Source organism: Chryseobacterium sp. C-71 (genome assembly GCF_020911865.1).
Taxonomy (GTDB): Bacteria; Bacteroidota; Bacteroidia; order Flavobacteriales; family Weeksellaceae; genus Chryseobacterium.
This window is the reverse complement of sequence record NZ_CP087131.1, coordinates 230,685-288,355: the sequence shown is the minus strand read 5'-3', so window position 1 is coordinate 288,355 and position 57,671 is coordinate 230,685. Positions and strand designations below refer to the sequence as shown.

At 34.1% G+C, this 57,671-nt stretch carries 48 protein-coding genes (2 of these 48 cut by a window edge); 24 read left to right on the top strand and 24 right to left on the bottom strand.

The window, feature by feature from the left end; all coding sequences use genetic code 11:
* Positions 1-204: the 3' portion of a response regulator gene (locus LNP04_RS01145; RefSeq protein WP_229984760.1), read on the top strand. 156 nt of this gene lie to the left of the window's left edge; 204 of the gene's 360 nt are visible here — the last part of the coding sequence; its start codon lies off the left edge, out of view; it ends in the stop codon at positions 202-204.
* A gap of 208 nt (positions 205-412) precedes the next feature.
* Complete coding sequence (locus tag LNP04_RS01140) at positions 413-1,579, top strand: cytochrome-c peroxidase (protein ID WP_229984759.1); 1,167 nt, start codon at positions 413-415, stop codon at positions 1,577-1,579.
* Positions 1,580-1,673: 94 nt separating this feature from the next.
* Here LNP04_RS01140 and LNP04_RS01135 read toward each other — a convergent pair whose 3' ends face one another.
* From LNP04_RS01135 to LNP04_RS01125, 3 genes are all read right to left on the bottom strand, one after another.
* Complete coding sequence (locus tag LNP04_RS01135) at positions 1,674-3,845, bottom strand: outer membrane beta-barrel protein (protein ID WP_229984758.1); 2,172 nt, start codon at positions 3,843-3,845, stop codon at positions 1,674-1,676.
* Positions 3,846-4,037: 192 nt separating this feature from the next.
* Positions 4,038-5,354 carry a PAS domain-containing sensor histidine kinase gene (locus LNP04_RS01130; RefSeq protein WP_229984757.1) on the bottom strand — a complete coding sequence of 439 codons (1,317 nt, stop codon included), beginning with the start codon at positions 5,352-5,354 and terminating at the stop codon, positions 4,038-4,040.
* A complete protein-coding gene (locus tag LNP04_RS01125; protein WP_229984756.1) occupies positions 5,355-6,698 on the bottom strand; it encodes a sigma-54 dependent transcriptional regulator in 1,344 nt (447 codons plus the stop codon).
* Between the two features lie 204 nt (positions 6,699-6,902).
* Between LNP04_RS01125 and LNP04_RS01120 the strand changes: the two genes are divergently transcribed.
* The 9 genes from LNP04_RS01120 to LNP04_RS01080 all read left to right on the top strand — a co-directional run bounded on the left by LNP04_RS01120 (position 6,903) and on the right by LNP04_RS01080 (position 17,618).
* Positions 6,903-8,144, top strand: a complete 1,242-nt coding sequence (locus LNP04_RS01120) for an efflux RND transporter periplasmic adaptor subunit (protein WP_229984755.1) — start codon at positions 6,903-6,905, stop codon at positions 8,142-8,144.
* A gap of 24 nt (positions 8,145-8,168) precedes the next feature.
* On the top strand, positions 8,169-8,942 hold the full coding sequence (locus LNP04_RS01115; RefSeq protein ID WP_229984754.1) for a GIN domain-containing protein: 774 nt from the start codon (positions 8,169-8,171) through the stop codon (positions 8,940-8,942).
* 36 nt (positions 8,943-8,978) lie between these two features.
* On the top strand, positions 8,979-9,701 hold the full coding sequence (locus tag LNP04_RS01110; protein ID WP_229984753.1) for an ABC transporter ATP-binding protein: 723 nt from the start codon (positions 8,979-8,981) through the stop codon (positions 9,699-9,701).
* A gap of 183 nt (positions 9,702-9,884) precedes the next feature.
* Positions 9,885-12,302: an FtsX-like permease family protein gene (locus LNP04_RS01105; RefSeq protein WP_229984752.1), complete on the top strand. Its 2,418-nt coding sequence runs from the start codon at positions 9,885-9,887 to the stop codon at positions 12,300-12,302.
* 80 nt (positions 12,303-12,382) lie between these two features.
* The gene (locus LNP04_RS01100) at positions 12,383-14,797 is read left to right on the top strand and encodes an ABC transporter permease (protein WP_229984751.1); all 2,415 of its coding nucleotides are present in this window, start codon (positions 12,383-12,385) and stop codon (positions 14,795-14,797) included.
* A 91-nt stretch (positions 14,798-14,888) separates the two neighbouring features.
* Complete coding sequence (locus LNP04_RS01095) at positions 14,889-16,175, top strand: TolC family protein (protein WP_229984750.1); 1,287 nt, start codon at positions 14,889-14,891, stop codon at positions 16,173-16,175.
* A 155-nt stretch (positions 16,176-16,330) separates the two neighbouring features.
* Positions 16,331-16,693, top strand: coding sequence for a two-component system response regulator (locus tag LNP04_RS01090; RefSeq protein ID WP_229984749.1), 363 nt, complete (start codon positions 16,331-16,333; stop codon positions 16,691-16,693).
* A gap of 157 nt (positions 16,694-16,850) precedes the next feature.
* Positions 16,851-17,066, top strand: a complete 216-nt coding sequence (locus LNP04_RS01085) for a hypothetical protein (RefSeq protein WP_129533753.1) — start codon at positions 16,851-16,853, stop codon at positions 17,064-17,066.
* A 147-nt stretch (positions 17,067-17,213) separates the two neighbouring features.
* Positions 17,214-17,618: a hypothetical protein gene (locus tag LNP04_RS01080; protein ID WP_229984748.1), complete on the top strand. Its 405-nt coding sequence runs from the start codon at positions 17,214-17,216 to the stop codon at positions 17,616-17,618.
* 59 nt (positions 17,619-17,677) lie between these two features.
* Here LNP04_RS01080 and LNP04_RS01075 read toward each other — a convergent pair whose 3' ends face one another.
* Positions 17,678-18,031, bottom strand: coding sequence for a helix-turn-helix domain-containing protein (locus LNP04_RS01075; RefSeq protein ID WP_229984747.1), 354 nt, complete (start codon positions 18,029-18,031; stop codon positions 17,678-17,680).
* 123 nt (positions 18,032-18,154) lie between these two features.
* Here LNP04_RS01075 and ccoN point away from each other — a divergent pair, with 123 nt between their 5' ends.
* The 3 genes from ccoN (at position 18,155) to LNP04_RS01060 (ending at position 23,259) form a co-directional block, all read left to right on the top strand.
* Positions 18,155-20,434 carry a cytochrome-c oxidase, cbb3-type subunit I gene (gene ccoN, locus LNP04_RS01070; protein ID WP_229984746.1) on the top strand — a complete coding sequence of 760 codons (2,280 nt, stop codon included), beginning with the start codon at positions 18,155-18,157 and terminating at the stop codon, positions 20,432-20,434.
* A 23-nt stretch (positions 20,435-20,457) separates the two neighbouring features.
* Positions 20,458-21,333: a cbb3-type cytochrome c oxidase N-terminal domain-containing protein gene (locus LNP04_RS01065; RefSeq protein ID WP_229984745.1), complete on the top strand. Its 876-nt coding sequence runs from the start codon at positions 20,458-20,460 to the stop codon at positions 21,331-21,333.
* A gap of 153 nt (positions 21,334-21,486) precedes the next feature.
* Positions 21,487-23,259, top strand: a complete 1,773-nt coding sequence (locus tag LNP04_RS01060) for a hypothetical protein (RefSeq protein WP_229984744.1) — start codon at positions 21,487-21,489, stop codon at positions 23,257-23,259.
* A 50-nt stretch (positions 23,260-23,309) separates the two neighbouring features.
* Here the strand turns inward: LNP04_RS01060 and LNP04_RS01055 are convergent, their stop codons facing one another.
* From LNP04_RS01055 to LNP04_RS01025, 7 genes are all read right to left on the bottom strand, one after another.
* The gene (locus LNP04_RS01055) at positions 23,310-24,224 is read right to left on the bottom strand and encodes a S9 family peptidase (RefSeq protein WP_229984743.1); all 915 of its coding nucleotides are present in this window, start codon (positions 24,222-24,224) and stop codon (positions 23,310-23,312) included.
* The gene (locus LNP04_RS01050) at positions 24,221-24,670 is read right to left on the bottom strand and encodes a hypothetical protein (RefSeq protein WP_229984742.1); all 450 of its coding nucleotides are present in this window, start codon (positions 24,668-24,670) and stop codon (positions 24,221-24,223) included. Before LNP04_RS01050 ends, LNP04_RS01055 begins: the two co-directional genes overlap by 4 nt.
* A gap of 71 nt (positions 24,671-24,741) precedes the next feature.
* On the bottom strand, positions 24,742-24,933 hold the full coding sequence (locus tag LNP04_RS01045) for a hypothetical protein (RefSeq protein WP_229984741.1): 192 nt from the start codon (positions 24,931-24,933) through the stop codon (positions 24,742-24,744).
* Positions 24,934-25,071: 138 nt separating this feature from the next.
* A complete protein-coding gene (locus LNP04_RS01040) occupies positions 25,072-25,944 on the bottom strand; it encodes a thiopeptide-type bacteriocin biosynthesis protein (protein ID WP_229984740.1) in 873 nt (290 codons plus the stop codon).
* 5 nt (positions 25,945-25,949) lie between these two features.
* Positions 25,950-28,145 (bottom strand): lantibiotic dehydratase family protein, encoded by a 2,196-nt coding sequence (locus LNP04_RS01035; protein WP_229984739.1) that lies wholly within the window; start codon positions 28,143-28,145, stop codon positions 25,950-25,952.
* 5 nt (positions 28,146-28,150) lie between these two features.
* Entirely contained in the window at positions 28,151-30,340 is a 2,190-nt protein-coding gene (locus LNP04_RS01030) for a prolyl oligopeptidase family serine peptidase (protein ID WP_229984738.1), read from the bottom strand.
* A gap of 9 nt (positions 30,341-30,349) precedes the next feature.
* Entirely contained in the window at positions 30,350-30,511 is a 162-nt protein-coding gene (locus tag LNP04_RS01025) for a hypothetical protein (RefSeq protein WP_229984737.1), read from the bottom strand.
* A gap of 275 nt (positions 30,512-30,786) precedes the next feature.
* Here LNP04_RS01025 and LNP04_RS01020 point away from each other — a divergent pair, with 275 nt between their 5' ends.
* The 8 genes from LNP04_RS01020 to LNP04_RS00985 all read left to right on the top strand — a co-directional run bounded on the left by LNP04_RS01020 (position 30,787) and on the right by LNP04_RS00985 (position 38,316).
* Positions 30,787-32,523, top strand: a complete 1,737-nt coding sequence (locus tag LNP04_RS01020; protein ID WP_229984736.1) for a helix-turn-helix domain-containing protein — start codon at positions 30,787-30,789, stop codon at positions 32,521-32,523.
* A gap of 297 nt (positions 32,524-32,820) precedes the next feature.
* The gene (locus LNP04_RS01015) at positions 32,821-33,354 is read left to right on the top strand and encodes a hypothetical protein (RefSeq protein ID WP_229984735.1); all 534 of its coding nucleotides are present in this window, start codon (positions 32,821-32,823) and stop codon (positions 33,352-33,354) included.
* A gap of 97 nt (positions 33,355-33,451) precedes the next feature.
* Positions 33,452-34,036, top strand: coding sequence for a hypothetical protein (locus LNP04_RS01010; RefSeq protein ID WP_229984734.1), 585 nt, complete (start codon positions 33,452-33,454; stop codon positions 34,034-34,036).
* Positions 34,020-34,913, top strand: a complete 894-nt coding sequence (locus LNP04_RS01005) for a hypothetical protein (protein WP_229984733.1) — start codon at positions 34,020-34,022, stop codon at positions 34,911-34,913. Before LNP04_RS01010 ends, LNP04_RS01005 begins: the two co-directional genes overlap by 17 nt.
* A 30-nt stretch (positions 34,914-34,943) precedes the next feature.
* Positions 34,944-36,293 (top strand): serine hydrolase, encoded by a 1,350-nt coding sequence (locus LNP04_RS01000; RefSeq protein WP_229984732.1) that lies wholly within the window; start codon positions 34,944-34,946, stop codon positions 36,291-36,293.
* 8 nt (positions 36,294-36,301) lie between these two features.
* Positions 36,302-36,694, top strand: coding sequence for a thiol-disulfide oxidoreductase DCC family protein (locus LNP04_RS00995; protein ID WP_229984731.1), 393 nt, complete (start codon positions 36,302-36,304; stop codon positions 36,692-36,694).
* 1 nt (position 36,695) lies between these two features.
* Entirely contained in the window at positions 36,696-37,127 is a 432-nt protein-coding gene (locus LNP04_RS00990; RefSeq protein ID WP_229984730.1) for a hypothetical protein, read from the top strand.
* 28 nt (positions 37,128-37,155) lie between these two features.
* On the top strand, positions 37,156-38,316 hold the full coding sequence (locus tag LNP04_RS00985) for a hypothetical protein (RefSeq protein ID WP_229984729.1): 1,161 nt from the start codon (positions 37,156-37,158) through the stop codon (positions 38,314-38,316).
* A gap of 500 nt (positions 38,317-38,816) precedes the next feature.
* Here LNP04_RS00985 and LNP04_RS00980 read toward each other — a convergent pair whose 3' ends face one another.
* The 6 genes from LNP04_RS00980 to LNP04_RS00955 all read right to left on the bottom strand — a co-directional run bounded on the left by LNP04_RS00980 (position 38,817) and on the right by LNP04_RS00955 (position 44,916).
* Entirely contained in the window at positions 38,817-39,890 is a 1,074-nt protein-coding gene (locus LNP04_RS00980; RefSeq protein ID WP_324292104.1) for a UDP-glucose--hexose-1-phosphate uridylyltransferase, read from the bottom strand.
* Positions 39,859-41,046 carry a galactokinase gene (gene galK, locus LNP04_RS00975; protein ID WP_229984727.1) on the bottom strand — a complete coding sequence of 396 codons (1,188 nt, stop codon included), beginning with the start codon at positions 41,044-41,046 and terminating at the stop codon, positions 39,859-39,861. Before galK ends, LNP04_RS00980 begins: the two co-directional genes overlap by 32 nt.
* A gap of 115 nt (positions 41,047-41,161) precedes the next feature.
* Entirely contained in the window at positions 41,162-42,115 is a 954-nt protein-coding gene (locus LNP04_RS00970) for a transketolase family protein (RefSeq protein ID WP_229984726.1), read from the bottom strand.
* Positions 42,116-42,450: 335 nt separating this feature from the next.
* Positions 42,451-43,299: a transketolase gene (locus LNP04_RS00965; protein WP_229984725.1), complete on the bottom strand. Its 849-nt coding sequence runs from the start codon at positions 43,297-43,299 to the stop codon at positions 42,451-42,453.
* A gap of 3 nt (positions 43,300-43,302) precedes the next feature.
* Entirely contained in the window at positions 43,303-43,956 is a 654-nt protein-coding gene (gene fsa, locus LNP04_RS00960) for a fructose-6-phosphate aldolase (protein WP_229984724.1), read from the bottom strand.
* 87 nt (positions 43,957-44,043) lie between these two features.
* Positions 44,044-44,916 carry an AraC family transcriptional regulator gene (locus LNP04_RS00955; RefSeq protein ID WP_229984723.1) on the bottom strand — a complete coding sequence of 291 codons (873 nt, stop codon included), beginning with the start codon at positions 44,914-44,916 and terminating at the stop codon, positions 44,044-44,046.
* A 177-nt stretch (positions 44,917-45,093) separates the two neighbouring features.
* Between LNP04_RS00955 and LNP04_RS00950 the strand changes: the two genes are divergently transcribed.
* Positions 45,094-45,687 carry a hypothetical protein gene (locus LNP04_RS00950; protein ID WP_229984722.1) on the top strand — a complete coding sequence of 198 codons (594 nt, stop codon included), beginning with the start codon at positions 45,094-45,096 and terminating at the stop codon, positions 45,685-45,687.
* Positions 45,688-45,741: 54 nt separating this feature from the next.
* Here LNP04_RS00950 and LNP04_RS00945 read toward each other — a convergent pair whose 3' ends face one another.
* The 6 genes from LNP04_RS00945 to LNP04_RS00920 form a co-directional block, all read right to left on the bottom strand.
* A complete protein-coding gene (locus tag LNP04_RS00945) occupies positions 45,742-47,775 on the bottom strand; it encodes an alpha-glucuronidase (RefSeq protein WP_229984721.1) in 2,034 nt (677 codons plus the stop codon).
* A 148-nt stretch (positions 47,776-47,923) separates the two neighbouring features.
* A complete protein-coding gene (locus LNP04_RS00940; RefSeq protein ID WP_229984720.1) occupies positions 47,924-48,892 on the bottom strand; it encodes a glycoside hydrolase family 43 protein in 969 nt (322 codons plus the stop codon).
* Between the two features lie 42 nt (positions 48,893-48,934).
* Complete coding sequence (locus tag LNP04_RS00935) at positions 48,935-50,056, bottom strand: endo-1,4-beta-xylanase (RefSeq protein WP_229984719.1); 1,122 nt, start codon at positions 50,054-50,056, stop codon at positions 48,935-48,937.
* A 265-nt stretch (positions 50,057-50,321) separates the two neighbouring features.
* Positions 50,322-51,776 carry an MFS transporter gene (locus LNP04_RS00930; protein ID WP_229984718.1) on the bottom strand — a complete coding sequence of 485 codons (1,455 nt, stop codon included), beginning with the start codon at positions 51,774-51,776 and terminating at the stop codon, positions 50,322-50,324.
* 33 nt (positions 51,777-51,809) lie between these two features.
* Positions 51,810-53,720 (bottom strand): sialate O-acetylesterase, encoded by a 1,911-nt coding sequence (locus LNP04_RS00925; protein WP_229984717.1) that lies wholly within the window; start codon positions 53,718-53,720, stop codon positions 51,810-51,812.
* 334 nt (positions 53,721-54,054) lie between these two features.
* Entirely contained in the window at positions 54,055-56,424 is a 2,370-nt protein-coding gene (locus LNP04_RS00920; protein ID WP_229984716.1) for a glycoside hydrolase family 127 protein, read from the bottom strand.
* A gap of 514 nt (positions 56,425-56,938) precedes the next feature.
* On the opposite strand from LNP04_RS00920, the gene LNP04_RS00915 reads away from it, so the two are divergent.
* Positions 56,939-57,616 carry an NrtR DNA-binding winged helix domain-containing protein gene (locus LNP04_RS00915; RefSeq protein WP_229984715.1) on the top strand — a complete coding sequence of 226 codons (678 nt, stop codon included), beginning with the start codon at positions 56,939-56,941 and terminating at the stop codon, positions 57,614-57,616.
* 49 nt (positions 57,617-57,665) lie between these two features.
* Here the strand turns inward: LNP04_RS00915 and LNP04_RS00910 are convergent, their stop codons facing one another.
* On the bottom strand, positions 57,666-57,671 hold the 3' end of the coding sequence (locus LNP04_RS00910) for a sodium:solute symporter family transporter (RefSeq protein ID WP_229984714.1). Its footprint extends 1,722 nt past the window's final position; only the last 6 of its 1,728 coding nucleotides appear in the window; its start codon lies beyond the right edge, outside the window; its stop codon occupies positions 57,666-57,668.

Here is a 57,671-nt window from a genome sequence, read left to right as displayed (position 1 = left end):
GTTATGCTGCCGGATGGTTTAGGTACAGATTTGTGTAATCAGCTTAAAGAAGCACCTGAAACCTCAAATATCCCGGTGATGATTATCAGCGCACACGCTAAAGCTGAGAATGTAACTCAGTCTTGCCAAGCAGATGAATTTATCCCAAAACCTTTTGACATTGATGATGTTCTTGTGAAAATAGAAAAACTGACAACTCAATAGATTCTTATTTTTACTTTATAAATTTTTAAACAAATAAAAGCTCCAAAGTCTTTAGATTTTGGAGCTTTTATTTAAAATCATCTCAATTAATTTCGAGATTCTAAATGTTTTTTAATGAAATTGAATAAGCATTTATCCAAACAAATTAACGACGAAAAAATCATGATGCAATTTTAGAATCATTATTTTTGCTGAAAAATATTTGGGAATGAAGAATGCCTTAAGCTGGATTTTGATTTTACTCATTAGTTTTTTCTTTTTGAATAACTGCTTGCAAACCAATGTTTACAAGGAGATATCTAATGACCAGTCTTTCATTGATAATATCAGAAAGCTCTATTCATCTGGTGACTCTTCAAAATGGCCAAAACCCATACTTGATGAGATGGCAATACCTCATTTTTCAGAGATAGGGCATTTACCTAAAGTAGAATTCCCGGAAGATAACGCCTACTCTATTGATAAAGTAGTATTGGGGAAAACCCTTTTTTTTGATCCAAGATTATCAGCTTCTAATCAAATTGCCTGCGCTTCATGCCACGACCCTGAATTAGGCTGGACAGATAACAGAACTCTATCCTTCGGGCACGACCGCCAATTGGGCACCCGAAATGCAATGACGCTCATGAACATAGCTTTTGCAAAATCTCTCTTTTGGGACGGCAGAGCTGAAAGTATAGAAAAGCAATCCCACATCCCTATCGAAGATTTAAGAGAAATGAATCAGCATATTGACATCGCCACAGGGAAGATTGCGAAAATAAAAGGCTATGAAGTACTTTTTGAAAAAGCATTCGGAAGTAAAGAGGTTACTAAAGACAAGATAGGAAAAGCAATTGCAACTTTTGAGAGAACATTAATAAGCCCTCAGAGTAAGTTTGATCAATTCATTGATGGGCAGGCTGCTCTTTTTTCTGATGACGAGGTGATGGGGCTGCACCTTTTTCGTACCAAGGCACAATGCATGAACTGTCACAGCTCAGGTTATTTTTCAAATAATCAATTTGAAAATGACGGAACTTCTTTATTAGGTTCAAAACAGGAAGATTTAGGAAGATATTTAGTCACTAAAGATCCGAATGATGCAGGTAAATTCAGAGTACCCACATTAAGAGAAGTGACTCTTACAGGTCCGTGGATGCACAACGGATCACTTACCTCTTTGCGGGATGTTCTTACTTTTTACAGCAAAGGAAACTCTGAAATATCTCAGAAAAAGTCAACCGTTCACGAAGGAATTACGTTAACATCACAAAAATCTGAAATACTGAAGTTTTTAGATTTGAACGAAAAAGAAATTACTCAGCTGGAAGCTTTTTTGGGAACATTGAGTACGAAAATCCAAAGATTGACCCCGCCGGAACTTCCAAAATAACTTTTAAGTTAATTGAATTTCAATATATTAATTTAAAATTTATCTAAAAAAAATGGACGGTAAAAATTTACCGTCCGTTATGATTTTCATTGTGTTATTTACCTCCTCCACTATTTTTCTCAACATCGGTTTTTGTATTTTCTTTCACTTTTTGATTCCCAAATCTTTTCACAAAGGAAAGTGAGAAACCGTACCAGTCGGATTTTGATGAATTTCTGAATGTTCCGATTTGGCTGTAAGATGTTGCATCAAAATTGGGTCTTTGAAATATATTCATTAGCTGTAGACTAACTTCCATTTGTGTTTTTGGGAAAATCTTTGTTGCTGAAATATTATGAAAAACATTGGTTTTGTTAGCATAAGAATTTCCGTTATTCTGATTTGAGATTTCTACCCAAGCGCTCAAATTAATATTTTTATTAAAAAGATTGGTGTAAGTTAAATTACTGGATCCAGCCCAAAAACTTATATAATCTGCTCCTTTAAGATCATTTCTTGCATTAAAATCGCTGTTATCAATATAATTATAACCAAAACTTAGATTCACACTTAGTTTATTCTTCAGGAAAGATTGATTAGTGTTCGCATAAAGGAAATACTTGTGCACATTTCCTGTAAAATTACTTTCCTGTGAAATGGTTTTATTATCTTTTGGTGTTGCTCCGGTTTGTACCACATAATCAGTCCAATAATCCTGATTGGTAAAGGTATATCTTGCCGAAAGAAAGTATTTTTTCATAAAGCCAAACTTCATGTAAACTCTGTCACTTGGGTTAGGATTTAATTCCATATTCCCGCGAGTATACATTCCGTCGTTTCTTGGCAATAAAAACGGGTTAAACTCAGAATACCAAGGTCTCCAAAGATTTCTGGTGTAGGTTAAACTTAAATCATATTTGTCTGTAAAAGAATATTTCAGCAATAAATTAGGCAAAAATCGTCCGTAAGAATCTTTCCTTGAAGTTCCTGCAATGTCCTGACCTATTTTATAATCTATATATTCATAACGAATACCTACTCTCGTTTCTAATTTTTTGAAAAAAGTTTTCGTAAAATTGGCATATAAAGAGTTGATATTGTCTTTATATCTGAATGTATCATTTCTGCTTAACCCTTCCGGTAAAATTCCATACAAAGAGTTTGGAATGACGTTATTATGAAAGTCCATTTTACCACCGACTTCAAAAGTTGCTCCCGATTTTCCTAAAGGCTGAGTATAGTCTACTTTCAAATAATAATTTCGGTTTTGAAGATCAGTTAAAACTCCAATTTCGTCCAAAGAAGTTGCTCCTGTACTGGTTATTGTATTTTTAAGATAATAACTGTTATCCTTTTCAGAATCGTAATTTGTCCCTAAATTAACATCTAAAATTCTGTTTTTTTCTTTGTCGTAATATTTATAAAAAACATTCGTTCCAAAAGTCGGATTTGATGATGATGAAGTCTGATTTTGGAAATAAGAACGGTTTAATTGATCATTTTCAAAAATCTGAGCATTGGTTTCGGAGCTGTTGCTTCTTATTCCCTTATAAAATTCTAGAATTGTACCAATGCTGTTTTTATCGTTGAGTTCGTATTCAGAAGTTGATGAAATAGACGGATTTTTACCTTTGTAAATGATGTAGTTATCAATTTTGGTAACCTCATTATTTTCGTATAAGGTATTAAGCAAAGAGTTTTCCTGCACAAAAGTATTGTCACTGTAACTTCCGATAAGGGTTTGTGTAAATTTTTTCTTATGATAGTTTAAATTAAAATTGGTGTACTGAGAATTTTGAGTATTCTGCCTGTTATTAAAGGTTATACTGCCCTTCATTCCTTCGTCATCACGCTTTTTCAAAACAATATTGACCACAGAACCTGTTGCTTCATATCTCGAAGAAGGACTTGTAATTACCTCAATTTTCATCAGGTTATCTGCAGGAATAGTCTGAAGATATTCTTTCAACTCTTTTCCGGTAAAAACAGATTTTCTGTCGTTGATGTAGACGGTTACAGATTCACCTTCAGCTTTTAAGGCATCATTATTATCAACACTCAGCAATGGGGTCATACGTAATACGTCCCAAGTGGTGTTTCCGGCAAGAATAGAGCTGTTGGCAACATTAAAAACAGTACGGTCTACTTTTGATTGTACGGTAGGTTTTTTATAGGTTAGCGTAACAGCTTCAATTTCTTTCTCTTTCGACTGTAGAGTATCTTTTGTTGTTTGTGCGAAAGCTAAAGTTCCCGCTAATAAAATAATTGGTGCTAATATAGTTTTCATTAAAAACTGAGTTTTTTTCAATTATAAGACACCGTAAAGGGAAATTTTGTTACATCAGGCATGTGTTAAATTTAGTTAAGATGCTTTTATTATAGCTAACTCGCTTACACTCAAGTGTAAATTATTATTTAAAAAATGTTTTTTTCCAGAATAGTATTCCGTTGCAATATAAAAACATCAGATTATCAAGACCTATTCCAAAAACCAGATTTCAAAACGGCTTCCTTGCTCTAAAGGTTTATAATTTAAATAACCTTTGTGCGCTTCGATAATACTCTTGCTTAAGGTAAGCCCGATCCCGGAACCGCTTGATCTTGTAGTGAAGAAAGGAAGAAAAATTTTATCTTTTATCTCGTTAGAAACTCCTATTCCATTATCTTCTACACTCAGAATTGTTCTTTTATTAATGATTTTGATTTCTGTTTTTATAATTTTTTCAGAGGAGTCTACAACGGCATAAATTGCATTTAAATAAAGATTGATCAGACATCTTTCAATCATTTTTTGATCAGCATAGATCGTTTGATTTTCTAATGAATTGATGATCGTAATATTGTTTTTCTCAAATTCCGGCTTCAGAAAACTGAGTGCAGATTCTACAATATCTGTCAACGAAATCATTTTGAAAATAGGTTTCGGAAGTTCAGCAACCTGTCGGTAATCGTCCACAAAATTCAGCAATTGTTTTGATTTTGAATTGATGATGGTTAAACTTTCCTTCATCTCCTGTTGATCCTCTTTCTCTACAACATCCTGATTGGCAATATATTCTAAATTTTGAATCAAGCTATTGACAGGTGTTAAAGTATTGAGAAGTTCGTGCGAAATCACCTTCATCAGATTATTCCAGGCCAATTTTTCTTTTTGTTCAATAATTTTCTGCACAGATTCAAGACTGATGATGCAGAAACGGTTTTTAACATTCTGAACTTTCTTGGTACGGAGAGAAAAAGACTGCTTTACATTTTCATTGATCGAAATATCAAAAAAGTCCTGTGAATTTTCGTAATGAGTTTCGTCTATAATTTTATAAAATTCCGGTGTCTTAGATTCGTACAGTTCCCAGGAATTATATTTAGGGATCTGTAGTATTTCAAGAAAAACCGGGTTTACATAAAATACCTCCCAGTGATTATTTATCTCAGAAAGAATCATTAAACCAATTTCCAATTGATTTAAAATTTCTTCATACAAAAGTTTATACGAAGACAGCGAGAGATGCTCTTCTTTACTTTGATAGTAAAGTTTTACAGCATTATCAACCAAATTATTACCTTCTGCAATCGGGAAAAGAGAAAAATCTTTTTTCTGAATAGCCAGCAGTATTTTTTCACTTTTCTGAATGAAAGATAAAGCGGAAATTTGCGCCAAAATAACACATCCAATACTTATTGTGGTAAATAAACCGAAATTGATCAATTTATTTTTTGAATAAAAATCAAAAGCGAAAATTCCACTGACAATCGCCAGAAGAATAAATAAAAGCCAGATAAATTTTTGTTTGTTCATTTATAACTCAAATTTTTCCATTCTCCTGTAAAGTGCCGCACGCGATAATCCCAAATCTTCCGCTGCGAGAGAAATATTTCCTCTATGTTTTTTCAGAGCTTTTTTGATCAGAATGCTTTCCATTTCCTCAATATTGAGATTAATGATTGTTTTTTCCGATTCTTCATCTTGCGGCATTAATAATTTTAAATTTTTCTCATTAGAAAGAATCACACTTCTCTCGATAGAATGATCGAGTTCACGAATGTTTCCCGGCCAGGAATAAGTTGTCAATTCGCTAATCAAAGATTCATTTAAAACTAAATCAGGTTTATGATATTTCTGTTTATACTTTTCAAGGAAATAATCTGCTAAAGTCGGAATATCTTCCAAACGTTCTCTCAGACTCGGTATTTGAAGTTCTACAGTATTGATTCTATAATATAAATCTTTTCTGAAACGATTTTCAGCAACTGCTTTTTTAAGGTTTTCATTGGTTGCGAAAATAAATCTGACATCCAAACTTCGTTCCTTATTTTCTCCAATTCTTGTTAGTTTTCGATTCTGAATTAAACTTAATAATTTGGTTTGAAGATGAAGTGGAAGATTACCAATTTCGTCCAAAAACACAGTTCCATTCTGGGCATTTTCAATCTTTCCTGAATAATCCTGATTAGCATCTGTAAAAGCTCCTTTTTTATATCCGAATAATTCTGCTTCAAAAAGATTCTCAGAAAGACTTCCCAGATCGATGTGGACGAAAGGTTGATTTTTACGTTCAGATAATTCGTGGATGTGTTCTGCGAGAACGTATTTTCCCGTTCCGTTTTCTCCTAAAAGCAAAATATTAGCGTCAGTCGGCGCAACTTTCGTGATTTGTTCCATCACTTCCTGCATTGCAAAAGACGCAGTTTCTAACTGATACTGATTTGTTTTTACGCTGACATTTTCCCACTGATCCAGTTTTTTATTTTTTCTTGAAATATCTACTGCAAGATTCACTGAAGCGTATAATTTTTCGTTATTCCAAGGTTTCAGAATAAAATCGGAAGCACCGTTTTTCAGAGCTTCAACAGCCAATTCCACTTCGCCGTACGCCGTCATCAAAATGATTGGAAGCTGAGGTTCTAGAGTTTTGATTTCCTGCATCCAATACAATCCGTCTTGTCCGTTTTCAAAACCTTTCCGGAAATTCATATCCAAAAGTACGGTGTCAACTTGTTGTTCAGACAAAAACTTCAGAATATTTTTTGGCTGACTGAGACAAGTAACTTCGGTAAAAAATTTTTTGAGCCAGACTCTTGCCGAAAACAAAATATCTTCGTCATCATCAACAATTAAAATATGTGCTTCTTTTTTTCGCATGAGCTTAGTTTCTACTTTGTACTTTATACATCATATTTTGCAAATCGTCTAAAAATGTCCGTTTTCGCACAAATAGTGTCCGTTAATGAACAGTTTAAAAATATCTAAAATTATTTTCGTTCACATTTTCAGATGCTTACAAAGTTTTAAATCTCTGGTATTTGATTTGTCTAATATATTGTAAGTAAATTAGTTATCTTAAATATGGATACGAAAATAGTAAAAAAGAAATCTAAACTAAAATTAATATTAATCATCATAGCATCTGCTTTGGCAGTTTCGGTTTTTGGATGGTATTTTTTGAATCAGAAAAAAACTTACAATGTAAAACTTGAAGACATTCAGGTAGAAGAAGTTACGAGAGGAAGATTTGAAGATATGCTTATGGTTACCGCGCAAACACAATCTCTGAACTCATCTTTAGTTAATGTTTTGGAAGGTGGTGCTGTAAAGGAAATTTTTGCAGAAGACGGACAAATGGTAACCAAAGGCCAACCTATCGCAAGAGTTTACAATCCTAATACAGAATTTAATTACCTCAATCAGGAAACCGGAATCATGCAACAAATCAGCCAGATGAGAAGTTCGCTTTTGGAACTGAAGAATCAGGAATTCAATCAGGACAAAGAGTTGCTTCAGTCTCAAAATGATTATAATACAGCTTTGCAGTCATTCAATCTTCAGAAAAGATTATATGATGCAGAAATCGGGAAGAAAATAGATTATGACGTCGCACTCCAAAGTCTGAATTATCAGAAACAAAGAAAAATGATCGTGGAAAAAGGAGCTTTAAGTGAAAAAAATTCCAGAAATTCTCAGTTTGTAGCCATTAATAATTCTATCAATCAAATGGATAAAAGTCTGAACATCCTTCGTTCTAATAAAAATAATTTCCTGATTATGTCACCTGTTTCGGGAAGATTATCTTCGTTTAATATTTCGCTGGGACAAAATTTAACGACTGGCGAAAGCATTGGTAAAGTAGATTTGATGGGCGGTTACAAATTGATTGCAAAAGTGGATGAATATTATATCAACAAGCTTCAAAACGGAATTAAAGGAAGTCTTGAAATTAACGCACAGCAATTTGAAGTCATCATTACTAAAATTCTTCCCGAAGTGAAAGATGGGCAGTTTTCTGTGGAACTTAATTTCGTTGATGCTAAAGCTGAAAATCTGAAAATCGGGATGACTTTCGGAGTAAAACTTAAACTCTCTGCCGATACACAAAGCATGATGATTCCTAAAGGAAATTTCTATAAAGACACCAACGGAAAATGGATTTTTGTGGTGAAAAACAATAAAGCTACTAAGAGAAACATTAGCCTTGGGAGAGAAAACCCAATGTATTATGAAGTTGTTTCCGGACTGAAAAAAGGAGAAACCATCATTACATCAGATTATACCGAACTTAAGAAATATGAGCTTCTTGATATTCAAAAATAAATTTAAAAACTAAAAAATATAACAATGCAAAAACTACTATTGTTAATCATCACAGTGATAATCGGACTTTTCACTTCAACAACAATTATCAAAGGACAAGATTTTTCAAATAAAAATCCGGTAGAAACCAAAACTTTCGACTTAGGTTCTTTTAATGCAGTGAAATCTTCTCAGGCAATTGAAGTGGAAATTGTAAAATCCGGCGAAGACAAAGCGGTTGCTACGAGTAATTATATTTCTGAACTTAATATTGAAGTAAAGAACAAGACACTTCACATAAAATATAAACCTAATGTTTCGCTTCAAAATGCTGATACAAAGGTGATTGTTTACGTAAAAGATTTGGTAAAAGTTGAGGCCGAAAATGCATCAATTATAAAAGTCAAAAGTATTTTTAATAATGAAAATCAGACTTTTGAAACTAAAACTGCAGGGAAAATTTTCGCTGATTCAAAAGCCCAGAATGTTTATATCCATCTTAGAAATACAGGCGGATTTTCAGGAAAAATTGACACAAAAAACCTGAATGTGAATATCAATTCGGCAAGCACTGCAAAATTGAACTGCTCGGCAGACCATGCGGAAATCAATGCAGACAGCGCAAGTACTCTGGATGCAAAAAATGTGAATATTAAAACCGCAAAAGTTTATGCAACTGCAACATCATCAGTAACTTTGAGCGTCTCGCAGGAATTGACTGCTGAAGCTACTTCTTTAGCTAAAATAAAATATAAAACTTTGTCGGGAATCAAGTTTTCTGCAAGTAGAAAATCGGGCGGAACAATCGATTCAATTTAATTCAATATAAACTATAAAACTTTAAATAATACTACAATGATAAACATACAAAATCTTTCAAAAATCTATAAAACTGAAGATGTTCAAACCAATGCTTTAAACAATGTGAGCCTTAGCATAAAAGAAGGCGAATTTGTAGCAATCATGGGACCCTCAGGTTGCGGAAAATCTACTTTCCTCAATATTCTTGGGCTTTTGGATAGCGCTTCTTCAGGTTCTTATCAATTTGAATCGATAGAAACTATCGGAACTTCTGAGAAGAAAAAATCAGCAATTAGAAAGAAAAATATAGGTTTTATTTTTCAGAATTTTAATTTGATTGATGAACTCACGGTTTACGAAAATATAGAATTACCATTAATCTACAACGGTGTTTCTTCTTCAGAAAGAAAAAAACGAGTGGAGGAAATTATGGAGAAAATCAACATCGCACACAGAGCAAAACATTATCCACAGCAACTTTCCGGAGGTCAGCAGCAAAGAGCGGCAGTTGCAAGAGCATTGGTTACAAAACCTAAACTGATTCTTGCCGATGAGCCCACCGGAAATCTAGACAGCTCCAACGGAAACGAAGTGATGAATCTTCTCGCAGAACTTCACCGAGAGGGTTCTACCATTGCGATGGTAACACACTCTTCTTACGATGCAGGCTATGCTTCCAAAATTGTAAATATGAAAGACGGCGAAATTTTCTCAGAAGAGCATTCTTCCCAAAGAAAAGATGTTTTTGAAAAAGCAGATGCAAAGATTTTCGAGTAAGCTGATCAATTGAAATTATAAAACGAACCCGAAGGGTTCAATGTGAGTAGCCGTAGGTGAAACCTATGGAAAACGAATAAGAAAAACATTCATTCATCCATTTTATAACTGATCTCAGAGATTTGGAATCATTCTGTTTATCTGAGGTTTATAAAATCGTTTATCAATCATAAATTATCACTTATGTTAAACAATTGGCTAAAAATTGCCTTTATTAATTATAAAAAGAATTGGCTTTCCACTCTCATCAATTTATTTGGATTGACGATTGGGTTGACAGGCTTTATGCTTATTCTAATGCACTGGAATGACGAAGAATCCTTCGAAAAATGGAATCCGAAAAAAGACCAGATTTACGCTTTCCAAACCTACAACAAAAAAGAAAACTCTTATGGCAACAATGTTTCTATTCCGATAGCAAAACGTGCAAAAGAAGTTATTCCTGGTATCACGGATTACGTCTTGTTCAAAAGTTCAGAATTGGGCTTTAAAATAACCACTAAGTCCAAAACATTCTACCAAGAGGGTGGAATGAATGTGTCAGATAATTTTTTTGAATTTTTCCCATTCAAACTGGTTGACGGGAGTTACAAAAATGCTTTGAAAGGTGGTGGCGATATTGCACTCTCGACAACTGCCGCCAAAAATCTATTTGGTAAAACTAATGTTGCTGGCGAAAGTCTCAAGTTCAATAATAAAAATTTTGTTGTAACAGCAGTTTATGAATTACCAAAAGAAAATAGCCAGATAAAACCAGAGTTTCTTCTAAAGCCAGTAGAACCAATGAAAAACGATGAAAACCAATGGGGAAACTTCGGCTATGGGTGTTTTTTTATGCTTAAAAAAGATGCAGATCTCGAGCAGATAAGACAAAAATTTATAAAAGATATTTTCCTATATCGTGCAAGTTTAGACAAAGACTCTTCAGGAATGACGCCGCAACAATATCTCGATTTGTACGGCCCGACGGATAGTCTTCTCACACCGCTGGATGAGATAAAACTTCACGCAAAAGTGTCATGGTTTGGTCCGGTAGATTTCAAAACTTTGATGATTTTGTTTACGCTTTCTGTCCTGATTGTCATTTTATCTGCCATTAATTTTATTAATCTGAAAACGGCGCAAGCTTCTCAAAGAGCGAAGGAAATTGGCGTGAGAAAAGCCATTGGAAGTACAAAAACCAATCTGGTTCTTCAGTTTTTGATGGAAACATTTCTAATCTGTATGGCTTCTTATCTATTGGCTTTGGCTTTAACAGAACTGCTTTTGCCAAGCTTCAATAAGTTCTACGACAAGGAAATGGTAATGAACGATTGGCATATTTACTTTTACTCATTTTCAATGGTTTTGATGGTAACGTTAATTTCCGGATTGATTCCCGCAACTTACCTTTCCAATTTCAAAGCAATAGAAACGCTGAAAGGAAATTTCGCAAGAAGCAAACACGGCGTGTGGCTCAGAAACGGGATTTTGACTCTACAATTAATTATCTCTTCATTCTTTATCATTGGCGGATTGATTGTGAATCAGCAAGTCAAATATATGATGAACAAAGATCTTGGCTACAGTGGAAAACAAATTATGATGATCAACTTCAGCGAAGAAAATCCTAAACCCTGGCTGAAATATGAATGGCTTAAGAATGAAATGAGGAAGATTCAAGGCGTAACCGATATATCCTACGGAGAAGCTGTGCCTGGAAATGGCAGATCAAGCGATTCCAATATGGATTATATGGATAAAAGCATACAAGCCCAGCACGGATCTATGGATTATAATTATCTGAAATTCATTAATGTAAAATTAAAAAAAGGCCGCTGGTTGGATTCAAAATTAGCTTCCGACACTATGAGTAATGTTTTGGTTAATGAAGCTTTTGTAAGAAAATTTGGCTGGACTGATGAAGAAGCCTTGAATAATTCATTTCATCCAGGTTTTGATTATCAAAAGGATTATCATATTGTAGGAATTGTAAAAGATTTTAATATCAGAAATCTAAAAACCACCATAGAACCCATCGTATTTTTTCATTACAGAGAAACCGATTGGAAACGATTCGATGTTTACAATATCCAATTGAAAATCGACCAGAATGATATAGATGGAACTGTAAAAAGACTGAAAACTTATTGGCAGAATAATGTGGAGCAAGGTTATCCTTTCGATTATTATTTCCTTGATCAGAAATTTGCCAAAACATTCGAGAAATATCAGAAACAGCAAACATTATTTACAATTCTGAACGCAATGGTTTTGATGGTGGCATTATTAGGTTTATTCGCTTTATCATCTTTAATGATTGAGCAGAAACTGAAAGATGTTGCCATCAGAAAAACGCTTGGTGCATCCGATAGATTGTTAATTTTAGGATTAACCAAACAATTTCTCTGGATCACGTTAATCGCCGTCATTATAAGCATTCCGATAAGTTATTACTTGATGAACGAATGGCTGAAGGATTTCGCTTACCGGATTGATATGCCTGTTTTACCATTTGTTCTGAGCCTTGTCGTTTTGCTCTTATTGACTTTTGCAGTGGTAAGCATCAAAGCTTATAAAGCAACAAAAGTGAATCTTGTAAAATACCTGAAATACGAGTGAAATTTGTTAATAGTTGTCGGTTGATAGTTGATGGAGATTATTCTCAAAAACTATCAACTGACAACCAAAAACCATCAACTATGCTGAAAAACTGGCTCAAAATCGCCTTCATCAATTATAAAAAAAACTGGCTTTCTACCATTATCAATTTGTTTGGATTGACGATCGGTTTGACAGGGTTTATGCTTATCCTGATGCATTGGAATGACGAAGAATCTTTCGAAAAATGGAATCCGAAGAAAGATCAGATCTATGGATTACAAAGCTATTACAAAAAGGATAATAATTACGGAACCGGAATTTCTATTCCAATGGTGGACCGTGCTGTAAAAGTCATTCCCGAAGTTAAGGATTATGTCTTGTTTCACGCAGCCGGAGTAGGTTATAAGATGAGCACGAAAAATAAAACAGCCTATCAGAAAGATGGAATGTTGGTTTCTGAAAACTTTTTCAATTTTTTCCCGTTTAAATTGATTTCAGGAAGTTACAAAAATGCGCTTAAAGGTGAAACCTCAATCGCTATCTCCACAACTACCGCCAAAAACCTTTTTGGTGAGACGAATGCTGCCGGAGAAAGTATCAAATTTGATAACAAAAATTACGTCGTAACGGCAGTCTATGAATTGCCGGAAGAAAACAGCGTTGTAAAACCGGAGTTTGTCATTCTGCCTTTTGAACAGATGAAAAATGATAAAGAAGGATGGTCAAATTTCAATTACGGATCCATGCTTATGTTAAGTAAAAATGCAGAGATCAAGGCTGTTCAGGAAAAAATAGTTGAAGAAGTTTATAAATACAGAGCCAAAGTGAGTTCCGGAGAACTTGGGATAACGCCTGAAAAATATTTAGAATTATACGGCCCTACGGATAGTCTGCTGACCCCATTGGATGAAATGAAACTTCACGCAAAAGCTTACTGGTATGGTGCAGGAGATTTCAAAACAATGATGATTCTGTTTACACTTTCTGCGCTGATTGTTATTTTATCAGCGATCAATTTCATTAATCTGAAAACGGCTCAGGCTTCTCAACGTGCAAAAGAAATTGGTGTGAGAAAAGCGATTGGCAGCTCAAGATCTAGTCTTGTTCTCCAGTTTTTGCTGGAAACTTTTATCATCTGTATTACTTCTTACCTGCTTTCGTTGGCTCTGACAGAGCTACTTCTGCCAAGCTTTAACAAGTTCTATGACAAAGAAATGAAGATGAACGACTGGCATATTTTCTTTTACTCATTTGTAATGGTATTGCTGGTTACATTGATTTCAGGATTAATCCCAGCAATGTACCTCTCAAATTTCAAAGCGATAGAAACGTTGAAGGGGAATTTCGCCAGAAGCAGACACGGCGTTTGGCTCAGAAACGGGATTCTGACCTTACAGATCATTATTTCTTCATTCTTCATCATAGGCGGATTGATCGTGAATCAACAGGTGAAATATATGATGAACAAAGATCTTGGTTACAATGGCAAACAGATTATGCTGATCAACTTCAGTGAAAATGATCCGAAACCCTGGCTGAAATACGAGCGGGTGAAAAATGAAATAAGGAAAATAAATGGTGTTGCCGATGTTTCTTTTGGCGAAGCCGCTCCCGGAACCTTTAGGTACAGCAATGCAACTATGGATTATATGGATAAAAGTATACTCGCCCAGCTCGGTTCTATGGACTATAATTACCTTCAGTTTATGGATGTTACATTGAAGATGGGGCGATGGCTGAATCCCGATCTTGCATCAGATACGATTAATAATCTTTTGGTCAACGAGGCATTTGTTAAAAAATTCGGATGGAATGATGATCAGACTTTAAAGATCGAATTCCGTCCCGGCTTTGACAATAAACCTTATCATATTGTTGGAATTGTAAAAGATTTTAATGTCAAAAGTTTAAAGTCAGAAGTAGAGCCCATTGTCTTCTTCCATTACCGGGAAACAGATTGGAAGAGATTCCAGATCTATAATATTCAGTTAAAAATAAAATCGGATGACATCGACGGAACTGTGAAAAGAATCAAAGCTTATTGGCAGAATAATGTGGAAAGAGGTTATCCTTTCGATTATTATTTTATTGACAAACAGTTTGCAAAAACCTTTGAAACTTACCAGAAACAGCAGACGCTTTTCACAATTCTTAACGCCATGGTTTTGATGGTCGCTTTATTAGGGTTATTCGCTTTATCATCATTAATGATTGAACAAAAACTGAAAGACGTTGCAATCAGAAAAACTTTGGGTGCATCAAACGGAACTTTGATTGTTGGCTTGACGAAACAATTCCTTTGGATTACTTTAATCGCAGTTATCATCAGTATTCCAATCAGTTATTATCTGATGAACGAATGGCTGAATGATTTCGCTTACCGAATTGATATGCCGGTTTTACCGTTCATTCTAAGTATGATTTTATTATTGATTTTAACGTTTGCAGTGGTAAGCATAAAAGCTTATCAAGCTACAAAAGTAAATCTTGTAAAATATCTGAAATACGAATGAAGCCAGAAGTTGGATGATGGAAGCCAGAAGTTTTTACACTACAATTAAACTTCCATCTTTCTTCATCCATCTTCCAACCAAAATTACAACAATGAAAACACTATTCTTCATATTCATCATCAATCTATTCCCCGCTCAGCAAAACTGGACGCTTCAGGAAAGCTTGAATTACGCAGCCAAAAATCATCCACTGATTAAGCAGGCTACTGTAAATATTCAAAAAAATGAACGTCAGATTTCTGCCGCAAAAGGAATGCTGCTGCCGTCAATAGAAGCGGGGCTTAATCATAATTATAATTTCGGATTAGGTATTAATCAGAATAATAACCAAAGAGAAGCGATTAACACTCAATATGACAATGTCTACTTACAGGCTAATTGGGAATTGTTGAACTGGCGAAATTACCTCAATATTTCATTGTCTAAAATCAATAAAGAGAGCTCAATCTATAAAATGAAACAGGCTCAGAATGAAGTAAAAATGAATGTCATTCAAATGTTTTTCAGTTATCAAAACAGTAAAAGCTGGCTCGAAGTTCTGGAAACTCAAATCTCAGGAATCGAGGATCAGATCAAACGTACCGAAAAAGAAGTTGAGATCGGAAACCGCCCGAAAAGTGATGTCTATGACATCAAAGCCAACCTCGGAACACTGCAGGAACAATGGGTTTCTGCCAAAAACTCACGGGATCTTTCTAAAATAAATTTATTGAATGCTTTGGCAATGAACGATGACTCCATCGAGTTTAAAATGGATGAGGAAAATCTGTCGTCCTTTAATTTTGATGATCCCGAATTTGTAAGAACTCTTTTGGAGAAAAATCCGGCTTACAAAACGGTAATTGCAGATACTAAAGCGGCAGAAAAAAATATAAGTATTGCCAGATCTGCCTATTTACCAACAATCAACGGGCTGTACAACTGGTCGAGTTTTTATAGTAAGACTTTAGGTGAACCTGCAGATTTGTTCTCCGATCAATTTAAAAGAAATAAGAGTCAACAGGTTGCTTTCGGGCTTTCTATTCCTGTATTTAACAAATTACAGGTTAAAAATAATGTTGAAATTGCAAAATTGAATGTCATTAATTATAACTACGAGAAAGAAATTGTCATCAATAATCTCACACAAAGCATTAATTCTATAAAAGCACAGTTTAAGAATTCTGAAGAGAAATATACACTCCTGAAATCGAATTTTGAAAACCAAAGATTATCTTTCCAAAAATCTGAAGAAAAATACAAAGAAGGATTGATGGATGCTTACACCTTTTTTGTGGTAAGAAATAACTGGCTTCAGGCAAATTATAATCTGATCAGCAGTAAAAATGAAGTGATGCAGCAAACTGAATTGCTAAAAGTCTTACAATCTGATTTGTAAAACAAAAAAAACGTCAATTCGTTACCAAAGCCACAGATGATGATTGGTATTTTTATTAGATTTTAAAAACCTTAAATAAAATAATTTCACCCTCAAAAGTACGCTCAATAATATACAAATATTGATTATATTCGCAGTATTATTAACCATTTAAAATGAAGAAGAAAGTTGTACTTGTACAAGATAATAAAGATATCCTTCAAATAATGGATCAGGTGCTGGAGGAAGAAGGATTTGATGTGACAGGATCTTTGACTACAGACCCAATAAAGAATATTGATAAAATAGATCCGGATATTGTAATTGTAGATGATCACATAAAAGGTTCTGTAAAAGGTTCGCAGGTTATCAAAGAATTAAAAACTGATCCTGATACTGAAGAAATACCTGCTGTTCTTACGTCAACATCAAATAATATAGCTTCTGAAGCGGCAGAATGTCTGGCTGATGATTTTATTGGCAAACCATTTGGAATTGATGACATGATTGATGTCGTTAAAAAAAATACGGATTCTTAATTATTGTAAATAAGAGTTTTATAGAATAATTTAGATAAATTTTCAACAGCCATTCTCATGTTCTATTTTTTGTAAACTTAAAATTCTATTGCATTCTTTCACAATTTTATAAACCTATATTTGTAATCAACTACAATTTTTTAATCGATAAAAAGCTATGGACTCAGTAGAAATGGAAAACCAGATACTTCTGTTAGTAAGAAAAAAACACGAAGAAACCGGTGGAAATAATGGAAACTTTTTCGGAGACTTTGATCATATCCTGAATCTCCCAATTGCTGAGAGAAATGCATTCCTGCAAAACATGGTGAATAGAAAACTGATCGTCATTCGGGAAGGTGGAAACGCCAGAATGATTATGCTGCCGAAGTAAATTTTCATATAGTTTTCCAACCCAAATCTTTTTAATTATTTGCAAGCCAAATAATTCCCTTCGTACTCTCCTACTGCAACGTTTTTTTATTTTGGAGACAAAAGTTTAATGATTAACTTTACATTTCACCGAGTTAATCTTTATCCCATGAAAAAAATAGTACTTTTTCTTTTAATGACCTTTGTTTTCACAGCTTGCGGCGAAGAATGCTATAATGCTCCTATGCCGATCGTTTTTGAATTCGTTGATGCCGATGACAAAAACCTGATCACTAATGGAACTCTTGGCCCCTTTTCGATCAGTGACGAAAATCAAGTCGGCGTACAGCTTACAAAAACAGATGATGGAAAAGTTATCTTAGAAAATGTGGGTGCTTACAATGGTACAAAAAACTATACTTTTTATTCTTCACTTAAGATGTTTGATTTTTCAATAGAATCGTCAGAATTTAAAGGTGGTTGTGATGGTTACCAAATTAATAAATTAACCTTTAAAGGTGTGGGTATTGATGTAAAAGACGAAAAAGGACACTATAAAATTGTTTTTCAATAAAATAAATGACTTTATTTTTTCAAAGAACATTCATTGTTTCTTTTCTGAAATCAACAGTATTATAAATGTTCTTCTGGCAATGGAAGATTGTTTTTTTTCATAAATTCAAGTAAATCGTTATACTTATCTTCATAATCTCCACCACTACATTGATCAGAAATACTACAAATATCCGAAGGTTTTATATCTAAAATTTTTGAAATTTTGGTAAGTATTTCAAGATTGATTTTCACTTTTGAGTTTTCGATATCAGAATATGCTTTTTGAGAAATTCCCATTTCAAATGCCATGTATTCCTGTGTTAAATCCCGATCTCTTCTAATTTTTCTGATATTCTGTCCACACACTTTCATCCCGTTTATCTTTAGTAGTTTTTGGTATATTTTAGAAGCTAAGCTAATAGTCTCTTCCAAAGTTACTCATTACCTTTGAAAAAACATTAGACACGTAACATGATATTTATTTTTACTTCAGCAAAGCCTTTATTTAAAGTGTTTTCTACGAAATAAAATCATTCTTTACAACAAACAGGAATTATGGAGACGCAAAAATTTCACTATGACAATAATATTGTCAGGGCATTCCTCTATGCCACTATCGTATTCGGAATTATTGGTTTTATTTTGGGATTGACGGCCGCTTTAATGCTGTTTTATCCGGAATTACCAGAATTTTTATTCGGAACTGACGATACAACCATCCAAAGTTTAAGAAGCGGAAACATTCAGGGACTGATTAATTCGCAGGGAGCTTTAGGCTTTGGAAGAATCAGAATGCTTCATACGAGCGCTGTTATTTTTGCTTTTGTGTGTAATTCTTTCTTTTGCGGTGCATATTACAGTATGCAGAGACTTTTGAAAACCAGAATGTACAGCGATTCGCTTTCATGGATTCATTTCTGGTCTTGGCAAATTATGATTATTGCCGTTGTGATTACATTTTTAATGGGAATCAACACTTCAAAAGAGTATGCTGAGCACGAATGGCCGATTGACATTTTGATCACATTCTCTTGGGTTATTTTCGGAATCAATATGTTTGGAACGATTGCCAAAAGAAGAGTGCGTCATTTATATGTAGCGATTTGGTTTTATATTGCAACATGGATCGCAGTTGCAATGCTTCACATATTCAACAACTTAGAAGTTCCATTATCATTCACAAGCTGGAAATCTTATTCCGCCTACGCAGGAGTAAAAGATGCTCTAGTACAATGGTGGTACGGTCATAATGCAGTGGCATTCGTATTAACAACACCAGTTTTAGGTTTAATGTATTACTTTATGCCAAAAGCTGCCAACAGACCTGTATTTTCTTACAAATTATCAATCATTCACTTTTGGTCATTGATCTTCGTTTATCTGTGGGCGGGACCTCACCATCTTCAATATACAGCTTTACCAGCATGGGCTCAGGCAGTGGGAACTGGTTTTTCAATCATGTTGATTGCTCCGTCATGGGGTGGAATGCTGAATGGACTATTGACTTTGAGAGGTGCCTGGGATAAAGTAAGAGAAAATCCTATTCTTAAATTTTTCGTAGTGGCAATTACGTGTTATGGAATGGCCACTTTCGAAGGACCGCTTTTAGCAACAAAATCTTTAAACAAAATCGGGCATTATACAGACTGGGTTATTGGGCATGTACATTTAGGAGCTTTAGGATGGAATGGTTTTATGGCATTCGGTGTGGTTTACTACTTGGTACCGATCATGTGGAGAACTGAAATTTGGTCTAAAAAACTTGCCAATTTGCACTTCTGGTTGGGAACATTAGGAATTATTTTCTACGCCGTACCAATGTATATCGCCGGATTTACACAAGGTCTGATGTGGAAACAATTCAATCCGGACGGAACTTTACTCTGGAAAAACTGGCTAGATACCGTTACAGCAATTATTCCTTATTTTAAATTAAGATTTTTAGGCGGATTATTTTATTTGAGTGGAGCGATTCTAATGGTTATGAATGTTTTTAAAACCATCAAAGCAGGTTCATTTCAAAAAGAAGTTCCGGCAGAAGCACCAGCTTTGGCCAATGTAGGAAGTGCAAGAAAAGAAGGCGAAGGCGTACATCTTTGGCTCGAAAGAACTCCTCACCTCCTATCCATATTAGCATTTGTTGCCATTGCAATCGGTGGATTGGTAGAAATCGTTCCAACACTTACGGTAAAGAGTAATTTACCTCAAATATCAGCGGTAAAACCTTACACTCCACTCGAATTGGAAGGCAGAGATTTATACATAAGAGAAGGCTGCAATTCTTGCCACTCTCAAATGATAAGACCATTCCGTGATGAAGTAGCAAGATTTGATGGTAAAAACGGACAGTATTCTAAAGCAGGAGAATTTGTTTACGACAGACCATTTTTGTGGGGATCAAAAAGAACCGGTCCGGATTTGCATCGTGAAGGCGACAGAAATCCTGATTCATGGCACTTCAAACACATGTACAACCCAAGAATTACATCAGCTGGCTCTATCATGCCGCGTTTCCCTTGGCTGATTACCAATAAGTTGGATCGTTCACAAATGGTTGACAAGATAAAATTGATGAAAAACACTTTTGACATTCCTTACACAAAAGCTGAAATCGATTCTGCAGATCAATGGGCAAACAATCAATCTGCAGCGATTGTCAAGCGAATTTATTCTGAAGCGGCTGATGTAAAAGATCAAATGGAAAAAGAAAAAACTTCCAAAGGAAATGAATTCGTTCCGCTTGAGCAGCGAGAAATTATCGCTATGATAGCGTATTTGCAAAGATTAGGAACAGACATCAAAACAACCGACATCAAAACGGCAAGCGTAGAATAATAATCGTAAAAATTTTAATTAAAATGAAAACGAGAACCCCAATATCAATATACATTGCAGTAACATTAGGATTTACCTTTATGGCATTCGAGATGTTTGCATCAGATTCCGGTTACTTTACTTCACCATTTTTCTGGGCATTGCTTGTGATCGTTGTCATTCTGCTTTTCATCATGAATTCGATTGGAGATTTAGTAGAAAACGAAAATTTCAACAGATTATCAGAGGAAGAGAAAAAGGAATATTTAACAGAAAAATCAACACCTTATTTTCAGAAACTTTGGAACTCTGCCTTCAAAAAACAATCTCAGACTGAGGAAAAAGATCTTCTTATCGACCACGGTTTCGACGGAATCACAGAACTTGATAATTCTTTACCCAAATGGTGGATTGGTCTCTTCTATTTCGGAATTGTCTTCTGCGTCGTCTACCTCATTGCATTTGCATTCACAGATTATGCTCATCCTGATGCCGAATATGACAAAGAAACCAAAACCATGCTTGCATCAATCGCAGAGTATGAAAAAACAGCACCGCAAATTGATATAGAAACCGCAAAATACAATGCAGATAACATTGCAGAAGGTGAACAGATTTTCAAAACCAATTGCGTATCGTGTCATTCAGATTCAGGGAAAGGCGGAATTGGTCCCAATCTAACCGATACCTATTGGATCAATATTAAAGAAAAAAGTCTTTTCAAAAATGTATTCTGGATGCTTGAAAATGGCTCGCCCAATAATCCTACCATGCGGCCATTCATCAAAGATGGTACTATTACAGGACGAGATGCAGAGAAAGTTGCAGCTTACATTTATCACATCAATCAGGAGAAATCACCAATTACTGAGGCTTTGGGTGGTGCAGCACCTCAAGGTAAAGCAGCCAATTGGGAGTAGTATATTTCGTCAAACTTATAAACCAATAATTAAAACATTGCCTTTGTCTTAGTTTACAAAATTTCTAAACTATTCACTTTTATCTCAATGAGTTTACTCTGACAAGGGCATTTTTTAAAACTATACAAACAACTTCAATTTATTTATTAAAAAATGAATATCAAACCTATACACAACTTCCATATTCCTGTGATGGGATTAGCTTACACTATCGATACCCCTATTCGTCTGGCTCATTTAGGAATATCATCTGTGATTTCTATTATTGACGATGAGATTACCGAAAAAATGAGAAGCTTTTACAGTGAGAAGTTTAATATAAAATACAAAGCAATTTCACCAAAAACCTATGATTACCGCTCTGAAAGAATAACAGCATATCTTAACATGGTAGATGATATTGTCAATAATAAATTTCAAGCTTTCAAAGAAGATCTTATAAGCAATATAGCTACCCTGAAAAACTTTATTGCCATACTTCCCAATACCTCATTAATAAAAGCACAATTGCAGCAATTTATTTCGAGCAAAGGAGATCAAATGGCAGATTTAAAAAACTATGTAAACCAACACCTTTCTCCTGGCAGCATTGACGTTAACATTATGACCAAAGTCGACAAGGAAAATTTTCTCAAAAATGAACAGTTACCTAATATCTACAATGATGCTCACTCCTCTCTGCGTGGTTTTGCAAAAAGTAAATTATCTTCTTCAATGGTACTTTCTGCCGGTTTTAATCCTAAATTATACAGTTATATAGAAGAATTTGAGGATTTTTATCCTGACAGTAACGATTATCTCAAGAAGCAAATCATTATCAAGGTCAGCGATTTCAGATCTGCCATGATTCAAGGTAACTTTTTGGCGAAAAAAGGTTTGTGGGTCAGTGAATACAGAATCGAATCAGGATTAAACTGTGGCGGACATACGTTTGCTTCAGATGGCTTTTTACTTGGGCCTATTTTAGAAGAATTCAAACAAAGAAAACATGAGCTGATTGAGTCTGCTTTTACTTTAATGGTCTCGTCACTTCAAAATAAAAACAAACATATTCCCAGCGAACCGCCTTTAATGAAAATTACGGTACAAGGAGGAGTTGGGACTGCTGAAGAACATCTGTTTCTTTTAGAAAATTACAATATTGATAGTGTGGGCTGGGGTTCACCATTTTTACTGGTTCCGGATGCAACGTCTGTAGATTTTGAAACCCGAAAACTATTAGCAATGTCAAAAGAAAACGACTTTTACCTTAGTAATATATCGCCGTTAGGAGTTCCATTTAACACAGTAAAAGGTTCATCCAATGAAATTCTTAGGAAATCAAAAAAGACTTATGGCAGCTCTTGTCCAAAAAAATTATTGGCTTTAAATAAAGAATATTCATCTAAAGGTATTTGTACAGCTTCTAAAAAGTTTCAGGATTTAAAGCTTAACGAGTTGCTGAAAACTAAAGATATTAAGAATTCACAAGAATTTTCAAAAGAAAAAGAGGAAATCACTGAGAAATCATGCCTATGTGTAGGTCTCGCAAATGCGGCTTACTTAGAACACGGAATCGAAATAAAAGGTCAAAAACAAGGAGTAGTTATTTGTCCTGGACCTAATCTTGCTTATTTTGACAGTGAAGTACCTCTTTCAAAAATGATACAGCATATTTATGGAAATGATAACATCCTTTCATCATCTTATCGTCCCAATATGTTTATTAATGAATTAAAAATGTACGTAGATTACTTTAAAAAGCATACATCGAAAATATCTGAAACAAATTTGACCGAGCAAAAAAAATGGAATTATTTTAAACAAAATATACTGAATGGGATTGCTTATTATGATGAAATGTTTAAAAATTCATCATTTTTCAGATCCAAAACTGAGACAATTGCTGATGAACTCCAAAAATATAAATTATTGTTATTGGAATAATTCTCACCCTGAAATCTGAATATGGGAATTGCTAATCCTGTGCTACAAAATCAAAGATAATTTTTGAAGTAATATATAATCTGGTCTATAAGATTATCTGTGTTATTATTAATTCCATGATTTGCATCTTCATAGATTAACAACTTTGTCGAAAAATTATTAGATTTCAATTTATCAAATAACAAAAAAGCATTTTCAACATTTACTCTTTCATCATTCGCACCATGAATAATAAAATTTTTCAAATGTTTATTTTTTATTAGCGGTATTGATAGCAATGATGATCTTTTTTCTAATTCTTTCTTTGGATTTTGTTCAAATGACGGAATTAGCTCTTTGTAGAGCTGATACATTTCTGGTCTATCTTTCTGATTCAAATCTGCAATTCCGCCAATGGAAATGCTGGCAGAAACCCTATCTGTTTCTTTGAGTACTAAAAAATTAGTCATTGAACCTCTGCTTACTCCAAGCATTCCGATTCTTTTTGAATCAGCATTAGATTGATGGTCAACAATTTCAAATAACTTCATAACATCTCCAATGTCTTTTCCTCCAAACTCGTCTTTACCCTCACTTCGACCACTACCTCTTAATTGCGAACCTATAACGATAAATCCTTTGGCCGCAATTTTTGATAGAAAATTTGTTAATGTTGGTATTGTTACGGCACCAATTTCTTTATTACCACCACGATTAAAAATAATCACAGGATATTTGCCCTTCAATTTTGGTTCTATAAGGAAGCCTCTAATTTTAAGATCATCTTGAGAAGAATAATTAAAACCATATATATTTACAGAATCAAGATACTTATATTCTTGTTTAAATATCGCTTGACCTTGATCATTTTTCACTGTGTAACCGTCATATTTTTCCGGAAATGTTTGTTCCAGATTTATTGCGGAGTTTTGACAGTAAAAAATCTTAGACAGTAGAATTACATAGACAAAAAATAACTTCTTCATCTTCTGATTTTTTTAATGTTTTCTAACGAATACTTTCTGGGAAATTCTTCGTACCACTTTAGTAAGGTGTCTTCACCAAGATAATCATAAACTCCCTCATAGAGATTCTCTAATTTGCTTTTGTGTTCTTCAACATTTAAGGAAATAGCATAATAATCTTGTTGCTTTCTTCTTTCTGGCTGATGATGAATATATCTTCCGAAGTTATTTAAGCAAAAAAACTCATAGTCCTGAGTAAATAAAATAAAGTTATGCCACATTTCGTCAATAATTAACGTAGAATCATCAATAAAAACACCTTCAATTTGATTACCTAACCAAAGCCATTTCAAAGTCTCGTCAAATATTTCCAAAGCTTCCTGTTCTGATACATCGTACATTTTTAAAAAACGATCTACGACATCTTCATTTCTGTAAGTAAGTAAATTATTTAGATCTTTATGCATAAAATTTGTAATATAAAATTGTTATTTAAAGAAGGAATGATAATCATTCCTTCTTTATTTGTAATAAATTTTTAAGCCTGAACAGGTCCATTAGGATCTTTAGGAGGAGTTACTAAGCAAATATAGCATTTAGGTGGATTAACTACGATTGGTTTTGGAGGTACCGTGCACCCGATTCCACCATAAATCTTTTGTAACCCATCGATTTTTTTCTTTACTAAATCATTGATAACTTTCTTTTTTTTGTCATTAGTTGACTTCATAATTTAAGATATTTAATTTTTTTCCTACTCTATAAGCTTTTCGGATTTCGCTATAATATTGTTCTCACTACAAACATAAATCGTAAATAATATAACTCATAACCGAAGCTAACTAGATTTATAAATATAGAATCCTATTTAATAGCCCAGAACACTAATATCCAATACTTTACCATCATATTTATGTTTTTTTTCATTACTAACATTTAACATAAAACATCTCTGCAAATAGTCATAAACGATCATCTCAAATACTCTTTGATTAGAAACAAAGGATCTGTTAAGGTGCATGTGAAATACACTAATCATAAAGGAAAAGAAAGAATCAAAGTCTGCAGCTGTTCCAATAGTTGCCTTACTCTTCGTAATGCTGCCCATTATTAAAGTCCTTACTTCTGTAAATTCAGAAGACTTTTTAAATTCTTCATATTTTGATTTAAAAACTGAAAACTTTTGCTTTAGCTGAAGGTTCAAACTTTTATCAGCATGAAACTCTTTTTTAAAAGCTAAATTTGAACAATTTATCAATTCACTTTGCTGTTCTTTAGTCAAATCAATCTCCTCAAGGAAGTTTTCGATATAAAACATTGATACGATAATTTTCTCTTCGTCGTCATAATCTAAAAAATTCAGTACCAAATCGCTACTATTACAGAATAAAACTTCTGCCAACTCTGTGGTATTATGACCATATCTTTCAAGTTCTCGCTCATAAGAGTCTAAAACAATATTTTCAATTTCTCGGGAATCAATATACTCTTTGAAGATAGCAGTTATCATATCAAAAGTTTTTTGATAATTTTCCACTTCTTTAAGCTGAATGCGTAATCTTAAATGAGGTCTTGGATCTGAGTAACGGATGAAAAACCATTTCTCAATCATGTTTTTTTTTCTTAAATCATATATTAAAGGATGTATCACATCATTCAGCAGAAAATCAGACATCTTTACACCACAATAAATTTTAAAGAACAACCATTCACTTTTCAGTGAAAATTTTCTAATCTGCATAGTATTTAATTTTTAAATAAAGGAAATATAAACTGACTTGTAAAGTTCTGTTCTTCGTTACACAAAAATTCTTCAACAATTACTTCCTTTTCATTTTTGATAGATAAAAAAAACAGATTAACTAAATCTAAATTTTGTAAATTAATAGCCAGCGTGTTATCATCTTGAACCCACTGAACCCATTGAGGAATTTTATTAAGATTTCTCCAATATTCAATTTCTTTAAGTATAAAATATTTATCCGAATTTTGTAAATGAGATAAAAATTTCTTGATTTCTTCAGGGAAAATTTTCCATCTAGCTTTGGAAAGAATAATATTTTTGTATTCTACTCTCGGCAAGAAACGATAAATCTTAGCAAGTCCACCCCAGTCAAAATACAACCCAGACCGGATATTTTGCGAACTAAAGTCACACAAAAACTGATAGAGAGGTAATGAGTTGGAGGAATAATTATGTGCGTTATTGATAGAGGGTATCACTTCTTTATTATGTAACTTAGAACGTAAAATAAGTCGGTCATTACTAATAGACAAGGTCAAATCGTCAATAAAAATTTGTTTATCATCCGGCAAAAGTGATTTTGCTAAATAAGGAATTTCATATTCTTTGGTATTAGAGCGCCTCAAAATATTTCCTATTCTAGCCTCCGGTAGATGTATGATTTCCGCTGAAATTTTTTCTGGTCTCAAGTCATCTTCTTTTTGCAAAATTTCACGAAACAAAGACTTTACTTCAGATTTCTCTGAACAGAATCTGCCTAATAAACGCCCTGCGTTCCCCCCTCCGTAATTAATATATACTTTATTTTCGGTACCTTCTGATATTGATTCAGTCATGAAATACAATGTATCCGGTAAATCATCCCACCGTTCACTAAAATCTGCCAAGTCTTCGTCTGTAAGTTTTATTATACATTCTGTACTTTGCAAGACTTTTTGCATTTTGTGATTGAGAAGAATCTGTATTGGATTTAACTTGACTTGTATTCCATTTTTTTCACTAGAAGATTGCAAGTTCAAATCTTCTATGTAGTGATGAATCCCTTTAAGTTTAATATCTTCTCTATAGCAAATACCTATTTCGGTATCTAAAGCAAATGCTAACGGAATTTCTTCGTTTTGAAACCTTTCGTAAAATGCATTTTTAAACTTTTCCAAAGCTGTATTTTGCAAATTAGCTAAAGTGATTTTATTAAGAACCGAAATTCCTTGCTTTACATCTTTTTTCAATTGAATGGGCAGGGTAAATTTATTATCAAAATAAAGGTCTGTCTGAAACAAATACTTTTGCTGGTAGTCAATATTAAGGCTTTTAACCAGATATTCTATTTCCTTATAATCAATTACAGAATTATCTATATTATGATCAAGTAAAGCTAACTTACTTTTAATTGATAATAAAATTTCCTTTTTATCATCTTCTCCTATTCTATCTAAAATCAGAATAATACTATCCAAAAAATCGTCACCTGCAACATTTGGCTCCATCTCACTTACCAAGACTCTATTTTCTATCAGCTCATTTACATAATTTATTGCCTCTTCTTGGGTAATATTGGTTGTAGTAATTACGTCTGCCAATTGACTAATGGTCATACCTTTTTTTGAATTTTCAAGAATTTTTTCTAACTCTTGAGATAGCGGTGCCGTAGATATGAAATAATCTCTTTTCATATCCTTATTTTCATGTTCAATATAGCGTATCCTTTTACCTACTTTATAGATACTGTTATTAGGATAAAATAAAATTTGATATCTGATATCTGAAATTGTCAATAACTGTTCTGACAAAAAAACTAAGAAATGCATGTCCAGATTTGTCTCTCTTAGTTTCATTAAATTTATGGATGTGTCAGGAAATGAATATTGCTGATCAAAACACCCTAATCCGACCCCAGAAAACAAACCGAAAGGCGTACATCGAGTACTCATTCGGTTAAAATATTTGATTAAAGCAATTCTTAATTTATTTTTCAGCGCTTTACCTAATTGATTTTTATCTTTGATGTAATCCTCCAATTGATTATACAAATCAACGGAAGCCAAGTAAATAGATTCCTTAAAAAGCCTGTTTCTTAAAATTAATTCTAATTTTTTATCATCCGTATCTTTAGAGAAAATTTCTTTAAAATCTTTATAAGGTAATGTCGGCACTCTTACAGCAAATTGGCTAAAAAAAGTATATGGAAATCTTGGCATTTATTTTAATCTTTTGGTTGATAAGAAGGATGTCCTAACTGCCAAAAGGCAAAGGCAAAAATATCTCCTAAATTAGAATACCTTTGTACTAAAGGAATATCGGTAGCATGACCTCCTTCATAATCAATTTTGAGTAAAACCGGATTCGTAGAAGCATTATATGCTAACAGCTTTGCAGCAAATTTTGCCGAAATCCATGGAGTAACTATTGGATCATTGATACCTGCTGTTATCAATGTTGCAGGATAATTGGTGTTTTTTTTAATATTAAAATAAGCATCCATCTCTCTTAAAGATTTAAATCCGTCTAAATCGTTAACAGAGCCATACTCTTGAACTGTTGTATTTCCTGTACCTCCTGATATTTCTTTTCTTAAGGTGTTGAGATTGCCTGATTCTATTATTACCGCACCAAATAAATCTGGTCTTTCAATCATTGCTCTTCCCATTAATACACCTCCTGCACTTCCTCCTAATAGTGCAATATTACTAGACGACGTATATTTTTCTTCTATCAAAAACTCTGTACAGGCTATAAGATCTTTCCAAGAATTAGGTTTCTTTGATTTTTGACCGTCCAAATGCCATTGTTCACCTTTTTCGCCCCCTCCTCTCACATGCGGAACAGCAACCATACCACCCTGTTTTGCCCATAATAAGTAGCTGATAGAAAAATAAGGATAAAAAGATTCTGCAAAAGCTCCGTAACCATTTAATAGAACTGGAGTTTTAGAATCTTTTTTAATGTTTTTGTTATAGATTAATGACAAAGGTACTTCTACACCATCGTAAGATTTGACAGTAATTTCTTCGACAATTATGTCATTAAATTCTGGATATTCTATAACAGGAGCAAAATTTTCTGCTGTGTATGAATTATTTTGTAGATTATATCTAAATCTCTGCTGGCTATTCGCCCATCCTGAACAGGTAATCCAAATATCAGAGAAATTCTTACCCTTAGTGTCTAAGCTTATATCTCCTGAGACAAAAGGAGTTTTTATATTATTGATCTCATTTATGCTTTTTAGCAAATATAACTTTGCTTCTACTCCGTTTTTTATTCTTGTAAAGTATATTCCATCTTTCGTTATTTTATAACCTTTTATTACTTCATCTGCATTTTCAGGAACTAAAACTTCAGGATTCTTAAAATTTGGATTTTGTACAGTAGTCTTACACAATTTATAATTAGAAGAATTGTAACCAGATAAAAAGTAGATATCATTATTGACCAAAGTAATATTGTGAACTTTATCATCTTTAGTATATAATTGCTTCCAACTATTTTTACCTTTTATAAGATCTCTTTTGCTTATTATGAATGTTCTTCTGAAATCTTCAGAGTCTACTAAAACTCCAACATAATATTTATCATCCGGGTTAAAAGCTAAAATAGCTGGATAAGCTGTTTCTTCAATTTTTAAATTCGGATTATTAAAATTTGAAAATACTACATTCAACTTATCGGGACTCTCCCCCAATTTGTACAAAACTGATTGTGTATTTTTACCATACTCCTTAGAGCTGCTATCAACACTAGGATATGAAATATAAAAGAAACCAGAGTTATCCTCCAGCCATCTTATTCCTCCAATATTAGAGGGGTCAGTATTTGAAATTATTTCTGGATAGACATACTTTTTTTCAACATCTATTACAATGACTTCAGAAATTCCTTTTCCATTTTTGGTTATTGAGATAGCTAGCTTGCTACCGTCCCAACTTGGGCTGAGTAAATTAATAATGTATTGATGATTTTCACCGGAATTAAAAAAAGTTGAAACAAAATTTACCGGATCATATAATAATTTTTCTTTTCCTTCAAAACCATTTCTAAAATAAACTTTAGTTGTTTTCTCATCAGCATTTTTCTTTAAATAAAAATATTTATCATTGCTAGTGACACATAAATCTGACACCGAATACCCCTGCTTTTTATCAAATTCTAATCTTTTTTGAAGATAAAAATCTTTATTGGGAATTTTATCAATAATAGACCTAGAAAATTGGGTTTGAGACTTCATCCAATTTAAAGTTGAAGAGTCATTCAGGTCTTCAAGATTTCTGTATTCATCAACGATCTTGTTGCCAAAATATTCATCGACAGCTGGATTAGAGGGTGCCAAATTTTCTTTTTGTGCAGAAAAAAAATCAGCAAAAATATTAGCAATGATAAATATTAATTTTCTCATAAACTATAACTACGGATGAATTATAGTGTCTTTCGGTTTACTTGCATTTTCTGGAAACAAGCATGTGCCGTTCTTAGTATCATCCCCACCTTTAATAACTTTTAGGTTTGTGATTTTAGAAATTTTCATTTTGTTTAATGAAAGCTTGTTTTCATTGATTTTGTTTTTCATGGTATTTTTTTTTAGCGTTTAACGGTACAAATGAAAGATTTTTTTTTAAATGAGAAATGAGAGTAATCTATAAATTTATAAATACAGATGACAATAAATAAACATAAATCAAATACTACCAACAAGTTATAAACATAATGAGAATATTATATGAAATTTAAAAATTCTTAAATTTTGCAGTAATATTTCAAAATTAATTGACATAATGGTAATTCCTAAAGTCAAAATGTAGCTTTTATATTATAAATTCCTATTTTTACTGTCACATTACAACCATGAAATATTTCAAATTTATTCTCTTACTTACAATTTTACTGCTATCGGCATTTTCCCATTTGTTATATGGTCAAAATACATCACCCCAAAACATCAATTTATCTACATTTGAAGAATTAGAAGAGCAATTTTACCTTTATTATGACAATAATAAAATTAAAGAGTCTGAAAAAATAGCGGAATATTATTTAACAAAAGCAAAAAAAAATAAAGCTGCCAAAAAGTATCTCATCGAAGGATATGTTCTGAATCAATATAATAAAGAGCTGCCAATTGCTTTAAAATACATTGACAGTATATTAGTACTGAGCAAAAACATACAGGATGAAAGGTATCCGGCACGTATTTATCTTTTAAAAGGCTTACAGCATTATAATGCTGATAATCTGAAGCTTGCTCTTGAAAATTATGTAATTGCATTGAAGTATGCTAAAGATAAAAAAAACACCCGCCAAATTGCTATTGCTGATTTGCAAATAGCATATCTAAATGGATATATTGGAAAATCTAAAGAGGCAGCTAAGGTATTACAGTATTACTATGATCATCCTGATAATCTGAGTGAACAAGATATTCAGCATATAAGGATAAACCTCACAGATATATATATTGATAATAAACAATATGACAAAGCATTAATTTTAATTAAAGAGGGACTTCAATTAACCAAAAATAAAATAAAAGAAGAATCTCGCTACTACAGATATCTGCTTTTATTAGGTGAATATAATCTTAGAATAAAAAAATATGGTGAAGCCATTATAAACTTAGAAAATTGTAAAACTTATTTCTTAAAAAATAATTATGATTTTGAAGCTAATTATACCATGATTTACTTAGGTGAAGCTTATATAAAATCAGATAATAAAGAGAAAGCAGAAAAAAATTTCACAAAAATAGATTCAATTGTTCAGAAAACTAATAATACCTTTCCTGAGCTCCGTAATGCTTACACTTTTTTAATCGATTTTTATAAAGAAAAAAAAGACAAAGAGAAGCAGCTCTACTATATAGAGAGATTTCTTGAAGTGGATGCTGTTTTAGATTCTCATTATAAATATATTTCACACGAACTTCCTATAAAATATACTACCCCTAAGCTTTTACTTGAAAAAGAAATAATTATCAAAGATCTAAAAAACACTGGGATTCTCTCCAATGTTGCAATTGGGATTCTCTGCTGTTTATTAACATTACTCGCACTTTTATTCTTCTTAACCAAAAAAAGAGAGAAGGAATTTAAAGCAAGAGCTCATGAGTTGATAAAATTGGTGAATGAAAACGCTAATATAGTCACACAAGATGTGAAAATTGATAATATTATAGAAAAACAAATTTTAGATTCTGAAAAAAGTAAAATATCTGATGAAATCATCAATAATATTTTAAAAGGATTGCAGATTTTTGAAGACAAAGAACAATATTTACGAAAAGGGATTACTTTAAATAGTCTTGCAAAAAAAATCAAAACAAATTCTACCTATCTCTCTCAAGTTGTTAATATATATAAGGAAAAGAATTTTGCAATTTATCTGAACGACCTACGAATAGAGTATGCATTAAATAAATTGGTAAAAGATAAAAAATTTCGCTCCTATAAATTATCTGTTATAGCAGAAGAATTAGGTTACAATAATGAGCAGGCTTTTGCATTAGCATTTAAAAAAAGAACAGGAACAACCTTAACTGTTTACTTAAAAGAAATTACTACTCAATCTCAACAGAGACCAGAATAATACACATTCGTCTCATTTTCAAATACTTAAATATATTTTAATTTATAAATTTAAAGAATAAATTTATAAATGTATAATTACTTGCTTTTTTAGACAGGTAAAACTTTTCTATGTTTACAACATCAAAATGAAACACCAATTCATTTTTAAACATTCAGTAGCTACGAATTGCGGGATTTGTTTTATTACCCAAAGAAAAAAAAGAAACTAGTGAATATGCTTACACGATAAGAAAGCAATAAGGACAAACACTAATAGCTCAAGTCCTATAATGGAGCATCTAAAAATTTATTTAACATGAAAAAAATCATTTTACCAGTATTATTAGTTGGAGGACTTACACTTTTCTCTTTTACTAAATCTACAAACGGAGGCGTTGGAACAACAGGAAAAAACCTTGAACAAAAATCAACAGGTTTAAAATTTGCTCAACAATCAAAAGTTTCTTCTGACAAGAACTATGATCTTACAAAAACTCAATTGATTAAATCTAAAACTAAAGATGGTATTGACAGTATGGTCAAAGGAAACTGGATTTTTAAAAGCAAACTTACATTGGGAATTTTTGATGCGAACTTTATTACTTGGGATAGTCCTACAGTTCCCGCACCAGCTACACCTGTTTTAGCAATTTTAGAAAAATATTCAAGCGTAGGAAATTATACTAAAATTAACGATCATTTTTACGGAGTAGCTACTGGTGCAAATTTATCAGCAGATGAAGAAAAAGAAATCAGAACTTTGATCGAAAAAGAATACAATCTTACAGTAGATCAGGTAAAGCAGACACACACAAAAGAAGGTCTTGAATTTGTACCCAAAAAAGACTAATCTTCCAGCATCTGTATTACATTAAAGTGTTTTAAGATATAAAAACAAACACGCAGGTCACGTGACTATCGTGACCTGCATTTTTTTTCTGATAATTATGAAAAAACTTTACACATATCGGTTTAAATACTTTCTCCCAATTCACATAATCAGCTTGCTCATTACTGGGATCACTACCACAATAATAGCTTATCAAAAACATGTTTATGGAAAGGAACAAGAGGGTGTTGTCTATAAATACAAGGTATTTGAAAATAATTCAAAAATCATTCGTAATTATTATAGATATACAGGAACTGAAACAGGTTTCGGTTTTTTTGCACCTAGTGTAAAAAGCCATGGAGCTATGTTTTTTGAATCGTGCGATACTTTGCTGAATTTACCATTTGAGACAAATGAAGGAAATATAAGAAATCATTGCTTAATTAGTAGTGTAACCGAATATGTACAGCAAGAATTGGAACAAAAGGAAAAAGAACCTACGCTTAAGCATCGGTTCAGCGACTTGCTGATTCAGAATTTAGTTGCAAAAGTTCGGCAGATAAATAATTTAGATAATAAATGCAATACTGTAAAAGTAGAATATAAATTAGTAGAATTTCCTCCGCTAAAATCTACAGTAAACGCTGAAACACCAACTCTTTTCGCTATAAAAACTTGGATATATGAAACAAAAAATTAGTATCGATTGGTTATTTTTTTTTAGATTTTCAACAGGTTTATTTGCCTTGTTAAGTCTCATTGCATTTTGGGAAGATATACCAAAAATATTGTTTGAAGGAGCTTACATCAAGCCTGAACTATTAGATGCGTTAACAGACAACTATTCACCTACCATTTACAGCATTCATGCAAGGTTAGATGAATATTTTCCTGATCTTACCTTTGATTCACTGGCTCGTATTTTTCTTTATACCTACGTAATTGCTTTATTATTTCTTATAGCAGGGCTTTTTACCAGAACATCGGCCATTATTGCGCTTTTATTACAAATAATCATCTACAAATCAATGCATTTATATATTTATGGAGCAGATTTTTTTCTAACAATGGTTTTGTTTTATTGTGTAATTTTTCCCAAAAGTAAATTATCTTTAGATTATGTATTTTTTAAATTCAATCAAAATGTGAGTTCTGTAAAATGGTCTTTAATTTTACTGCAGGCACATGTATGCATAATTTATTTTTTCTCAGGATTAGACAAAGCTTTAGGTGCAACATGGTGGAACGGAGAAGCAATATGGAAAGCGCTAAACTCTCATGATTACAACGGTCTTATCAGTTTAAGCAGTCTTAAACTTCCTGATTTTGTATTTATTATTGGAGGAATAGCAACTGTAGCAATAGAATTACTGTATCCCCTGTTTATCAATATAAAAGCCACACAGAAAATTTGGTTATACTTAACCATATCAATGCATCTGTCTATTGCAATTTTTATGGGTTTACATTTTTTTGCGATGATTATGATCGTTTTAAATTTATCAGCCTTCTATTTTCCAAATGTAGTTGATGAAGATGAATTTTTAGAATCCAATCCTATTCCGCATCACAAATAATCAATATTAAATTCTAAAAAAATTTACTATATGAAAAAGATATATATCCTACTACTATTTACAGCTTTTAATTTCATATCTGGTCAAAGAAGTGATTTTAAAAAGTCGATTGATAGTCTTCTATATTATTTGCAGGAAAATAATGCTTTTTCCGGTACAGTTTTGCTTCAAAAAAAAAATGAAGTTATCTATAAGGGTCGGTTTAGCAAATTTTCAGATTCTTCAGATCAATATAGAATAGGTTCTATATCAAAAGTTTTTACAGCAATTATCACTTTTCAACTTATAGAGGAAGGCAAACTAAATATTAATACAAAACTTGATCAATTCTATCCCAATATTAAAAATGCTGATAAAATAACTATTGCAAATCTTTTAAATCACACAAGTGGAATTTACAACTATCTAGACTGGGAAGATTATTACATTTCAAAAAAAAATAATTTTAGCAAAAATGATATGCTAAAACTTATCGAGATGGGAAAACCTCAATTCAAGCCTGGTTCAGACAGCTATTACAGTAATTCAAATTATTTGCTCTTAGGATACATTATAGAAAGCATTACCTTAAAATCATATCCGGAGAATGTAAAAATAAGAATTACTGATAAAATTGGATTGGCAAATACTTTTTGTGAAACTAGTGATAAAGAGTATATGAAAAGGAATACATCTTATAAGTTTAATGGAGAAAAATGGGCCAAAGAGCAAGATACACATCCAAGCTTTACTTTCTCTGCCGGAGCAATAGTTTCTACAGCTGAAGATTTATCAAAATTAATGCAAGAATTATTCAAAGGCACATTAGTTTCGGAGAATTCATTAAAACAAATGCAGGATACTTATGTAGTCAATGGAATTGGATATGGCTTATTTAAAGCACCATTCTATGAAAAGACAGGATATGGTCACTCTGGTAGAATTGATGAATTTCATTCTTTTGCAGGATATTTCCCAGATGATAATCTTAGTATAATTATATTATCCAACGGAACAAACATCAAGCTAAATGAAGTTGTACTAGGTGTACTTTCAAAATATTATGATAAAAAATATAAGTACCCAAACTTTTCGAAATACGAAAGCAAAACAGCACAGCCAACTATAAATTACATAGGTGTGTATAAGGCACAACTTGCAGGATTAATAACCTTAGGTACTTTCCAGATAACTCTGGCCGGTAAAAATCATCTATTTCTAAGTATGTATAATAACGGAAAAGACAGCGAAAAAGTACTCTTGGAAAGGAAAGGTGAAAATTCCTTTTATGCGTTTGAGAATGGGGCAAATCTTCTTTTTCTGCTTGATAAAAAAGGAAAAGTAGACGGTATTGAAATGAAGCAAGGTAAACAATCGATTAAATGTAAAAAAATAAAATAAAAACCTTTATGCCAAAAAATATAATTATTTACGACGGAGAATGCGGTTTTTGTAATAAATTTATTTTATTCATTGCCAAAAATGATACAAAAAATTTCTTCATTTTTACATCAAACCATTCTGATTCAGCAAAATTAATATTTACTCAAGGAAATATATCTCCGCAATTAGCAGAAGAAACAATATTCCTAAAAACTGAATCTTCTCTTTTTACCAAAGGTAAGGCAATACGAGAAATTTTCAAGAAAATACCTAATTATAAATTTATATACTTTTTGTTATTACTTGTAAATAGAAATTTAATTGATTTAGGATATACAATTTTTTCTAAAATTAGAAAAAAAATCACTCCGAATTATTGCGAAATCCCACAACAACAAATACTAAAAAAATTTATTTAAAATGAAAAAATACTTACTTGTACTACTATTATTACCGCTAATTGCATTGTCACAATCTCAAACAGTTTTTTTAGATGCACGCGGCAGAGACTGTGCAGGAGGCTTAGGCTTATGCAGCAGTGGAATAACATCTAATACAGATCATACAATTGCAGCTACATTTACGAAAATATCTGATAACAGTTTTGCAATGGTTTTTGAAAACAAGAACACTTCAGAAACAGATCAAAAGAAAATCGCAGGAAAAACTTTTTCGGAAATGAAGGCTACAGAAAATCCTTATTTCTTTCAGGAAAGTGATTTTTCAATTCCAGAAACGATTTTGCAGAAGATCAATATAAGCCCAGAAGCAAGTTATATTAAACAAGGCAAGTATCCTTTTATATTCGAAGATAAAACATCCTCGGTTATTATTACTCTGGGTAAAAAATAAAATCAATAATCACATATAAGTAATAACTATGAAACTTTCAAATTTTATCACAGCTTTCTTTTTTAAGACAATAGCATTTTTGAGTATATTTTGGGGATCAATGAGTTATGCTAAAACTATAAATAACGAGGATCCCAATCAAATCATCAATGAAATGTGTAACGAAATTTCCTTGGTCTATCAGGGTCATTTTTCAACGTTAAATTTTCATAAAAATGAATTAGCTAAAATTAATCTATTACTTAAAGTAGAAAAAGTACGAGAAAAAAAAATTGATTTTCTTATTAGAAAAGATGAACTTCAAGAATTAATATCACAGGAAAAAGATGAAATAGATAATGAGATTTCTAAAATTCGGTATATTAAAGGTTTGCAGATCATCAAAATTCTTTACGAAAAAATTCTTGGTTTAGATCATCACTTTGCATCAGTACGAACTTTTTCCGAAATTTCTAAAATTGCAAATCCTAATCAATACCCAGAGTTTGAAAAAGTAAAAGATCTAATAAAAAATAAGCAGGATAAAAAAGTAGGATTTGACCTCACAAAAATTTTGGGAACCAACACACTTGCTTCTGTCATTAATACTTTTACCGGAATGATTGTTTCTAATCTGTCTAAACAGGAAAAAGAAACAGAGCTTCTAAAAGTAGATTGCATTATTGATTTCACATTGAGGATGCAAAATGATCTTAATACAATTTATTTTGAAACTGCATTTTTGCAAAAATCAAATGAGACTGTAAAATCCGATTTAGAAAATCTCTTCAGAGATTACACCAAGCCGATCGGATATGAAAAATCTCTAAAAGACTGCAGAGAAGGTGACGATTGGACTGAAGTAAAAGATAAACTAGAAACCTTTATCACTACAATAGCAAAATCTGATGATTTAAAGAAAAGAAAATTACAAATAGAAGTTGAATTTCCTATTGATCGTTTAATTCAGTTTATTGGTACCTATAATAACTTCATCAGCTCTGGAGAACAGTTTTACCAAAAGTTTAAAATTATACTCAATAGTTATGAAAATGAAAAACAATGTGAAAGTAAACTCCCTATTGAATATGCGAAGTTAAAATCAGATATAGGTGTTGCTATCGAAAAATTTAACATAGCTTATAAACCTGTCGAAATTAATGGTACTAAAATGAAGGAAATCTTATATGGAATTAATGAGTTTCAATAAAATCCAAACATAAAACCAATAAAATTCTGATGAAAAAGTATTTCAACTCTCTTGTGAACTTGCAAATATTTCTTAGGCAAAATTTATATACTACATTTTTAGTTTGATTAGACATTAAGTTTGTTACTCTCTTAAGGCTAAATTTTCTAAAAAGCTGAAATCGAAGATTCGACGCAGTCAATTTACAGGATTATGAAAGTTTAATTCCCATTGAATGCGTCGAATCTTCGATTTATAAACTGTAATTTTTTTAGGGTTTTCTTCATGCTCGTAAAGTTAAAATAGTATGAGAATTGTGTCCTAACAAAGAAGCAACTCTATTAAGTAAATGTATTTATCTTAACACAAAGCAATTTAATTTCAAGCCTACATGAAAAAAAGTAAAGCTCTCATAGTCCGATACAAAATGATTTTTCAAATGATTTTTACTCAAACTGACGGAGGTCAAATAGTAGAATAATATTTACTTTTAGAAAGCCTTGAAATTTTTTAAGTAAATTTTACAAACTGTTTTTCTTTCGATAGTGTCTCAGTGATAGTTTTTTCAATATCTCTGCGCTTTGTTCCGGTGTAATATCACGTTGTGGCTCTGCAAGCATTTCGTAGCCGACCATAAATTTTTTCACTTCGGCATTACGCAACAACGGTGGATAAAAATGCATATGGAAATGCCATTCAGGATGTTCTTTCCCATCGGTTGGAGATTGGTGGATTCCTGCTGAATATGGAAACGAAATCTCAAAAAGATTATCGTATTTTGCAGTTAAATCTTTTATTATCGAAGCTAAAGAAAGCTTTTCGGAATCAGAAAACTGCAGGATATTTTCTGCTTTTCTTTTGCTGATAATCATTGTTTCGTAAGGCCAGACTGCCCAAAACGGAACTAATGCTACAAAATCTTCATTTTCAAGAATGATTCTTTCTTCGGCTTCTAATTCTTTTTTGACATAATCTTCCAGAAGTGAACTTCCGTTTTTCTCGAAATATTTTTTCAGATTTTCCTGTGTTCTCAAAACTGTCGAAGGAATCGAAGACTGCGCCCAGATTTGTCCGTGCGGATGTGGATTACTGCATCCCATCACGCTTCCTTTGTTCTCAAAAATCTGAACGTGATTGATGTAATCTTCGTCTCCCAAATTTTCATACTGCTGTTGCCAGACATCTACCACTTTTTTGACGTCATCAACTTCCATTTCTGGTAAAGTAAGGCTGTGATTTTCTGAAAAACAAATGACTCTGTTAATCCCACGTTCCGGTTTTAATGAAAAAAAATCCGACTGTTCATCAGAGAATTCGACATCATCTTTCATCAGAGAACCAAAATCGTTTTCAAAAACAAAAACCCCTTTGTAATCAGGATTTTTATCACCATTCACTCGTACATTTCCTGAACACAAGTAACAATTCGGGTCGTGAGCTGGAAGTTTTTCTTCAGCTACTTTTTCGGTCTGTCCTTGCCAAGGTCGGTTGGCTCGTTGTGGGGAAACCAAAATCCACTCATCCAAAAGCGGATTATATCTTCTGTGAGGATGTTGCTTTTGATTAAATGACGAATTCATTTCTTTTGTATTCATTAATTCCATCCGATATTTTTACACGGTACACTTTCATTTCGATGTCAAAATCTGCTTTGTATTTTGCGGTGATACTTTTAATCACATCATCCACATTTTCATCTTTAATAAGATTGATGCTGCATCCGCCGAAACCACCGCCCATTATTCTTGCACCCAAAACACCATTTTCCTTTAAAGTTTCTTCCACCATAAAATCCAGTTCTTCACAACTCACTTCAAATTCAGTAGAAAGTCCGGAATGCGTTTCGATGAGAAGTTCTCCTAAATATTTCACATCGCCTTCTGATAAAGCTTTTGCAGCTTTTTCAACTCTTTTTATTTCCTTTAAAAGGTACAAGCATCTCTTGTAAGATGTCTCTCCTATTTCTGCCCTAACTTCATCCAACATTGAAAAGCTAAAATCTCTGAATTTTTCTATTTCTGGAAACTTTTCCCAAAGTACTTTTTTACCTTTATCAACGTCATTTCTTCTGTCATTGTAGCCGGAAGTCAGATGCGTGTGTTTTACACAACTGTCGAAAAGCACAAGACTGCACCCTTCAATATTAGCTTCAAAATACTGATGCTCCAGAGAATTGCAGTCTAGCATTATGACTTGATGTTCTTTACCGAAAACGGATGCGAACTGATCCATAATTCCGCATTTTACACCAACAAAGGTATGTTCGGATTTCTGACCAATCAGCGCCAAATCTTTTTTAGATAAATTTAAATCGAAAACCTGATTGAGAATAAAGGCAAACCCACATTCCAAAGCTGCCGAAGACGACAAGCCGGAACCCATCGGAATCGTACTGCTAAAGGCAATCTGCAAGCCGCCAATCTCTTTCCCACTTTCCTGAATCGCATTGAAAACACCCAGCAAATAATTGACCCAGATCTGCTCAACCTGAGTCTGCTTTTGATGAATATTAAAACTGAAGGATTCATTAAAATCTTTCGCAAAAAAAGTACAGTTTTCTGAGTCATCCACCTTTTTTACGGCAAAACAAATATGCTTGTCGATGGCAGCAGGAAGTACAAAGCCATCGCTGTAATCAACGTGTTCACCGATAATATTAATTCTTCCGGGAGCCAGAAAAAAACTTTCAGGCTCAGATTGAAAGGCTGATTGAAACGCCTCTCTGGTATGTTTGATTAATTTCTCCAGCATAGATGATTGCAATTTATGATTTTAAATCTTTTTTGCCACGAATGCACGAATGTTTTTTTTTAGAAAAAATATAAATTTTCATTCGTGAATTCTTGGCATATTTTAAATCAGGCAATTATTTCCTTTTCATTACTTTTTTTGCGGCTTCAACGATGTCATTGGCGGTCAATCCATATTTTTCCATCAGTTGGTCTGGAGTTCCGCTTTCTCCGAAGCTATCACTTACGGCAACATATTCCTGAGGCGCAAGATATTCCGTAATCAAAAGTTGAGCAATGCTGTCGCCCAAACCTCCCAATCTGTTATGTTCTTCGGCAGTTACAACGCAACCTGTTTTCTTTACTGACTTTAAAATTGCTTCAGTATCCAAAGGTTTGATGGTGTGAATGTTGATAATTTCTGCATCAATTCCCTGTTCTTCAAGGATTTCTCCGGCTTTTATCGCTTCCCAAACCAAATGTCCGGTTGCAATAATCGTTACATCTTTTCCTTCATTCACCATCCAGGCTTTTCCGATTTCAAAGGTTTGATTTTCATCGGTAAAAACAGGAATCACAGGTCTTCCGAAACGAAGATAAACAGGACCTTCGTAATCTGCAATGGCAATCGTTGCAGCTTTGGTTTGGTTGTAGTCGCAAGTGTTGATGACCGTCATTCCGGGAAGCATTTTCATCAAGCCAATATCTTCCAGAATCTGGTGTGTTGCGCCATCTTCGCCTAAAGTTAAACCAGCGTGGGAAGCGCAGATTTTTACATTTTTATCAGAATACGCCACCGACTGACGAATCTGGTCATAAACTCTTCCGGTAGAAAAATTGGCAAAAGTTCCCGTAAACGGAATTTTTCCTTCAATCGCTAAACCAGCTGCGATGCCAATCATATTGGCTTCGGCAATTCCGATCTGGAAAAAACGTTCGGGTGCTTTTTCGATGAATTTTTCCATTTTCAAAGAACCGATAAGGTCAGCGCAAAGTGCCACGACATTAGGATTTTTGTCTGCCAGTTCTGCAAGACCGGCTCCGAAACCGCTTCGGGTATCTTTTTTTTCTGTGTAGGTATATTTTTTCATTTGATTAATCTGTTGAGGTTTGTTTTAAACGCAAGGAGCGCAAAGATTTTTTTAGCTTATTAGGAATATTTTTCGTTCGCAAAGGCGTTTGACTTCGTCGAATCTTCGATTTCGCTCAGCAAAGAATTTATTAGTTGATCCTTACTAAAATTAACGTTTTATTGGAACAGCGAATTGCTCGCAGCCCGACCTGAGTGGAGCTCTTTTTCTGTTATTGCGATGGTCTAAAAGTTCTACGGATTGCTTCAAGTGGTTCGCAATGACAGAAAAAAGCGGGAACGGAGGGCGGAATAGCTGCCCAAAATATTTGACTGATTATGATTTGAAATTAAAGTCTAATAATCTCCTAAAGTTTCTTCAAGCTGGTCTAATGCTTTTGCCAATTGCTCATCGTTAGGCGCTTTTCCGTGCCAAGCGTGACTTCCCATCATATAATCGACACCGTGACCCATTCCTGTTTTCAGGAGAATGCAAATTGGCTGACCTTGTCCGGTTAACGATTTTGCTTCGTCCAGGACTTTAAGAATTTCTTCCATATCGTTTCCGTTTTCTACTTCGAGAACTTTCCAGTCAAAGGCTTCGAATTTGGTTTTAAGATTTCCTAAAGAAAGGACTTTTGAAGTCGGACCGTCAATCTGCTGACCGTTATAATCGATGGTTGCTATCAAATTATCAACCTTGTTGTGAGAGGCATACATTATGGCTTCCCAGTTTTGTCCTTCCTGCAATTCACCGTCGCCGTGAAGCGTAAAAACGAGATTTTTATCTTTGTTGAGTTTTTTACCGACTGCGTGACCAATTGCGACCGACAAACCTTGTCCAAGAGAACCTGAAGCAATACGAACTCCCGGAAGATGCTCGTGCGTGGTGGGATGTCCTTGTAATCTGGAATTCAGTTTTCTGAAAGTTGCCAGTTCTGACTTATCAAAATAACCTGCGTGCGCCAAAACACTGTAAAAAACAGGCGAAATATGACCGTTGGACAGGTAAAAAACGTCTTCATCTTTACCCTTCATATTAAATCCTTCTTTTCTTTTCATCGCATCAAAATAAAGAGCGACCAGAAAGTCTGTGCAACCCAGCGAACCGCCGGGATGACCGGATTGACAGGCGTGAACCATTCTTACAATATCCCTTCTGACCTGCGAAGCGATACGATTAAGTTTTGAAATATCGTGTTCCATAAATTATTGCATTTTTTGTGAATCTTTGACGAACTGCTCCAGTCCTGAATCTGTCAAAGGATGTTTTAATAAAGAAAGAATCGGCTGAATCGGACAAGTCACGACATCGGCACCAATTTTTGCGCAATTGATGATATGCATACTGTGTCTTACGGAAGCCGCTAAAATCTCTGTTTCGTAGCCATAATTATCGAAAATCAGACGGATTTCTTCGATAAGATTCAAACTGTCTGTTGAAATATCATCCAGTCTTCCCAAAAACGGAGAAACGTAGCTTGCACCAGCTTTAGCTGCCAAAAGCGCCTGACCTGCAGAAAAAATCAATGTACAGTTGGTTTTGATTCCTTTGTTGGAAAAATATTTTAAAGCTTTTACACCATCTTTTATCATCGGGATTTTCACAACGATGTTTGGATGAATAGCGGCAAGAATTTCGCCTTCTGCAATCATTTCTTCGTAAGTTGTAGAAAGAACTTCCGCAGAAATATCTCCGTCTACAATTTCGCAAATGTCTTTGTAATGTTGCAAAATAGCTTCTGTTCCGCTGATTCCTTCTTTTGCCATCAAGGATGGATTGGTTGTAACGCCATCCAGAATTCCGAGGTCGTTAGCTTCTTTTATCTGCTCTAAGTTTGCAGTGTCGATAAAAAATTTCATAAAATGTTGTTATTCTTTTAAGTGTTAAAAATACACTTAACTAATGAAATAAACAATTTTAGTTTAATTTATTTTGAAGAAAAAATATCATTCCATTACATAATTAAACTCTTTACGATACTGAGAAGGACTTTTCTTTATATATTCCTTAAAAGTTTTGTTGAAATAGCTGAAATTATTAAAACCGCTTTCAAAACAAACATCTGTAATACTTAAAGGTTTTTCGGCAAGCAGTTTCAGAGAATGTGTAATACGATATTCATTGACAAATTGAGTGAAAGTTTTGTTTGTGATTTTTTTGAAATAACGGCAGAAAGAAGGCACTTTCATATTTGCTAAACCGGCAATTTCGTCCAACGTAATCTGCTCTTTAAAATGATCTTTTACATAATTGAAAATATGATTAATCCTCTCGTTATCCTCAACCTGAGTTCGCAGGTAATATTTTCCGGCGTTGAGAATTCTATAATCATCTGTGACTGAAAGCTCGTGCAGAATTTCAAAAAACTTCAACAGCTTTTCTAAGGATTCTAACTGATGCATCTGTGAAATCTTTTTTCTCATTACTTTTTTCACATCGTCGCCAAAGACCATTCCGCTTTTTGATTTTTCTAGCATTGCGTGAATTTTTTTCATTTCTGGGTTTTCCCAAATCTTTTCACCTAAAAAATCAGGTTTAAACTGAATCACCATTTCGTAATCGTTATTGGTATTTTCATTGGTTAAACCACAATGTGGTAAGTTACTACCAATCAGCACCAAATCACCTTCCGTAAAGTAAGAAATATTACTTCCTATCTGCCTTTTGCCAGAACCGCCTTTTACCAAAATCAATTCAATCTCAGGGTGATAATGCCAAACGTGGGATTTAATATTTTCATTTCTCTGAAACTTAAGACTCGTAAAACTGCTTCCTATATTAGGATTGATGGCTTCAAATGCAGGACTGTGATGTTTCATAAATTAATTATCAATCAAAGCTACAAAATAACATTTACAAAATTAACTATTCATATTTAATTAACATACAATTAAAGTTAATATAGAACATAAATATGAAAATTGCATACTAAAATTCATCAGGGAAACGCTATACATTTGCAGTATCAATATCAGTAACCTTAAAACACTTTTACTATGAATAATTTATTAAAAATCAGTCTATTTGTTGTGTTTCTTTTAACTTCAGCAGATGTAATGAGTAAAGACAAAGACTTTTCTGTATCATTCGGAAATGTAAATTCTACAACCCTTAATTTTGAAATAAACAATGCGCAAAATATTTCTCTTTTTGTATACAATGATAACGAGGGAGAAATATATTCTGAGAAAATAGGAGATCAAAATTTCATTTCGAAATCATACAATCTTGAAACTTTAGCCGACGGAACCTACTATCTGGTTGCAGAATCTGATTATAAAATTGAAAAATACAAAATCAGTATCCAAAATAAAAATCTGATGGTTGAAAAAACTCCTGTAAGTGAAATCTCCAAACCGGAATTTACGATCAATAACAATATCGTAAAACTGAATATGGAAGATATGGAAGGCTCTGTAAACATTTCCGTTCAGGATCTTTTTGATAATGTATATTACAATGAAACTAAATTAGCAAAAGACGGCAAGCTTAGTTTAACTTTCAAACTTGATCCCAATACCTCTCAAAGCTACATCATTGCTGTAGAAAAAAACGGTAATATATTCAGTAAAATTATTGCTCTTAGATAAATAAAATTCATATTTATTAAAAACAGCTCTACCTTTTCGGAAGAGCTGTTTTTTTTAGTTATGATGTCCCATATTGAGTTTAATCTTCTTCAGATCTTCCAATTCGTGAACCGGTCTTTCGATATCATAAGGAATTGGCATTTTTGAAAACGTCTGGAAATACAACAGACAAGCATCCTTCCACCAAACGGCATCTTTTGCCTGAATCTTTAATTTTGATTGAACTTCGGTAAATCTTTCTTCATCAACATAAGGCTGCATTTTGTCCCAGATTTTCTGATAATCTCTGACGTTTTTTACACCTGTATCATATTTGTATGATAGTTCTTCCCACAAAGTTTTACCGTCTTTCATGTGATAATCCCACGGAACGTGATGAAACCAGAGAATAAGGTTTTCGGGAGTCGTTTTGATATTTCCGTAGATGTCGTTGAGTGGAGCAAAATATTGTGAAACAGCATTGCTTCCCGTTTTGGTTCTGTCAAAACCTAAACCCTGCGTATTTGCCTGATGATAGTATACCGGTGACCAGTCTGCTCTCGTACCTTTATAGTCACCCCACGGTTCCGGTCCGTAATGATGCATTCCTGCAAAAATATGGTGCAAACCAAGTGGCATCATATAATCTACCGCCGTTTCCCTTGAAGTGAGCATCATTTGTTTTACAGGATTGAGGAATTTTTCGTTGTCAGTGAAGGTCATTTTAATCCATTCGTCGGCAATCTGTTCCGAAGTCAAATCGTGGTTCCAAGCTAAACGTCCGAAAGCATACCAATTGGCCTGTGCAAAATGATGTCCCGTCCAGTTTTTGTCTTCCCCAATGTTTGAAACAGCAGAAATTGCGGTTAATTTTGCAGGTCTTAAAGTTCCGTCTGTAATTTTCGCAATCGTAGAACCTTTTCCGTCGGAATACGTATCGCTGTCCAAAGTTTCCTTGAATAAAGGAGCAAGGTAAACCAGATGATTGGCTTGCCCTAAATATTCCTGAGTAATTTGAAATTCAACCATTTCGGAAGTTTTTTTCAAAGCTCCGAAAAGCGGATTAAACGCTTCACGAGGCTGAAAATCAACAGGTCCGTTTTTAATCTGAACAATCACATTATCTCTGAATTTCCCGTCTAGCGGAACAAATTCCAGATAAGCCTGTTTTGCTCGGTCTTCTTTGCTCGGACTGTACACAAAGGCTCTCCACATTACGATTCCGCCATAAGGTTTCAAAATGTCAGCCATCATATTGGCGCCGTCTGCGTGGGTTCTTCCGTAATCCTGCGGTCCCGGTTGTCCTTCCGAATTGGCTTTTACCAAAAATCCTCCGAAGTCAGGTATCAGTTTATAAATTTCTGATGCTTTATCTTTCCACCATTTTTGAACATCTTTATTCAACGGGTCAGAATTTTCCAATCCGTCCAAAACTTTAGGCGACGAAAAATTGACTGATAAATAAACTTTGATTCCATAAGATCTGAAGATATCTGCCAGAACTTTTACCTTTTCAAGATAGTCTTTACGGAGCATATTTGGTGAAGCATTCACATTATTGAGAACAGTTGCATTTATCCCGATAGATGCATTTGCTCTTGCATATTCTTCGTATCTCGGCGAAATGGTGTTCGGTAAATCTTCCCATTTCCAAAGCGAATGCCCTGCATAACCGCGTTCAATGGTTCCATCCAGATTGTCCCAATGGTTGAGAATTCTGATATCGTACGATGGTTTTTCGGTAATATTCAGATTTTTTAATATAGATTTTGTCTGCTGCAAACGTAAAATATGATAAACTCCGTACAATAATCCAATTTCTTTTTCGGCAGAAATAACCAGTTTATTCTGAACTGATTTTATGGTATAACCACCCTTCAAATTTTTCAAAGATTTATCTGTCCGAAGTTCAATTTCCTGACCTTGCCAATGATTCATTAATTCTTTTTTGGCGATATTTAAGGTCGGATTGTTTCTTTTGGAAATAATTTTATCTGCCGAAATTCCGTTCCTTGCCGGAAACCGAAGCCAAAGCTGACTTCCGTCTTCTGCGAAAATGGTTAATGGAATTATTAGAAATAATAGGATATACAGTCGGAAATAGCTCATTAGATTTTCTTTTAATTTTTATTTAAATAAGTTTTGGCTAAAGCCAAATTGTATTTCTTCATCTTTAAACGGGCTAAAGCCCGTTTCTATTGATAATAGGATGAAATCCTATCCTTCGTTAAATCGTCCCTTCGGGACTTTTTGCAAATTATTCACCTAAGCCTTCTATGGTCTTAATTTTACCATTGCTGTCATATTCCAGTTCTACCACTTTCATACTTCTGAGCCAGGTTTTTCCTTCACTCGGAACAGAGTCGTGGAAGAATAGATACCATTTTCCTTTGAATTCAACGATGCTGTGATGAGTTGTCCATCCAACGACAGGCGTCAGAATTTCTCCCTGAAAAGTAAATGGACCATAAGGATTATCGCCTGTGGCATAACAAATCAAATGTGTGTCGCCGGTAGAATATGAGAAATAATATTTGTTATTGTATTTATGCATCCAGGACGCTTCGAAAAAGCGGTGTTTGTCGCCGTGAAGCAAAGGATTTCCGTTTTCGTCCAGAATAAGAACGTCTTTTGGTTCTTCTCCGAATTCAAGCATATCATCGCTTAATAAAACAACTTTTGAAGGAATTGCCGGTTCATCATCATTTGGAATTATCGCAGATTCTAAGGCTTTGTTGTTTCTGTAACGCTGCAATTGTCCGCCCCAGATTCCACCAAAATACATATAATGTTTTCCTTCTTCTTCGAAAATACACGGGTCGATGCTATAACTTCCCAACATCGGATGTTTCTCCGGAATAAAAGGTCCGTAAGGTTTGTCGCTTACCGCAACACCGATTCTGAAGATGTCATTTTTATCTTTTAACGGAAAATACATATAATATTTTCCATTTTTGAATGCCACATCACAATCCCACAATTGTCTTCCCGACCAAGGAATATCTTTTACCGAAAGGACAACACCGTGGTCTGTGATTTCGCCGTTTTCTACATCATCCAACGAGAAAACGTGATAATCGTTCATATCAAAATGGTCTCCGTTGTCATTTTCTTCGATGCCGCTTTCACGGTCGTGTGATGGATAAATATATATTTTGCCTTCAAAAACGTGTACGGAAGGGTCTGCCATATAATCTTTCGGGAATAGATATTTTGCTTTTTTCATTGTTTTAATTAGAAGTTAGATTTTAGAAACTAGATATTAGACTTATTTTTCTTTTGTTAACTGAATGATTTTTTCTACTACAGGTTTTGCCTGATTATTCCGGTCGAAAAGTAACGGATAATCTGTTCTGCCTTTTACCGGAAAATCATTTTTCCAAGATTGAGCATCTGTAGTTCCCCACAAGGTTACTCTTCTGATTTTGTCCTGATGTTTCAGAAATAATCTGAAAAAATCCAGATAGCGGTTTTCCCATTCTGTTTTTACATTTTCGGGTAGTCCAGCTGTGTAAGGATTCATTTTCGCATCATATTCAACTTTGTCTGCAACATTAGCAGAAGTTCCCCAAGGTGATGGAAGTGCGCTGATTTCCATTTCAGTAACATTTACTTTTACGCCGTTTGCTGTGTAGTCAAGAATTGCTTTTTCGTATTCGTCAAGGGTTGGTGTATCAAGACCAACGTGGGTCTGCATTCCTACTCCATCGATGCGGATTTTTCTGGATTTTAGAGTTTGAACCATTTTGCTCACGGTTTTTACTTTTCCGGGATGCCATTCGTTATAATCATTGTAATACAGTTCTGCATTCGGGTCTGCTTCCTGAGCGTATTGGAAAGCCAACGGAATAAATTCTTCGCCTAAAATTTCGTAAAACTTAGATTTTCTGTAAGTTCCATCTTCCATAATCGCTTCATTTACCACATCCCAACCTTTCACACGACCTTTGTATCTTGTCACAACTGTGGTAATGTGATTTTTCATTCTTTGTTTTAAGACTTCAGCAGAAACATCTTTCCCATCTTTGTCTACGAAAAACCATTTGGGTAACTGCGAATGCCAAATCAAAGTATGACCGATGATGAACATTTTATTTTTCTCTCCGAAAGCAACAAATTTATCGGCGTCATCAAAAAAGAATTTGCCTTCTTCAGGTTGAAGAAACATCGATTTCATACAGTTTTCTGCAACGATAGAGCTGAACTGATTTTTAATAATTTCTACAGACTTTACATCTTTCTCGTAAATCTGCGGAAGACTCATCGCTGTTCCGATGTAGAATTTATTTTTGAATGCGTTTTTAAGGGAATCGTTGGAAGTTGCTGTGTTGGCTGTCTTGCAGGAGACGGTTAAGGTTAAAATTCCTAATAATGCTATTATTTTTTTCATAACTATTTTTTTAAATTTAAACGCAAAGCGCGCAAAGATTTTTTGACTACTATGCTTTTTTTAAGTTCGCAAAGGCGTAAACTCAGCGAAGAAATACAAAAGTTCACATAAAGTTCCTTTTTTAAGCCTTGACAAGGCTTTTTAATACACCGAATCACTCGCAGCCCGGCTTGAACGGAAATCCTTTTTTTGCGGCTGGAGAAGCTTTGGCAAAAAAGATTGGGAGTGGAAGACGGATAAAGCTGCCCAAATTTTTATTATATCCTTAATCTTTCGCCTTTCTTCTTTCTTTAAGGTCGTGCTCGATTTCGATTTCTTTCTTCTTATTGATTTCGTAGAACATCAGCAATCCACACGCTAAAAAGAACGGGATTGACGGGAATACGCTGACCAGCATTTTGGCACCTGTGGAAACGGTTTCCGGCTGTAAAACACTCACTGCTCCTTCTGAAGAAATATAACCGTACTGACCTATGATGTAAGCAACCAGCGAACTTCCGATGCTCAAACCGACTTTCAAACCGACCATCATTGCTGAAAAAATAATTGCTGTCGCACGTCTATTGTTTTTCCATTCAGAATAATCGGCAACGTCGGCAATCATCGCCCAAAGCAATGGCGTTCCGATTCCGTAGAAGAAACCGTGTAAAATCTGGGATAAGAACATTAATCCGACTGATTTTGGAGGGTAAAAGATAAATGCTAAAACGAATAGTGTTGAAATAAAGAGTGAAGCGATAAATGCATCTCTTTTCCCATATTTATCTGCAAACTTTTTCGAGAAAGTGATTCCAACAATCATCATAATGATTCCACCTGCATTGAACAAGCCGAAACCAGCTGAACGAGGGTCTTCACCAAAGAAATTCATCCCAATGGAATTGAAGAAATTGGTAATCGGTGATATAAATTGCTGAAGCGAGGTTTCATCTACATAATTGTTGAAATAATACACATACGAACCGCCTTTCATTGCCAATGTTATGAAAATCAATGCAGTAACTGTTAACATAATAATCCACGGCTTGTTTTTCTTTAAATCCTTCAAATCAGCGCTTAAAGTAGATTCCTGCTCCGGCTTGGGAATGACTCTTTCTTTGGTTGTGAGAAAAGTGATGAGCAACATTACTGTTCCGATAATTGCCAACCAAGTCATCACCACCTCGATTCCTGCTGCTTTATCACCGTGTCCTGCTGATAAAATAATCGGCAGCATAAATACCTGAACGAAGAACTGCGCAAACATCACAGCTACAAAACGGTAAGAAGAAATACTGTTCCTTTCGCCCATATCACCTGTGATAACGCCACTTAAAGCTGCGTAAGGTAAATTATTGGCTGCATAAAGCAATAATAAAACTGAGTAAGTAACTGCTGCATAAATCATTTTTCCTTTATAAGAAAAATCGGGTGTGCTGAACGCAAAAAGTGCCGCAGCACCCAACGGAATTGCCGTTAATAAAATCCAAGGACGGAATTTTCCCCATTTTGTGCGGGTTCTGTCTGCCAAAGCTCCAACCATCGGATTAAAAACAAAACCAGCCAATAAACCGACCGTAAGTGTAATGATGGATGCATCTTCCGGCTTTAAACCGTAAATATCGGTGTAAAAATAAGCTAAATAGGTTACAAGCGTCTGGAAAACCAGATTGGCGGCTAAATCTCCTAAACTGTAGCCGATTTTCTCAACGACAGATATTTTTTGAGATGAGTTGTTCATTTTAATAATTTATAATTGATAAATGATAATTGATTATTCTGTAGTAAATGGTGATGCAGGAAGTCCGGTCTTATTTTTAAGGTTTCCATCAGGGTTGTCTGCCCAGTCGTATCTTACTGAAATTGGATTTGAAATGGTGTCGTTCCAGACAATGATTTTGTTGCCTTCAATTTTTGCTTTTGCCCATTCGTATTTTCCTTCTTTTCCTTTGACGGCAAAACCTTTCAGTTCTGAAACGGGTGCAAAATCATCGGTTCCATTTTTAAAGGAAAGAATGATTTTATTTCCTTCTACTTTCATTGACTGATAAACCGGTCCGTCTGCAATGATATTCTTTTTGTCTGCAACTTTTAGTGCCTGCAAAGCCAGTCTGTCACCGACTGTTTTCTTGTTTAAAGGATGAATATCGTTCCACTCTCCTATATCGATAATTACAGCAAGTCCCGTGTTCGGAACTTTCAGCGAAACCTGACGCTGCTGGTCTCTTAATTCTGCCCAATTGCTTTCCACAGGTTGTGTTTTTGGTTCCATAAAATTGGCTAATTGTACTGTGAAAAAAGGCATCTCTTTCTGGTTCCATTTATTTCGCCAATCCAGAATCATTGTGGTCAGCAAATCGCCGTATTCTCTTGGTTTTCCGGTGTTGCTTTCGCCCTGATACCAAATGGCGCCTTTGATATTATAATTGATAAGCGGATTAATCATTGCATTGTACAATCCGGTCGGTTTCCAACGGATGAAAGTAGTTCCCGGAGCCATTTTTTCCATTTTGGCACCGATTTTATATTTCCATTCGGTTTTTAAATCGATTTTATTTCCTTCAATTTCGAGGTAATAAGGTTTGTCAGCGATGAACTGTCCTTTTCCGCTACCGTTGGAGATTCTAACAGCAATCACGTTTTTGCCTTCCTTTAAAACGCCTGCCGGAATATCGTACCAACGCGGCGGATATTCATAGGTTACATTGCCTACTTTTGTTCCGTTGATGTAGGTAACATCAGCATCTTTTATTCTTCCTAAATTTAAAAAAGCGGCTTTTCCTGCCTGATTTTTGGTTAAATTAATTTCTTTTCTGAACCAAACTGAACCTTCAAAGGAACCTTCCTTATCTTCCCAAGAACCGGGAATATTCATTGTTTTCCAGTCAGAATCGTTTAGGTCGAAATTTTCCCAATGTTGGTTTAATCCGATATCGCTTTGGTCGAGCTCTGTGTACCAAGCTTTGCTCAAGGCCTGTTCGCCGGATTCGGTAGATTTTATCAAATCATCATTTTGCCATTTTTTGGCTTCGTCCAGATATTCAGGGTATTTTTTCAGAGAATTTTCATCCATCCACGCCTGAATCGGAGAACCACCCAAACTTGCGTGGATAATTCCGACGGCCACTTTATTTTTCTGACTTAATTCTTTTGCGAAAAAGTAAGCAACTCCCGAGAAATTAAGAATCGTTTGTGGATTTGTTGCTTCCCATTTTCCGCCATCAAGCTCGGTTTGAGGCGATTTAAAATTATATTTTTGAGGAACCGTAAAAAACCTGATGTTCTGATTGTTTGCATTTTTAATTTCGTCAGCGTAAAGCGGAGTCAGTCTGCGCATCGGCAGTTCCATATTCGATTGTCCGGAAGCGAGCCAAACATCACCGATGAGAATATCTTTCAATGTAATTTCATTGATGGTCATCGTGTAAGGACCTCCGGCTTTTTGCTCGGGAAGTGTGATTTTCCAGTTTCCGGTCTGGTCGGCGGTGGTTTTGTAATTTTTATTGAGGAATTTCACTTCTACTTTTTCTCCTGCATCGGCTTTTCCCCAAACATTCAGTTTTTGGTTACGCTGCAAAACCATTCCGTCTGAAACCAGTGCCGGAAGTTTGATTTTAGCTTCAATGAAAATGCAGAATATGCAAAGAAGCAAAACCAAAACTTTGGTGAAATTTTTCTTGTTCATATTTATTTTAAATATTTAAATTCTTGTTTTGTTTAAATTTTTCCTGATTATCGGTTTTTAGTTATAACACATAATTTTGAACACTAAGCACACAAAGCATTTTTTAAACTAACCGTTTTTAAGGCTCACAAAGCCGCTTGCGCTTATAAAAGTTCACTGAGTTTTTAATTATGTCAATTTCATATCTATTTTAAAAACGTAAATCAATTTTTATATTGAATCTCTCGCAGCCCGACCTGAGTGGAGCTCTTTTTGTGTAGCAAAGCGGAACAAAAAAGCGGGAACGGAGGGCGGAAAAGCTGCCCAAATTAAACTCTATACTTTTCATTTCTGCTTATTTTGGTGATTCCGTCAGCAATCTTACTTCGATAATTTTCGGTGTAAGCGATTTTTCATTTGTATTAAATTTTACATTAAGAATCTCTTTCCTATTTTCAGATTCTGGAATCGGGATTAATAATGATTGTGGAGAGCCACCCATTTTTCCGTCGAAATTTTTAGAAATCGCTTTTATTCCATTGATTTCCACATTCAAAGTTCGATTGTTATTGGCATCAAAATAAATAAGATGAAGATATTTTGCATTTTTTTCTTTGTTTCTCATCTGATAGCTGAACCAGCCTTTAGCCTCACGGAAATGGCGGTCTTCCATATATCCGGTGTTGGAATCTTTGCTGTCGATGAAATGGTCGGATTCCGGTTGCTGCTCACCTAGCTGAATTTTATCAGTCGTAATGTTGTCCAGTTTTCTGATTTCCTCTTCTTCTTTGATTTTCTGTTTCTGAATCATTTCAATTTTATCCTGATTCGCCTGCGGAAAATAAATAATGTAACGTTCTTCCTGAATTTTATAAAACGGAACCAACTCCAATCCTTTACTGAACTTATTTTCGGGATACAAACCTTTTAGTTTGAATGTTAAATCTTTACCATTAACCGTTTCCAAATGACTTAAAACAGAATCTGAACTTCCCAAAATTGTAGGGATTTCATTTAAAGGAATTTGTGGTCCGTGCGCAATATGTCCGCCTCTGCTGTCATCGGCGAAAAGTCCGTCCTGGTTTTCTTTTCCATATTTCGCAGCTAAAACAATCGGACCATATTTAAAGGCAAAATAATCCGAATGGTCAGGAAGCTGTTCTGCAGAAAGGTGCATCGGCATTTTCATTTCGATGACATCTCCTTTTTTCCATTTTTTATTAATGGTAAAATAACCTTCGGCATCAACCGGAACATTGATATTTTTACCATTTAGTGAAATGGTAATTTCAGAAGCGTTTGCCCATTCCGGTGCTCTTAATTTTAAATTTATATTTGATTTTGAAGCAACATCAAAAATCAGTTTTGTAGATGGATTTTCAGGGAAATTATTTTCCTGTCTCAGAACTATTTTCTTTTCAGACCACTTTAAAATGGAAGGGATAAACAAATTCACGTACAAATCGTCGTCAGAATATGCATAAATCATTTCACCATATTTGGCGTGATTTTCCATTCCCGAACCTACGCAGCACCAAAAGCTGGTTTCCGGCTGAGAATAAATCCTGTAATGACCGGGACGCATCGGCGTGAAGTAGACAAAACCGCCTTTTTCGGGATTTTGGGTGGAAAGAATATGATTGTATAGCGCTTTTTCGTAATAATCTACGTAAGATGATTTTGGATTGGTCGCATACAATTCTTTGGAGAGTTTCAGCATATTATACGTATTGCAGGTTTCGGGACCTTCGATACTTTTTATCATTCCGCTGAAATCATTGATAGGATTAAAATGCTCGCTGACGCTGTTTCCTCCGATAATCGCTGACCTTTTTTGGGTAACATTGGTCCAGAAAAAATCTGCGGCATTGCTCCATTGTGTATTATTTTCTAAATCTGCAATTCTTTTGAAACCAATCACTTTCGGAATCTGTGTGTTGGCGTGGATTCCTGTGAGTTTATCTTCACTATTCAATAATGGATTTAAAATGGCAAGGTGTGAAAAACGACGAGCAAGCTTTAGATATTTCGGATTTTTTGTAATGTCGTAAACGTCGGCAAAAACTTCATTCAGACCGCCGTGCTCGCTGCGAAGCATATCCTGAATTTGTTCATCGGAAAGTCCGGAAACTTCATCAGCCATCCAATCCGTAAGTTTTATCAGCATTTTTTTTGCTTTTTCGCTATCTGCATACCAATAGGCATCGCGTAAACCTGAATAAATTTTATGAATATTATATAAAGGAACCCAGCGGTCATTCAGACCGAAAGTTGCGGCACGAATGTTTCCATCGGCAATTTCTTTCCAGATTTTTTTACCGTTCGGAACACCCGACAAATAGCCTTTTTCCGAAAGATTCTGGCAACGCTCCAATTCATCAATCATATAATCCAGACGCTGTTTAACTTTTGGGTCGCCTGTTGAAGCGTACATCAAAGCCAAAGCGGAAATGTAATGACCTCCGATATGACCATCTAATCCTGTATTTTCCCAATTGGGATAGTTTTCTTTTTTGGGTTTCAGTCCTGCCTCTTTTAAATAAGGTGCAAGAAGCCGGTCTGCATCCATCGACAGGATATATTTCTCATCGGTCTGCATTGCCTTGCTGAAAACACTTTCGGACAGATGAACCTTGTTGAGCGGAAAGTAGCTAACATTTTTCTTTACCTGCCCAAAAGCAAGCGAAGTAAAGCTTAAAAATAATATCAGTGATTTTTTGTTCATTAATAAATGTTATTTCTACATTTCTAAAATAGCGGAAAGTATTCAGATATAAAAGAATTTTAGAATTGCTTGGAATTAAATCTGATTTAGAGTTTCAAAAAAAGCAGTTAAAAACCGTACCTTATCATAAAAAAAAAGATAATCCAAATTGTAGGTTATCAAGCTACTATATCCAAAACGCTGTGACCAAAATAATTACGATTCGTTTGAAAAAGGGTTTTGTTTTTTGATTCACTGCCTTATCGTAATTGGTGAATATTTGACTTTATCCAAAAATTTAATCAAATTAATTAATTTTAACATTATTTTAACACTCTATTGACATTGGATTCATACCATTTACAGAAGAATTAGCAAAATATCCAAGGATTTCTTTCCCGAAAAAGCTTCGTATGACAGGATATTTTAGATAATTGAATTTTAAATGAGAATATAAAGTGTTGTAATTACATTTAATGAACGGGAATCATCAATCTTGCGACAAAAATATTAACTTTGCACAAAATCATTTTTGATGGAAGAGAATTATCCCAAACATTTTGTCGCAGTAGACTGTATTATTTTCGGTTTTGATGGAGAAAATCTTAAAATTCTCCTGATTAAAAGAAATTTCGAACCCAACAAAGGAGATTGGTCACTGATGGGTGGATTTATCAATGAACAGGAAAGCTCTGACCAGGCGGCCGATCGTATTCTAAATGCGCTGACAGGTCTGGAAAATATCTATCTTGAACAATTAAATACCTACACTGCAGTCGACCGCGATCCGAGTGCCAGAATTATGTCGATATCGCATTATGCACTGATTAACATTCAGGATTCTATTCAAATCAATGAGACATACAGCGCCAAATGGTTTGATTTAAAAGATCACCCGGATTTGATTTTTGATCACGATGCAATGGTAAAAGATGCTGTTCTGAGACTGAGAAGAAGAGCAACCACAAGACCGATCGGATTTGAATTGCTTCCCGAAAAATTCACAATGAAAGATCTGCAGAATCTTTACGAAGCGATTTTTGATGAAAAATATGACAAGCGGAATTTCACTAGCAAAATCAATGCACTTGATGTCTTGGTAAATACGAACGAGAAAGATATGAGCTCGTCTAAAAAAGGTTCTTTTCTCTATACCTTTGATGAGGAAAAATACCACAAAAAAATCGCCGAAGGCTTTATGTTTAAAATATAAAAAAATAGGATGCCGATAACGACATCCTATTTTTTTAAGTATTTTCATATTACCA

Bases quoted from the DNA above. Each gene is read 5' to 3' on its own strand.
- LNP04_RS01140 (WP_229984759.1), top strand. From the start codon at position 413: ATGAAGAATGCCTTAAGCTGGATTTTGATTTTACTCATTAGTTTTTTC.
- LNP04_RS01135 (WP_229984758.1), bottom strand. From the start codon at position 3,845: ATGAAAACTATATTAGCACCAATTATTTTATTAGCGGGAACTTTAGCT.
- LNP04_RS01130 (WP_229984757.1), bottom strand. From the start codon at position 5,354: ATGAACAAACAAAAATTTATCTGGCTTTTATTTATTCTTCTGGCGATT.
- LNP04_RS01125 (WP_229984756.1), bottom strand. From the start codon at position 6,698: ATGCGAAAAAAAGAAGCACATATTTTAATTGTTGATGATGACGAAGAT.
- LNP04_RS01120 (WP_229984755.1), top strand. From the start codon at position 6,903: ATGGATACGAAAATAGTAAAAAAGAAATCTAAACTAAAATTAATATTA.
- LNP04_RS01115 (WP_229984754.1), top strand. From the start codon at position 8,169: ATGCAAAAACTACTATTGTTAATCATCACAGTGATAATCGGACTTTTC.
- LNP04_RS01110 (WP_229984753.1), top strand. From the start codon at position 8,979: ATGATAAACATACAAAATCTTTCAAAAATCTATAAAACTGAAGATGTT.
- LNP04_RS01105 (WP_229984752.1), top strand. From the start codon at position 9,885: ATGTTAAACAATTGGCTAAAAATTGCCTTTATTAATTATAAAAAGAAT.
- LNP04_RS01100 (WP_229984751.1), top strand. From the start codon at position 12,383: ATGCTGAAAAACTGGCTCAAAATCGCCTTCATCAATTATAAAAAAAAC.
- LNP04_RS01095 (WP_229984750.1), top strand. From the start codon at position 14,889: ATGAAAACACTATTCTTCATATTCATCATCAATCTATTCCCCGCTCAG.
- LNP04_RS01090 (WP_229984749.1), top strand. From the start codon at position 16,331: ATGAAGAAGAAAGTTGTACTTGTACAAGATAATAAAGATATCCTTCAA.
- LNP04_RS01085 (WP_129533753.1), top strand. From the start codon at position 16,851: ATGGACTCAGTAGAAATGGAAAACCAGATACTTCTGTTAGTAAGAAAA.
- LNP04_RS01080 (WP_229984748.1), top strand. From the start codon at position 17,214: ATGAAAAAAATAGTACTTTTTCTTTTAATGACCTTTGTTTTCACAGCT.
- ccoN (WP_229984746.1), top strand. From the start codon at position 18,155: ATGGAGACGCAAAAATTTCACTATGACAATAATATTGTCAGGGCATTC.
- LNP04_RS01065 (WP_229984745.1), top strand. From the start codon at position 20,458: ATGAAAACGAGAACCCCAATATCAATATACATTGCAGTAACATTAGGA.
- LNP04_RS01060 (WP_229984744.1), top strand. From the start codon at position 21,487: ATGAATATCAAACCTATACACAACTTCCATATTCCTGTGATGGGATTA.
- LNP04_RS01055 (WP_229984743.1), bottom strand. From the start codon at position 24,224: ATGAAGAAGTTATTTTTTGTCTATGTAATTCTACTGTCTAAGATTTTT.
- LNP04_RS01050 (WP_229984742.1), bottom strand. From the start codon at position 24,670: ATGCATAAAGATCTAAATAATTTACTTACTTACAGAAATGAAGATGTC.
- LNP04_RS01045 (WP_229984741.1), bottom strand. From the start codon at position 24,933: ATGAAGTCAACTAATGACAAAAAAAAGAAAGTTATCAATGATTTAGTA.
- LNP04_RS01040 (WP_229984740.1), bottom strand. From the start codon at position 25,944: ATGCAGATTAGAAAATTTTCACTGAAAAGTGAATGGTTGTTCTTTAAA.
- LNP04_RS01035 (WP_229984739.1), bottom strand. From the start codon at position 28,145: ATGCCAAGATTTCCATATACTTTTTTTAGCCAATTTGCTGTAAGAGTG.
- LNP04_RS01030 (WP_229984738.1), bottom strand. From the start codon at position 30,340: ATGAGAAAATTAATATTTATCATTGCTAATATTTTTGCTGATTTTTTT.
- LNP04_RS01025 (WP_229984737.1), bottom strand. From the start codon at position 30,511: ATGAAAAACAAAATCAATGAAAACAAGCTTTCATTAAACAAAATGAAA.
- LNP04_RS01020 (WP_229984736.1), top strand. From the start codon at position 30,787: ATGAAATATTTCAAATTTATTCTCTTACTTACAATTTTACTGCTATCG.
- LNP04_RS01015 (WP_229984735.1), top strand. From the start codon at position 32,821: ATGAAAAAAATCATTTTACCAGTATTATTAGTTGGAGGACTTACACTT.
- LNP04_RS01010 (WP_229984734.1), top strand. From the start codon at position 33,452: ATGAAAAAACTTTACACATATCGGTTTAAATACTTTCTCCCAATTCAC.
- LNP04_RS01005 (WP_229984733.1), top strand. From the start codon at position 34,020: ATGAAACAAAAAATTAGTATCGATTGGTTATTTTTTTTTAGATTTTCA.
- LNP04_RS01000 (WP_229984732.1), top strand. From the start codon at position 34,944: ATGAAAAAGATATATATCCTACTACTATTTACAGCTTTTAATTTCATA.
- LNP04_RS00995 (WP_229984731.1), top strand. From the start codon at position 36,302: ATGCCAAAAAATATAATTATTTACGACGGAGAATGCGGTTTTTGTAAT.
- LNP04_RS00990 (WP_229984730.1), top strand. From the start codon at position 36,696: ATGAAAAAATACTTACTTGTACTACTATTATTACCGCTAATTGCATTG.
- LNP04_RS00985 (WP_229984729.1), top strand. From the start codon at position 37,156: ATGAAACTTTCAAATTTTATCACAGCTTTCTTTTTTAAGACAATAGCA.
- LNP04_RS00980 (WP_324292104.1), bottom strand. From the start codon at position 39,890: ATGAATACAAAAGAAATGAATTCGTCATTTAATCAAAAGCAACATCCT.
- galK (WP_229984727.1), bottom strand. From the start codon at position 41,046: ATGCTGGAGAAATTAATCAAACATACCAGAGAGGCGTTTCAATCAGCC.
- LNP04_RS00970 (WP_229984726.1), bottom strand. From the start codon at position 42,115: ATGAAAAAATATACCTACACAGAAAAAAAAGATACCCGAAGCGGTTTC.
- LNP04_RS00965 (WP_229984725.1), bottom strand. From the start codon at position 43,299: ATGGAACACGATATTTCAAAACTTAATCGTATCGCTTCGCAGGTCAGA.
- fsa (WP_229984724.1), bottom strand. From the start codon at position 43,956: ATGAAATTTTTTATCGACACTGCAAACTTAGAGCAGATAAAAGAAGCT.
- LNP04_RS00955 (WP_229984723.1), bottom strand. From the start codon at position 44,916: ATGAAACATCACAGTCCTGCATTTGAAGCCATCAATCCTAATATAGGA.
- LNP04_RS00950 (WP_229984722.1), top strand. From the start codon at position 45,094: ATGAATAATTTATTAAAAATCAGTCTATTTGTTGTGTTTCTTTTAACT.
- LNP04_RS00945 (WP_229984721.1), bottom strand. From the start codon at position 47,775: ATGAGCTATTTCCGACTGTATATCCTATTATTTCTAATAATTCCATTA.
- LNP04_RS00940 (WP_229984720.1), bottom strand. From the start codon at position 48,892: ATGAAAAAAGCAAAATATCTATTCCCGAAAGATTATATGGCAGACCCT.
- LNP04_RS00935 (WP_229984719.1), bottom strand. From the start codon at position 50,056: ATGAAAAAAATAATAGCATTATTAGGAATTTTAACCTTAACCGTCTCC.
- LNP04_RS00930 (WP_229984718.1), bottom strand. From the start codon at position 51,776: ATGAACAACTCATCTCAAAAAATATCTGTCGTTGAGAAAATCGGCTAC.
- LNP04_RS00925 (WP_229984717.1), bottom strand. From the start codon at position 53,720: ATGAACAAGAAAAATTTCACCAAAGTTTTGGTTTTGCTTCTTTGCATA.
- LNP04_RS00920 (WP_229984716.1), bottom strand. From the start codon at position 56,424: ATGAACAAAAAATCACTGATATTATTTTTAAGCTTTACTTCGCTTGCT.
- LNP04_RS00915 (WP_229984715.1), top strand. From the start codon at position 56,939: ATGGAAGAGAATTATCCCAAACATTTTGTCGCAGTAGACTGTATTATT.